Consider the following 57,122-nt stretch of genomic DNA (forward strand, 5'->3'; position numbering starts at 1 on the left):
TCCGGCAGGACACCGCAGGCGGTGAGGAGAGAGGCGGCGACGCATACGACGGCGAGGAGGCGGTGTCTCACGAGGGGTCCTGTTCTGTCTTGCGGACAGGGGCAAGGGGCCCGACGTGGGGGACGAGCTCAGCGCTCGCACGGGTGTTCTGGATTTTGGTATGGACCAATCGACCCCGTCAAGGGTTCAGCTTCCGGGCACGGTGTCCTCGAAGGCGGTTCCGGCGGCGCGGTACGCGGCGACCTTGGCGGTCACCTGGGCGGGGCTGAGGACCTGATCCTTGATGTGCAGCACGTAGTCGACCTGTTCGTCGTAGGCGCGGGCTGTCGTGCTGGTCTGCCCGGCCAGGTCGATGAGCCACTGGTTGAAGTTGATCGACATGGGGCGCTCCGGCAGATACGCGGCGTCGTGCGTGCCGAAGAGCTGTCCGTCGATGTAGTACCTGATGCTGCTGCCGTCGATCGTCAGGATCAGGTCGTGCCAGCCGCCGTAGCTCTGCCGGCCCTCGGTGTGCTGATTGACGGCCTGCCACGGGTCCGGGTTGTAGGTCTCCCAGGACGTCGTGTAGAGGATGTTCGAGGGCTCGCCCCAGCCGCCGTTGGGCAGATACTCGAAGTCGTACTCGGAGTAGTCGTCGGCCATCGGCGCGGTGAGGTCGTTGATGGTGAAGAACGTCTGCACGAGGTGGTCGCCGTCCGGGCCCGTCCTGGGCGCGTCGGAGAACTTGACGCGTGCCGCGTACGTCCCGTTCTTGAACTTCGTCGCCTTGGTGAGGACTTCGGTCTGCTCCGTCGAGGCGCCGGTCCCCGCGGTCGATGTCTCCAGGTTCATCAGCGAGTTGCCGCCGGAGCTCACGAAGGTGACGTTCTCCGGGGCCCAGGTCGCGCCGGGCACACCGGGCCCACCGGAGTTGGAGCGGACGGTCCAGCCGTGCTCGGAGATCTTCGGATCCGTGTGACCGGTGTAGTCGAAGTCGTCGAAGAGCGCGGCGCCGTCGGCGGGCGGGTCGGTCGGATCGGGGTCCGGGTCGGGGTCGTTGCTCGCGGGAGCGGTTCCCCACACGAGCGTGTTCGCGCGCGTCGCCGTCACCTTGCCCCAGTTCGCGTACGAGGTCTGCGTGGCACCGAAGGAGTAGTCGTCGCTCTGGTTCAGGGTCTGCCAGTCCGAGCGGTAGAAGCGCAGCTGCATGTCGCCGGTGTCGGCGCCGGCCGCGAGGCTGCCCGCGCCGGAGGTGAAGCCGATCTCCAGGTAGCGGTCGGCCGTCGCCGTCGGCTGCGTGAGGGTTCCGAAGGTGCCGGTGATGTTGGCGCAGCCCTTCACCGCCCAGGAACACGCGAAGCGATAGGCGGTGCTCGCCGAGTCCGCCTTGAAGTAGTAGCGGATCTTGACCTCGCTCAACTGCAGCGATCCGCTACCGGTGTTGGTGACTTTCAGCCAGGGCTCGCTCTGGTCGGCGCTCGCACCGGTCGCGCTGGTGCGGTACTGCACGCTGAGGCCGTCGGCGGCCGCGGTGGCGGGCAGGGCGGTGAGTCCGGCGAGGGCGAGCCCGGCGGCTGCCGCGACGCCGATGGCCGTTCGCATTCTGGCGCCTTGTCGGTTCATCTGATTCCTCCGTGAATACTCCGCCTTTCAGGGCGGAGAGGAAACGGGCTCCTGCGGAGCAGGACAGGGAAAGCCGATTCGCCGCCGGGGCGGATCGGCATCCAACAACCGGCTGTTTGCCGGGAGTTACACAATGGAGTGCTAGTTTGTGAGCTGTGACCACTCACGTGAGGCGGGCGTATCGGTACCGCTTCTATCCGACTGATGCGCAGGCGGCCGAGTTGTCGCGCACGTTCGGGTGTGTGCGCAAGGTGTACAACATGGCGCTGGCCGCTCGTACCGATGCATGGACCCGGCGGCAGGAGCGGATCAACTACAACGCCACGTCGGCGATGCTGACGGCGTGGAAGAAGACCGAGGAGCTGGCCTACCTGTCCGAGGTGTCCTCTGTACCGCTGCAGCAGTGCCTGCGGCATCTGCAAGGGGCGTTCGTCAACTTCTGGGAGAAGCGGGGCAAGTACCCGCGCTTTAAGTCCAGGAAGAAATCCCGCCGCTGTGCCGAGTACACCTCGTCGGCGTTCCGGTACCGGAACGGCACTCTGACGCTGGCGAAGATGAAGGACCCGCTTCACATCGTGTGGTCGAGGCCTCTGCCCGAGGGGTCGGTGCCCACGACGGTGACCGTCTCGCAGGATCCGGCGGGACGCTGGTTCGTCTCGTTGCTCTGTGAGGACGCGTCGGTGAAGCCGCTCCCGGTCACGGATGCCGTGGTCGGGATCGACGCGGGGATCACCAGCCTGGTGACGTTTTCCACCGGGGAGAAGGTCACCAACCCGAGGTGCGAGCGTAGGGACCGGGTCCGCCTGGCGAAGGCGCAGCGGGAGCTGTCCCGCAAGACCAAGGGCGACGGCGCGAACCGGGCCAAGGCCCGCCGCAAGGTTGCCAAGATCCATGCCCGTATCGCCGACCGGCGCCGGGACCACCTGCACAAGCTGACCACTCGGCTCGTTCGTGAAAACCAAACGATCGTGATCGAGGACCTGACAGTCCGCACCATGCTCAAGAACCACACGCTCGCCCGCGCCATCAGTGACGCGAGCTGGACCATGATGCGCTCCATGCTGGAGTACAAGACCGCCTGGTACGGAAGGGACCTGGTCGCCGTCGACCGCTGGTTCCCCTCCTCCAAGCTGTGCTCCATCTGCGGCACCCTGCAAGCGAGGATGCCACTCAGCGTCCGCACCTGGACCTGCGAGGGCTGCGGGGCGACCCATGACCGGGACGTGAACGCGGCCATCAACCTCAAGGCCGCCGGGCTGGCGGTTTCTGTCTGTGGAGCCGGTGTAAGACCTCAACGGAGCACTCCGGACGGGCAGTCGGCGACGAAGCAGAAAACCTCACAGCGCGAGCCGTGAGAATCCCCCTCGTTTACGAGGGGGAGAAGTCAACGATGTGTCTCCTCTCGAAGGCCGGGAGCCGTGGCTCCCGTCGTGGGGGATGAAGCGGTACGCCGAGGGCGTGCAGGCGTACCCGGTGATGCCGCAGACGGTGCGCGAAGTCCGGCCAGGGCCGGGGCGCCGACCAGGCGTTCTCGGCGAGAGCGCACAGCCGCGGGAACGCCCGGTACTCGATGTGCGCGGGCGTGGGCAGATACTCGGTCCACAACTGGGCCTGGGTGCCCAGGACTTGGCCGGCGGCTTCAGGCTCCCAGTCGGCTGCGGGGCGAAAGGCGTGGACGGCGTCCAGGCCGATCGGCGGGCCCGGCTGGGCGGGCGGCTCCTGTCGGCTCGCCGACTCCGCGTAGTCGAAATAGGTGGCCCGATGGGGCGCCATCACCACTTCGTGGCCGCGCCGGGCCGCGGCGAGACCGTCGGCCGCGTCCCGCCAGGGCAGCACGGTGAAGGAGCACGGCAGGGTCACCCCGTCCTCGTACCAGCCGAGGGGCTTGCGTCCACGGCGTACGAGGAACTCCCCGACGCGGCCCATGAACCAGCCGTGGAGCTGCTCGGGCCCGGCGAGCCCCTCCGCCCGCGCCCGGCTCCGGGCCTCCGAACGCGCCGCCCATTCGCCGGTGGGGCACTCGTCGCCGCCGACATGGATGTACGGCGAGGGGAAGGTGTCCATGACCTCGTCGAGGACGGTGCGGCAGAAGTCCAGGGCCTGGTCGTGGACGCCCAGCACCTGGTCGGACACACCCCACTCGGTCCACACGTCGAGCCGGCGGTCCGGGTCGTTGCCGAGCTCGGGGTAGGCGGCCAGGGCGGCCCGGACATGGCCGGGCATGTCGATCTCGGGTACGAGGGTGACGCCCCGCGCGGCCGCGTGGGCGACGAGACCGCTCAGCTCGGACCGCGTGTAGCTGCCGCCGTGCGGGATGCCGTCCCCGCGGGTCTCCGCACGCCGTGCTCCGATCTCGGTGAGCTTGGAGTAGGCAGCGACGGGCATCCGCCAGCCCTGGTCATCGGTGAGGTGCAGATGCAGGGTGTTGAGCTTGTGCAGTGCCAGCAGGTCGATGAATCGCCTTATGTACGCGGCTGGTTGGAAATGCCGGGCCACGTCGAGCATCGCCCCGCGCCACGCGTATCGCGGTACGTCGGTGATCCGCACACAGGGGAGGGTCCACGCGACACCGCGTACGGGGCGGCCGGCGAGAACGTCGGACGGCAGCAGTTGGCGCAGGGTCTGGACTCCGCGCAGCAGGCCGGTGGGGTCGGCCGCGTACAGGAGTATGGCGTCGGGGGTGACGGTCAGCCCGTATCCCTCCCGGCCGAGAGCGGTGAGCGTCGGGTCGAGGGCGAAGGTGACCTGTCCGTCGGCGGTCGTGGGCAGGGGCAGCCCGGTGGCGGGGGCGAGGAGTTCGCGCAACAGCGCGGCGACGGCCTCGGTGCCGGGTGCCGCCTTGAGGCTCGTGCGCTCGTCGAAGGTGAACTGTCCCGATGTCACGACGAGTTGGCTCGGCGCGGGAAGCAGCGGTACATCGACTGCGGGCATGGCGGAGGAGCCTTTCGCGACCGGATCGACCTTACCAATTGGTCAACTGACCTCTTGCGCGACTTGAAGGTGGCATAGACCAATAGAGGCGTCAAGGGTCCTTGTGGCAAAGGGATTTGTGGCCGTGCTCGGAGGCATGACTCGTCAACTGGTCAACCGGCCAGCTACCATCGGCCTGACCAGCTGAAGGCGAACCGGGGAGCGGGCGAACCCATGGACGGCGTACTGAAACGGGAGCGGGTCCGCGACTTCCTGCTCGGACTCGTCGAGGACCGCGGGCCCGGCGCGGCCATTCCCTCCGAGCGCACGCTCTGCGCCGAACTCGGCGTCTCGCGGCCCACGTTGCGTGCCGCCGTCGACGAACTCGTCGCCACCGGGCTACTGGTGCGCGAACACGGGCGGGGCATGTTCGTGGCCCCCGCGAAGATCACCCAGGAGATCGTTCCGGACCGGCAGACGGCGAGTGTGCCGCTCGCCACCGGCAGCTGGTCGAGCCGCGTGCTGGAGCTGGCGACCATCCGCGCGGGCGCCAGGATCGGCCGTAAGCTGCGGATGTCGCCCGCCGCCGAGCTGGTCTACATCGCGCGGCTGCGGCTGGTCGACGGTTCCCCCATGGCGATCGAGCATCTGCACATCCCGGCCGCGCTGGTGCCCTCACTCACCCCGGCCGAGCTGGAGGCCGGGGACCTCTACGCCCATTTGCGGGAACACCACCAGGTCCATGTCCACGAGGCGACCCAGTCGATCGAACCGACCGTCGTCAGCGAGGCCGAGGCCAAGGTCCTGGGCGTCCCGGTCCTCTCCCCCGCGCTGTTGATCGAACGCCTGACCACGGACACCTCCGACCGCCCGGTGGAGTACGTCCACTCCCTCTACCGGGGCGACCGCTACCGCATCGTCTCGCGGCTGTCACTGGGCGCGCACCACGGCCGTTCGGCCCGGGACGCGCCCGAGGACTTCGCCCAGGGCATCCCCGACATCTCGCGGACCGCCGCACTGTGGGGCACCGTGGAATGACGCGTGGCACACCCGCCACGGCGGAGAGGAGTACCCGCATGTCCGAGAACACGTACCGGGTCACCGAGATCGTCGGCACCTCCCACGAGGGCGTCGACCAGGCGATTCGCAACGGCATCACGCGCGCCTCGCAGACTCTGCGCAATCTGGACTGGTTCGAGGTCACGCAGGTCAGGGGGCAGATCGAGAACGGGCAGATCGAGCACTACCAGGTCGGCCTGAAGGTCGGCTTCCGGCTGGAAGAGGGCGACTGACGACCCCCCAAGGGCCTGTCCAGCCCCTTCAGCGCCTTCGCGAGCCCCTCAGGTCCGGCCCTCCCGCTCCTGCGCGTCCTTGAGCGCCTCTGACGTGGCCGCCCAGCGCGCCCGCACGACCCTGAAGCCCGCCCGTTCCGCGCCCTCGCAGACGAGTTCGTCGTCGTCCACGAGGACGCGGATGTCACGGTCGCGGGCCAGTCGGCGGAGGATGTCCAGCTTGGTGTGCCGGGCGGGCCTGCGGTCGTCGTTGCGCCGCATGAAGATGCGCCCGCCGGGCAGCCCCTGTGCGGCCAGCCAGTCGACGGTGTCCCGGCGGCACCGCTCGGGGCGGCCGGTGAGGTAGACCACCTCGCACTCCTCCGCGCTCTTGCGCGCCAGCGCGATGCCCTCGGCCAGCGGTGGGTCCTTCGGCGCGGCCGCGAAGAACGCGTCCCAGTCCCGCGGTTTCCGTTCCAGGAACCGCTGTCGGTGCGCGGTGTCCGCGAGTGTGCCGTCCAGGTCGAACACGGCGAGTGGTCTGCTGCTCTTCTCCTTCACGCGGACCACCCTAAACAGGGGCGCGGACACCCTGCGCGCCGCGACAGTCGAACCCCGCGTGAACACCTCCAACTTCCGTCTCGTCAGGCTCTGTTCACACCACCCAGCAAGCCCTTACCGTAATGCCTCGCACAGCATGTCGTACAGCATTCGGTATTTCGAACAAAGGCAGGGTGGTGGGGGGACACCACCGCCCCGGCTTTCGGGCATGCGGAGGTCTTCGTGTACCCCCTCGACCGAGGTCGCTTCCTCGCCGCCTCGGCATGCCGGAAGTTGCCGCGCCTGCCGAGTGAACGATCCAAGGAGAGCCGCACATGATCGCACCAGGCACACCGTCACACCCCCCACGGCCGTCCCGCCGGAGCCTGCTCCGCGCGATGGTCGCCCTGCCCGCCACCGCCCTCGTCCTCGGTGAGCTGCCCGGACTGCTCGGCACCGCCGCGGCCGCGGCACCTGCCAAGGGCACTGCCACCCGCTACACCATCGTGCCGTTCCTCAACAGCAACGACGGCACGGTCAACGTCTACGAGTCGGACGACGCCACGGACTTCCGGCTGCTGAAGGCATCCGCGTACACGCCACCCAGCAACCGGATCCGCGACGCCAGCGTGTTCAAGCACACGGACGGCTACTACTACATCACCTACACCACGCACACCTGGCAGGACGTCAGCACCACCATCGGCTTCGCGCGCAGCTCCGACCGGGTCAACTGGACCTTCCTGTACGACTACACGGTCCCGATCGCGGGCCTCTCCCGCTCATGGGCGCCCGAGTGGTTCGTGGACAGCGACGGCAGCGTCAACATCATCGTGTCCTGCTCGGTCACCAGCAACGAGTGGATCTTCACGCCTTATCTGCTGAAGGCCACCAACTCGGCGCTCACCGCATGGAGTTCGCCGGTTGCGCTGTCCGGAATCGGCGCCAACCACATCGACACGTTCATCGTGAAGACCGGGTCGACGTACCACGCGTTCACGAAGAACGAGACGACGAAGTACATCGAGTACGCGACCGCCTCCAGCCTCACCGGTTCGTACACCATCCAGCGGACCGGCGACTGGGCGGGCTGGGGCGGCACCCGTGAGGGCCCGGCCCTCATCCAGCTCGACAACGGCGGCTGGCGGATCTTCTTCGACGGCTACGGCGACGGCAGTTACTACTACAGCGACAGCTACGACACCTTCGCCACCTGGAGCGCCCCGAAGAAGCTGCCGGGCATCTCCGGCACCGCGCGCCACTTCACCGTCATCAAGGAGACGGTTTCCGGCGGGGCAAGCCTGTCGACCGGCGTCACCCGCTCCTTCCAGTCGGGCAACTACCCCACCCGCTACTGGCAGGAGCAGTCCGCGCTGCTCAACCTGCCCGTGGTGAGCGGCTCCAGCAGCAGCGCGGAGAAGCAGGCGTCCACCTTCACCGTCGTGGCGGGTCTCGCCGACGCCAATGGCTACTCCTTCCGGGACGCGGCCGGCAACTACCTGCGGCACTACGACTTCCGTGCCCGCTTCGACGCCCATGCCGGTACGTCGACGTTCGCCAAGGACGCCACGTACATCGCCCGGACCGGCACGGCGAGCGGTTCGGTCCGCCTGGAGTCGTACAACTACCCGGGCTACTACCTGCGCCACTACAACTACCAGCTCCGCGTGGACGCCGCGGACGGCACCGACCTCTTCCGCCGGGACGGATCCTTCGTCCCCGTCACGGCCTGGGCATGACCGCCACCCGCCAGAGAGAAGGAGATCCGATGAGCGACCGATCCGGCCCGCCGGGGCCCTCCCGCCGGGGTGTGTTGGGGGCGATGGCCGCCCTCACCGCCGGCTTGACACTCGGTGCCCCGTCCGCCCGTGCCGCGACGGGAACCTCGTACGTGATGGGCTACTTCACGGAGTCGCCGAACGGCAACGGCTCCGACTACGGCCTTCATCTGGCCGTCAGCACGGACTCACTCCAGTGGACCCCGCTGAACCAGAACAACCCCGTCGTGACCCCGACCGGAGGCACCGGCGGCCTGCGCGACCCGTTCATCCTGCGCAAGCAGGACGGCACGTTCGTGGTGCTCGCCACCGACCTCAAGGGCACCGACTGGAGTCTGCAGAGCCAGTACATCCATGTCTGGGACTCGACCGACCTCCGCACCTTCACCAACTACCGCCGGTTGAAGCTGCACGACATGGCCACGCACAGCTGGGCACCCGAGGCGTTCTGGGACGCGGGCCGCGGCCGGTACGGGATCATCTACTCGGCCGTCAACTCCAGCGGCCACGACGTGATCATGGTCAACTACACCACCGACTTCGTGACGGCGTCGGCCGCACAGGTCTTCTTCGACCCCGGCTACGACGTGATCGACGGCGACCTGGCCGTGGGCGTCAACGGCATGAACTACCTGTACTTCAAGAAGGACCAGACGCTGGTGGGCGCCAGGTCCGCCTCACTGGACCCGGGCAGCTTCACCGTGTTCAGCACGCCGGTCTCGCACGGCGGCACGGAGGCCCCGATCCTCGTGAAGTCCCAGACGTCGAGCGCCTGGTACCTGTGGGGAGACACCTACACGCCCAACGGCGTCTTCTACGCCTGGCAGAGCACCGATCTCGCCGCCGGCACCTGGACCGCGGTCGACCAACGCCTCTACACGCAGCCGCTCAACTCCAAGCACGCCGCCATCCAGGCGATCACGACGACCGAGTACAACAACCTCCTCGCGAAGTGGGGCGCCCCCGCCTGGAACCGGCTCAAGTCGTACAACTACCCGGCGCGTTACGTCCGCCACTCCAACTACGTCGGCAGGATCGACGAGTACCCCTTCGACCCGTACACCGACTCCGAGTGGAAGCTCGTACCGGGTCTGGCCGACAGTGCGGGCGTGTCCTTCCAGTCGGTCAACTACCCGACCCGCTGTCTGCGGCACTACAACTACCAGCTGCAACTGGACGTCAACGACGGCACGTCGACGTTCGCACAGGACGCCACGTTCTACCGGACGGCGGGTCTGGCCGACACCTCTTGGTCGTCCTTCCGCTCCTACAACAACCCGGACCGTTACATCAGGCACGCAAACTACGTCCTGCGCATCGATCCCCTCTCCACCAGCACCGACAAGGCCGACGCCACGTTCTGGGTCGGCTACTGACCTCCCTCGCCCCCAGGAGACACCCCCCATGTCACCTCTCCGCAGAGTTCTCGCCTGTCTGGCAGCGGCAACGGCCGCTCTCGGCGGGCTCACGGTGAGCGCTCCCGCCGCGGCCGCCGCCGACTCGGGCTCGTTCAGCGTGCTCAGCTACAACGTCGCCGGACTGCCGGAGTCGCTGTCCAGCGCCTCGACGCCGCGGGACACCAGCACCACCGAGATAGGCCGGCGCATCGCCCCGTACGACATCGTGAACGTCCAGGAGGACTTCAACTACCACGCGTATCTGTACTCCACGGACACCCACCCCTACCGCACCGCGACCAGCGGCGGCGCGGGCATCGGCAGCGGACTCAACACCGTCTCCAACTACGCCTGGGACGGTGACGACTTCGAGCGTGCCGGCTGGAACGACTGCCAGGTGGACTCGGGCGACTGTCTGACCCCCAAGGGCTTCACCTTCATGCGCGAGCGCCTGGCCGAAGGCGTGTACGTGGACTTCTACAACCTCCACACCAACGCCGGCACCAACGACGGCGACCTGTCGGCTCGCGCGGCCAACCTCGCCCAGCTGACCTCGTTCATCGGCACCCACTCGGCCGGCAACGCCGTGGTGGTGATGGGTGACACCAACACCCGCTACACCCGCTCCGGCGACACCATCGCCGAGTTCGCCGCCGCGGGCGGCCTCACCGACGCCTGGGTCCAGCTCATCCGCGGCGGCACCCCGCCCGCCAAGGGCAGCGACGCGCTGGTGTGCGACCAGACCGGGACCACCGTGCCCAACACCTGCGAGGTCGTCGACAAGGTCCTCTACCGCGGCAGCAAGCTGGTGACACTGAACGCGACCTCGTACAACAACGAGCACGCCAAGTTCCTGAACTCCGACGGGCTCATGCTCTCCGACCACGACCCGATCACGGTCGGCTTCACCTGGTCACGCAACTCGGCCTTCCAACTCAGCGACCAGTTCGGCGGCCCGCACGGGGACTACTTCAACGACATCGACAGCGTGCCGGCCGGCGGCCGGGCCACCACCGTCTCGCTGCGCAGCGGCTCGCGGGTCGACCAGATGGGGCTGACGCTGAGCAACGGCACGACGCTGACGCACGGGGGCACGGGCGGCAGCGCCTCGTCCCTCACCCTCGGCAGCGGCGAGTACGTCACCTCGGCGCAACTGTGCCAGGGCGTGAAGGACAGCCACACCCGGATCTTCTACGCGAAGTTCAGCACCAACCTGGGCCGCACGCTGGCGGGCGGCACGACGACGTCGGACTGTGTGACCCGCACCGCGCCGACCGGCCGGCAGATCGCCGGGTTCCACGGCCGCGCGGGCGACGAGGTCGACAAGATCGGCTTCATCTACACCCAGCGCTGACCCGACCACGTGAAACCCGTGCCCCGCCGTGCCCAAGCACGCGGCAGGGCACGGGATCACATGCCCGGCTCGCCTACGAGGAGAGCCACTCGGTGGCGTTCAGCGCGAGCGCCGCGTTGGTGGCGCCGGTGTCGTTCCACCCGTCGTACAGCGTGCTGTCAGATGAGCATTGCCAGTTGACGCGCCATCAGTCCGTCAGGAGGATGCGTCGGCCAACCAGGGCCTGACCTGCCTGCGCGCCTCGTGCAGGCGGGACTTGAGCGTGCCGAGCGGGATGCCCACCCGCTCGGCCACCTCCACGTACTCCAACTGGCAGATGTCCCGGTAGACCAACGGCGCCACCAAATGCGGATGTTCCCGCTCCAGGCGCTCCAGCGCCTCCAGGAGGTCGACCCGGGATCCGGCGATGACGCTCGTGGTGCGCGGATCGACATGCTGCGACGCGTCGATGACGACCGGCTGCTCGGCCGCGCGCCGCTTCAGCTCGCGGTACTTCTGGCGGGCGCAGTTGGCGACCACCGTGTACAGCCAGGTGCTGAAGCGGCTGCGACCCTCGAACGTGGTGATCTTCCGGGCCACCTGGAGGAGGACGTCCTGGGCCGCCTCCTCGGCGTCCTCGCGACAGGGCAGGAAGCGCCCGCAGCGCCGTACGACCTCGGGCTGGACCTTCTGGAGCAGCGCGTTCAGCGCCGCCCCGTCACCGGCGGCCGCGCTCAGAGCGAGCTCCTCGGTCTCCGCCGCGTCCTGCACTGGGTGCTCCCCTCGGTGTGGATCTGAGGCCAGGCATGATAGTCGCATGCACTTCCTGGAGCGGATCGGCCGCTACCGTCTGGACCGGCGCCTGGGCGCGGGCGGCTTCGGCGTGGTCTGGCTCGCCCACGACGACGTGCTCGAGGCGGCCGTCGCGGTGAAGGTGCTGTCCGAGAACTGGGTCGACCACCTGGACATCCGGGAGCGCTTCCTCTCCGAGGCGCGGCTGCTGCGCCGCGCCGACTCCAACCGGGTCGTCCAGGTGTACGACATCGGTGAACTGCCGGACGGCAGGCCGTACTTCGTCATGGAGTACGCCGACGGGGGCACCCTCGCCGACCGGGTCGAGGCCGGACCCCTGCCCGTGGCCGAAGCCCTGCGGCTGACGGCCCTCGCGGCCCGGGGAGCCGCCGCTCTGCACGAGGCCGGCATCGTGCACCGGGACATCAAGCCGTCCAACGTGCTGCTGCGCACCTCGCCCGGCGGAGGCGACCGGGTGCTCCTCGCGGACCTCGGTCTCGCCAAGAGCCTGGCCCAGGCGTCCGGGCTCACCATGGCGGCGGGTTCCGCGGGCTACACGCCGCCCGAACAGGCCGAACCCGGGTCCGGGATCGACGCGCGGGCCGACGTGTACAGCCTGGGCGCCCTCGGCTACCACCTGGTCACCGGCTCGGTCCCCGGCCCGCCCGGCAAGGTCGTACGGCCCGACCGGCTCCGTACCGACCTGGCCCCCGACGTCCAGCGGGCGTTGCTGCGTGCCATGGAACCCGACCGGGAGCGGCGCTGGCCCACGGCGGCCGGTTTCGCCGCTGAACTGGAGCGACTGGCCGAACCCGGCGCGGCCCTGCCATCCCCTCGGCCCCCTCGGCCCCGGCGGCGGGCGTTGATCATGGTGCTGGCCGCCGCCGTGGTGGCCGGCGTCGTGGGCGTCACCGCCGCGATCGTGACGGGCGGGGCCGCCGCGAAGACCGTCCGGGTCGAGGACAGCACCGGCCGGGTCACGGCCGAGGTGCCCGCCGCGTGGAGCCACCAGCTTCGCGACTCCGGATGGAGTCCGCGCACCCTGGGTCTGAAGGACACGAAGGAACCCGGTCTGGCGGTCGCGGACGACCTCTCGAAGTGGCAGGACCTCGGCTCGCGCGTCAACGGAGCCTTCATCGGCCTGAGCGAGCACGGCGACGTCACGGCCGAGGTCCGCGCGATCGCGCACACCGGATGCCACTACGACGGCAGCCGCACCTACAACGGCGCGCACTGGCACGGTCTGATACGGACCTGGAACGGCTGCCCGGGCGGCGACGGCTCCCTCACGGAGGCAGGGCTCACTCCGGCGGGCGGCGCCGAGCAGCCTCAGGTGTACGTACAGATCCGCCAGAAGGGCGGCAGTGACGCTACCGATCTCGTTCTCGGTTCGGTACGCGTGGGAGGCTGACGGAACTCCTCCGCCGGTTCCGTGAACTTTTCTCCGTCCCGGTGCATCGGAGAGTGATGACGGGGCACAACGCGCCGTGCGCACGCGTCTGGGCACGTGCGGTGATTCTCAAGGAGTGGTGACATGGCGACCTTCCGGCGCGGCGCGGCGGACACGGACCGGCTCGACGCGGTTCCCGCAACCCGCACTTCGACTCGCGCCCGGCGGGCGGCGCTGCTCGCGGGCGTCGCGCTGCTGGGCCTGCTCACCGCCTGCGGCACCGACACCCCGCACAGTACGCCGCAGAAGCTGCCCGGTACCGCGGAGCCGGCCTCCGGTGACCGGACCACGGACGCCGGTGCGAGCCCCACAGCCGACACGACCGGGACTCCCGCCACGACCGCCTCCGGTACGACATCGGGATCGGCCTCCGCGTCGTCCGGGAGCAGCTCGACCGGCACCCGCTGCCACACCTCCGAGCTGCGCGCGTCGGTGGGCAACAACGACCCGGGCGCGGGGCAGGAAAACTTTCCGGTCGTCCTGACCAACGGCTCCGGGCGCACCTGCACCCTGCGCGGCTACCCGGGAGCGGCCTTCATCGACGCGTCCGGCAAGCAGCTGGGCCCCGATCCGCGGCGTTCCTCGGGCACGCCGTCCACGGTCACGCTGGCGCCCGGGCAGAGTGCGTGGGCAGGGCTCACGTTCTCCAACCCGGAGATCAGCGGGGCCCGTACGGCGACGCCCACCTCGCTCCTCGTGACACCGCCCGACGAGAAGGACTCGCTCAAGGTGCAGTGGACCCAGGGCAAGGTGCCGGTGTCCGGCAACGCCTCGTCGGTGTCCTTGACGGTCGTCCGCGCGGGCACCGGCACCTGACCCGTCGCGCTCCCGGCACTCCCCCGCCCCGCCGCCTGTCCCACAGGTCGGCGGGGCTCTTTCGTGCGTGCGGAGCGAAGGCCGCGCAGGTCGGCGGCGGTTTGTCACGGAACAGCAACACGTCCTGATTCCCGCGATCTTTTCCGGAACTCCCGCCCATCCAACCGGTCGACGTGCCCCCGCGCGGCGGCACGTCGACGGGGACGCGAGCTCCGGCCGCCCGGCCGCAGCCGTGCCGAGGAACCGAGGAACTGGGGAACGATCATGAGCGGCATCTCACGCAGGCGGCTGCTGACGGCGACCGCGTCGGCGGGCGCCCTGGGCGCGCTCTCCGCCTGCTCCGCCCAGGGCTGGTCCGTAGGGGGCGACAGCACGGAAGGGAAGCCCACGGCGCAGGCCCGGCCCACCAAGCCGATCGGCGACGGATCCACCGCCGACACCGGAGCCCAGCCCAGGCAACCGAAGGCGGAGCGGCTGAAGCCGGGCGAGCGTCCGCCGCAGTTCGTGGTGTTCTCCTGGGACGGCGCGGGTGAGCTGAGCAACCAACTGTTCTCCCGCTTCCGCAAAGTGGCCGTGGACCACGGCGCCTCGATGACGTTCTTCCTCAGCGGCATTTACACCCTGCCCGAGTCGAAGAAGCACCTCTACAGCCCGCCGCAGCACCCCGTCGGCGCGTCCGCGATCGGCTATCTCGCCGACCGGCACATCCACGCCACCCTTCAGCAAGTGCGTGCCGCCTGGCTGGAGGGCCATGAGATAGGCACCCACTTCAACGGCCACTTCTGCGGCGCGGACGGGGTCCGCCGCTGGTCCCCCGCCGAGTGGCGCAGCGAGATCGACCAGGCGATGCGCTTCGTCACCGAGTGGAAGACCAACACCGGCTTCACCGACCTCGATCCGCTCCCCTTCGACTACCGCAAGGAGCTGATCGGCGGCCGCACCCCGTGTTTGGAGGGCCAGGCCGCCCTGCTGCCCACCGCCGCCGAACTCGGCTGGAAGTACGACGCCAGTTCTCCCGGCGGCCTCCAGATGTGGCCCGGCAAGGTGCAGGGCGGCCGGATCTGGGACTTCCCGCTCCAGTCGATTCCCTTCTCCGGCCACTCCTTCCAGGTCCTGTCGATGGACTACAACATGATGGCCAACCAGTCGAACGCGAACCCCCTCGGCGACCGCGCCCAGTACGACACCTGGCGCGCCCAGGCCCGCGACACCTACCTCGCCGGTTTCCGCCGCGCCTACGAGAGCAATCGCGCGCCCCTGTTCATCGGCAACCATTTCGAGCGGTGGAACGGCGGCATCTACATGGACGCCGTCGAGGAGGCCGTGGAACGGATCGCCGGCCACGACGACGTACGCATGGTCTCGTTCCGGCAGCTCGTGGAGTGGCTGGAGGCTCAGGACCCGGCGGTCCTGCGGAAGCTGCGCACCCTCACCCCCGGACAGTCACCCCTGGGCGGCTGGGCGGAATTCCTGGGCGCGGCCGCTTCGCCGTCGGGCACCGCCGGGTCCTGACGACTCACCGGCGGCCTCCTTGACCTCCTCCGTAACCGGGGCCGTAGCCGCCGTAGCCGTAGCCGTCGCCATACCCGTAGCCGGAGCCGGAGCCGTACTGCCCGTCCCCCGGGCAGTAGTCATAGGGGTAGTAGCAGTAGTCGTACGTCGGAGAAGTCGAGGACGGAGTCGGCCACGGTGTGGACGGCGGCGCCGAAGCCTTGTGCGTGGCGGTCGCCGACGGTGTCGTCGAGGGCTGTGAAGGGGCCGGGGTCGCCGGCGCCGTCGAGGCACGGGTGGAGTCCCAATTGACCACCTCCAGCTGGAGCGAGGGCGAGGAGGTGTCGAGGGTCCAGTGCTGGGCCGTCTCGTCCTTGCGGAGTTTGAGGACGAGCGCCGCCTCGTCCTTGGCGGCGGCGGGCGCCAGCGCCAGGTCCTGGTTCCAGCGCGGCACCAGCGTGCCCTGGCGAGTGAAGCCGTAGCGGACATTCTTGGTGCCCGGCTGCCCCTCGCCCGAGCAGGGGGCCAGTTGGACCGAGTAGCCCAGGTGGGAGTCGAGACAGAGGTCGGGGTCGGCCACGTCGCGCAGCAGCCCGTCCGCCTCGTACGACCACTGCTGGGCCGACTTCGAGGTGCACGCGGTGAGTTCGGTCTCCACTCCCTTCACCGGCTTCTTGCCGACGATGCCGACGCACAGCCCGGTCGCGGCATTGCGCAGCCTGCCCCGCACGGTGCCGTTCGACGGGTCGCCGGACCCGATCCAGGACGGGTTCGCGCCGGGTACCGTCCGCGCGCCGGAGCCGGGCGCTTCCGAGGTGCCGGTGCGGTCGGCCGTGCCGCCCTCGTCGTCGGAGCTCGAACCGACCACCCACAGGACGAGCGGGACCAGGATGAGCGTGCTCACGGTCAGCACACCGAGGGCGACGGTGCGGCGGCGCGGGGCGCGCCGGGGGGCCTTGTGCGTCTTCGCCCTGTGTGTCGGCGGGCGGGAGGCGGCCGACTGATCGCGGGGCGCGCTTCGAGGGCGCGGACGGAGAGGGGCCTCCGCGGGAAGGGGGAACTCTCCGTGCGGTTCGGCCGGTTCGGCCGTCGAGGCACCGGCGGCCTCGGGCGGTTCCGTCACCTCCACGATGGCGGTGGCGCGCCCCGGGCGAGATTCGAGGTAGGCGGGCGCGCCCCAACCGAGCACGGCTTCGGCCAGCGAGAGGGCGAGTTGGCCGTTGAACTGGTTCAACTGGTCGGCGGCATGGCGGCAGTGTGTGCATCTGGCCATATGACGCCGCAGATCGGGGTCGAGGTCGAGGCCGCCGCGCCGCAGTGACACGTCCAGCATGCGGTTGTAGCGGCGGCACTCCTGCTCGGGGGCCAGTTCACGATGGATCTCCAGGCAGCCCTCGCGCAGGCGTTCACGGGCCCGTCTCAGTTCTGTCGGGGCGTCCTCGACGTCGAGGCCCAACAGGGCGGCGGGCACCTCGAGTTGCTCGGCCTCGGCCTCCGCGTGCCACAGCAGGCAGCGGGCGGGCTCGGGAAGCCGCTGGAACGCCCGGGACAGCAGGCGTCTGCCCTCCTGCGGGAGGAGTCGCGCCGCGACCCGGTCCTCGTGGTCCGAACCGGCGAGCAGCTCGGGACGGAGCAGCTCGCGCCGCTGGTCCATGAGCCACTCGGCGGCTATGCGGCGGACGGTGACCAGCAGTTGCGGCCGCCATGCCGACGTCGGCCCGGTCTGCCGCAGGGATTCCCCGAACAGTCGGGTGAATGAGGCCGTGGTGAGCATTCCGGCGGGACGCACACCGTGGGTGCACAGGCGTGCGTAAGAGAAGACCGCTTCCCAGTGGCGGTCGAGGAGTTCTCCGACGGGATAGTGCGTGGGCGCGTTCCCCGGGCTCCTCTTCAGGTCCGCCGCGAGCCGCTCATCCGATACTTCGAACAAGCGAGCGGGGGTTGGGGAATGAGACAGGGGGGCGTCACTCACGTCCGCTTTCCTCCCAAAGGCAACACGGGAATTAGTCCATACCAATGGGTATGTAGACCGCCCGACGAACCGGAGGGCCTACCCATGGGGGGTTGCGCCGCGAACGGCCACCTCAGGCAGCTCTTTTGAAGCGAGGGACGAACGGGCACACCGTATGCGCACAGAAGGAAGTTGAACGTTTGTCTGCACGCCGACAAGCCACACCTTTGCACAGGGCGCGGAGCCGGAACAAGCGATCTCGCCTTTTTCCTTTTGTTTCGCGAGCCCGGATATTGACTGAACGTCAGCAAGGCCCGCCAAATAAAATTCGGAATCCCGTCGGCGCCACGACCCGCCACAGAAGTCCCCGCATTGGGAGCGCTCTCACAACTCAGCCGAGCGCGCTGCCCGCCCGCCATTCCTCTCAGCTCATGTTCCAGCCATTGAGGCCGTTGTCCGGCGACACGGTTTCGTCGTGGGAGTTGACCACCTCCACCACATCACCCATGAGGGAGTTCTCGTAGAACCAGTAGGCCGGCGTGCCGGTGTCCTTCGCGCCCTGGGTGTCGTGCAGCCGGTGGGCGGCGATCTCGACCCCGGCCGCCTGCGTCTCAAACCCCTCGGCGGATCAGTGACCGCTGATCGCCCGAGGTGTGTACGGCTGCTCCAGCTCCTCGATCTCCTTGTCCGTCAGCTCCAGTTCGAGGGATGCGACCGCGTCCTCGACGTGGTGCGACTTGGTGGCGCCGACGATGGGAGCGCTCACGGTGCTCTGGTGCAGCAGCCACGCGAGAGCGACCTGCGCGCGCGTCACCTCGCGCTCGGCGGCGATACGGGCGACGGCGTGGACGATCTCGCGGTCGCCCTCCTGGTAGAGGTTCTTGCCGAACTCGTCGGTCTGGCTGCGCGTCGTGACCGTGCCCCAGTCACGGGTGAGGCGGCCGCGGGCGAGCGGGCTCCAGGGCAGTACGGCGACACCCTGGTCCGCGCAGAGCGGCAGCATCTCGCGCTCCTCCTCGCGGTAGAGGAGGTTGTAGTGGTCCTGCATCGAGACGAACCGTGTCCAGCCGTTCAGCCGGGCCGTGTACTGGGCCTTGGAGAACTGCCAGGCGTACATCGAACTCGCCCCGATGTAACGGGCCTTGCCCGCCTTCACCACGTCGTGCAGGGCCTCCATCGTCTCCTCGACGGGAGTGGCGGCGTCGAAGCGGTGGATCTGGTAGAGGTCGACGTAGTCGGTGCCCAGTCGGCGCAGGCTGTTGTCGATCTCCGTCATGACCGCCTTGCGGGACAGGCCACGCCCGTTGGGGCCGTCGTGCATCGCACCGTTCACCTTGGTGGCGATGACGATCTCGTCGCGGCGCGCGAGGTCGGCGAGCACTCTGCCGACGATCTCCTCGCTGGTGCCGTCGGAGTACACATTCGCCGTGTCGAAGAAGTTGATCCCGGCCTCCAGCGCCTGGCGGATCAACGGCCGTGACGCCTCTTCGTCGAGGGTCCACTCGTGGACGCCTCGGCCAGGAAGGCCGAAACTCATGCAGCCCAGGCAGATCCGGGAGACGTCCAGGCCCGTCGAACCGAGCTTCACGTACTGCATGCTCTCTCCTGCCTTTCGCCGGCGGTGGGGTCGGACACTCCGACGACCTGTTCCTTGCCCGCCACGGGCGGTACGAAGCCCTACTCCACGGGACCTTCCACGTCGTCGTACACATGCGCGGCCGTGATCAGGCCGTCGCCGCCCCGCGTGTAGACGGCCAGGCCCGCCTGCGACGGCAGGTCGGCGTCGCCCCAGCGGTCGCAGATGTACTCGAACGCGCTGCGGGTGCCGTCCTCCGTGACGGTGCAGAGCTTGAGGGGGATGCCGCCGCCCGCGGAGAAGAAGCCCTTGTAGAAGTCGGCCAGCACCGAGGTGCCGACGTGTCGGTAGGCGTCGCCGGACGGCTCACGGACATAGCCGTCGGCCGCGAAGGTGGCCACGACGCCGGCCACGTCGCCTTCGCCCAGGGCCGCCTTGTAGGCGCCCACCACATCCGCCGCGTGCGCGTCCGGGTCGTGCGGCAGCAGCGGGGAGCGTACGACGTGATGGCCGAGCAGCGGCCACCGGGAGTGGTAGATCCGTACGGGCAGCGCGGACGCCGGTTCCACGGCGACGCCGACGGGAAGTCCGACGCGCTTGCCGTCCGAACCGTTCAGGTGCGCGACCCATTCGCCCACGGCCCGTTTCTCGGTGACCGTGGTGGCGACCGGCTCGATGTCCACCCGGTGTTCCGCGCGCCATTTCTCCTGCTCGGCGAGCCAGGCCTCGAGCACGACCACACCGCTGATACGGCCGGCTTCCGGGTCGTCGAGCGCGACGGGGACGGTGGCCGCGATCGGGTCACGCAGGGCGGCGGCCAGGTCGGCGGCGCCGAGTCGGTCGGCGAGGTCGGCGATCTGCGGGATCCAGACCATGGGGGCTCCAGAGAAGTGTGCGGTGGTACGTCTTCGCATCGTGTGCCCGGACGGGGCGTGGCGCGACCCCAGCGGCGCGGCGCACGAGGGAAACCGGGTGACATCGGCGTGCTGCGCGAGGCCCGGATGACGTCGGCGTGCCGCGCGTGGTCCGGAGACATGGCGCCGGGAGACTTCCGCCAGGCCATGGTGAACGGCGACACCAACCCGACTCCAGCAGGATCGACGAACGGAAGAACCTCTGCGCGACGCAGCGGCGGCCGGCGACCTTCGAGCCGAGCCCACAGTTCACCCTCAGCCACGGCACAGCGCTCCCCCAACGAGCTACGACACGGTGGCCGGATGCCTGGCACTTCTGGGATCCAAGAGGACCTGAACGCGCGTGCACACACCCGCCGGCACGACGGTCACCGCCTCCGTCGAAGCCACGGACGAGCACCGCGTCATCCGCGTACGAGACGACGGCCCCGGCATCCCGCCGGAACTCCTCCCCACGGTCTTCGAACGCTTCACCAGAGCCGACGTCTCCCGCTCCCGTGGTCCCGGCAAGGAGGCCGGCACCGGTCTGGGGCTGGCCATCGCCACCGCGATCACGTCCGCGCACGGCGGCCGCCTCAGCGTCGTGAGTGAACCCGGGCGCACGGAGTTCAGCATCGAGCTGTCTCCGCGTACGGAGTCCGGGATCGGGCTGTCTCCGCGTACGGAGTCCGGGATCGGGCTGCCCCCTGCCGGCTCCGCCGAGGCGCACGCTCCGGTGCCCAGCCAGAGGTCGGCCGACGGCGCCCAGGAACTCTAAGCGATCTCACATACGCGCAGGTCACGTGCGTTCCCCACGGTCTGGTGCCGCTGATTCGGCTGTCCTTGGAAACCTGATTCAGTTTCGCATCAGCTTGCTGCGCCAGAGTCATCCCCGCGCGGCCGTCCGGAGTGGACGTGCCCATGACGAAGGGAGCCAGCGACGATGACCGAGCTCGACACCGCAGCACCGCAGCACCGGAGCCGCAGCCGGAGACCGGCCGCCGGGTCCACGCGAGCCGCCGCAACTTCATGCGCAAGGTCTTCTTCGCCAGCGGCGCCACGGCGGTCGCGACCATGGGCGGCGCGGGCGCCTGGGCCGCGCTCGCCGACGACGCCACCGGCACCGCCGATGCCTCGGCGTCCGCCGCCCCCAGCGGCGCCCCCAGCGGCGGCCCGGGTGGCGGCACCGGCGGCCCCGGCAATCAATCGATCACCGAGGACTTCTTCGGTCTGACCACCGACGGCAAGCGTAGACGACCTCTATTCGGTCCATTCCACCGGTGTCGCGACCGCACCTGTGATCGCCGCCGCCAACGCCTTCCTGGCCGGCCTCACCGACACCCAGAAGACGGCGACGCAGTTCACCGTCCACTCCACCGAGTGGCGGCTGTGGAGCAACGTCGACTCGTACGCACGCCAGGGGGTCACCCTCGCTGACATGACGGACGATCAGAAGGCTCTGGGCACCGCCCTGTTGAAGTCGGCGCTGAGCGCGGACGGCCTGGAGACCACCGAGAAGATCCGCAAGATCAACCAGGCCGCCGGCTAGGCGATCAACAACACCAGCGCCTTCAACGAGGACGCCTACTACTGGACGCTGATGGGCACCCCGTCGGCCACCGAGCCCTGGGGCTTCCAGTTCGACGGCCACCACCTGGTCATCAACTACTTCGTGCTCGGCGACCAGGTCGTGATGAGCCCCTGCTTCTGGGGCTCCGAGCCGACCTCGATGGAGATCGACGGCGAGACCGTCACGGTCTGCCACGAGGAGGTCGTGGCCGCCCTCGCCTTCATCAACTCCCTGACGGCGGCTCACCTACGTGACCTGGGCGGGTGGCACCGCCGACGACTCCGCCTTCTACGTCCGGGTGCACAGCCCAGTCGTCTGGGTCGAGGTCGACTGCCAGGCCCCGGGCCCGCTCGCGGGCGCGTACGGCGCCACACAGGGCAGCGGCGCGACCCAGAAGCACGTCCACTCCATCATCCGCACGCCGAACGGCAACGACTACGGGAGGGAGCTCCTGCGACAGCACTACCTGACGTCACCTCACCACCAGTGAGGCAGCGGCAGTAACCATCGATTCGGTTTCAGTCATCGCGAGGGCCGCACCCGTCCGGGTGCGGCCCTCGGCGCATGCGAGAGCAGAGGGCCGCACGCCGCGATGATCGCGAGTGCCTTGCTCGTCCCGGAAACCACACGGATCATGGAAGCCACGGAGGCATCCAGACGTTGATGGCTGAGACGTCAGAGACCAGTTCTTCCGGAGCAGCCATGTCGAACCAGCACCATCGCGACACCCACCAGGCGCGGGGCTCCCGTGGGGAAGCGACGCGGTTCTCCGTACTCGACCGCTCGCGCACCCGCGAGGGGCACCCGGTGACCGAGGCCCTGGGCGACACCGTGCGGCTGGCCCAGGACCTGGAGAAGCTCGGTTACCACCGGATCTGGGTCTCGGAGCACCACGGGGTGCCCGGCGTCGCCGGGTCCGCACCCACCGTGCTGGCCGCCGCGGTCGCCGCCGCCACGCGGACGATCCGGGTCGGCACCGGCGGTGTCATGCTGCCGAACCACCAACCCCTCGTCGTGGCCGAGCAGTTCGGTGTGCTGGAGTCCCTGTTCCCGGGGCGGATCGACATGGGCCTGGGCCGTTCCGTCGGTTTCACGGATGGTGTGCGCAGTGCGCTCGGGCGGGACAAGGACGACGCCGAGGACTTCGCGGACCAGCTCGACGAACTCCTCGGCTGGTTCCGCGGCACATCCCCGACCGGCGTGCACGCGCGCCCCACCGAAGGTCTGACCGTGCCGCCCTTCGTGCTCGCCCTGGGCGAGGGCGCCACCATCGCGGCACGAGCGGGCCTGCCGCTGGTCATCGGGGACCTCAGGAACCGGGAGAAGATGCAGAGGGGCATCGACCACTACCGCGCGGCCTTCCGCCCGTCCGTCTGGGCCAGGGAGCCGTACGTCGTGGTCTCCGGCACCGTCGCGGTCGCCGCAGGCCCGGAGGAGGCGCGCCGTCTGCTGCTCCCGGAGGCCTGGTCGATGGCGTACTCCCGCACGCACGGCACGTTCCCGCCACTGCCGCCCGCCGAGCGCGTCGAGGCACTCACCATGACCGCCAAGGAGCGCGGCTTCTACGAGGCCGGCCTGAGCGGCCACATCGTGGGCACCGAAGATCAGGTCGCCCACGAGCTGGAGACACTGATCGAGGAGACCGGCGCCCAGGAGGTGCTGGTCACGACCAGTACGTACGACCGGGACGCCCTCCTGGACTCCTTCCGGAGACTCGCCCGGGTCGCGGGACTGACCACGACCTAGAATCGTGGGGTTTGCCTCGAGCCCCACTGATGTCCAGGCCCCCGGCCGCCCACAGGAGTCCCGCCGATGTCCAGCCCCCGCGGCCCCCACGACTCGTACGTCCGCGTCCGGGGTGCCCGTGAGCACAACCTCCAGGGCGTGGACGTCGACATCCCGCGGGACGTCCTCGCGGTCTTCACCGGCGTCTCCGGCTCAGGAAAGTCGTCGCTGGCCTTCGGGACGATCTACGCGGAGGCTCAGCGGCGCTATTTCGAATCGGTCGCCCCGTACGCGCGGCGGCTGATCCATCAGGTAGGGGCGCCGAAGGTCGGGGAGATCACCGGGCTGCCGCCTGCGGTCTCGCTTCAGCAGCGCCGCTCGTCACCCACCTCGCGCTCGTCCGTCGGTACGGTCACCAATCTCTCCAACTCGCTGCGCATGCTGTTCTCGCGGGCGGGCGACTATCCGGAGGGCGCCGAGCGGCTGGACTCCGACGCGTTCTCGCCCAATACGGCGGCCGGAGCCTGCCCCGAGTGCCATGGACTCGGTCAAGTGCACCGTACGACCGAGGAGTCGCTGGTCCCGGATCCGTCACTGTCGATCCGTGAGGGGGCGATCGCCGCGTGGCCGGGCGCCTGGCAGGGCAAGAACCTGCGGGACATCCTGGATACGCTCGGGTACGACGTGGACCGGCCCTGGCGCGAGCTGCCCGCCGAGGAGCGGGAGTGGATCCTCTTCACGGACGAGCAGCCGGTGGTCACCGTACATCCGGTGCGGGACGCCGAGCGGATCCAACGCCCTTACCAGGGTACGTACATGAGCGCACAGCGCTACGTCATGAAGACCTTCTCCGACACGAAGAGCCCGACGCTGAGGGCCAAGGCCGAGCGGTTCCTCACGAGCGCGCCGTGTCCGGTGTGCGGCGGCAGCCGGCTGCGTCCCGAGGCGCTGGCGGTGACGTTCGCGGGACGGAACATCGCGGAGCTGGCCGCGTCGCCCTTGGCGGAGCTGGCCCGCATGCCGCACGGGGCCACCGAGGCCGCCAGGATCCTCACCGACGATCTGAGATCGCGTATCGCGCCCGTCGTCGAGCTCGGCCTCGGCTATCTCAGCCTGGACCGGGCGACCCCGACGCTCTCCGCAGGCGAGCTCCAACGCCTGCGTTTGGCAACGCAGTTGCGCTCCGGGCTCTTCGGTGTCGTGTACGTCCTGGACGAGCCGTCCGCCGGACTGCACCCGGCGGACACGGAGGCCCTGCTCACGGTCCTGGAGCGGTTGAAGTCGGCGGGGAACTCGGTGTTCGTCGTGGAGCACCATCTCGATGTCGTGCGCGGCGCCGACTGGCTTGTCGACGTCGGGCCGCGCGCCGGGGAGCACGGCGGGCGGGTGCTGCACAGTGGTCCGGTGGCGGAGCTCGCCGCGGTCGAGGAGTCGGCCACGGCTCGATTCCTCTTCGATCGCTCCCCCGCCCCGGTACGCGAAGTCCGGTCGCCGCGCGGCCGGATGAAGATCGGACCGGTCGTCCGGCACAACCTGCGCGGGGTCACCGCCGAGTTCCCGCTCGGTGTGTTCACCGCGGTGACCGGGGTCTCCGGCTCCGGCAAGTCCACGCTGATCGGCGAGGTGACGGAGGATCTGGCAGGCGTCGGACGGCTCGTCTCCGTCGACCAGAGGCCTATCGGCCGTACCCCGCGCTCGAACCTGGCGACGTACACCGGGCTTTTCGACGTCGTGCGCAAGGTCTTCGCCGCGACGGACGAGGCTCGGCGGCGCGGCTACGGCGTCGGGCGGTTCTCCTTCAACGTCGCCGGCGGTCGCTGCGAGACCTGTCAGGGCGAGGGATTCGTCAGCGTGGAGCTGCTGTTCCTGCCCAGCACCTACGCGCCGTGCCCCGACTGCGGAGGGGCGCGCTACAACCCCGAGACGCTCGAGGTGACGTACCGGGGACGGAACATCGCGCAGGTTCTGGACCTGACGGTGGAGGCGGCGTCGCGCTTCTTCGCTGAGACGGACACCCCGGCCGTCGCACGCAGCCTCAGCACCCTCCTCGACGTGGGCCTCGGCTATCTGCGACTCGGCCAGCCCGCCACGGAGTTGTCCGGTGGTGAAGCCCAACGCATCAAGCTGGCCAGCGAGTTGCAGCGGGTACGCCGGGGGCACACCTTCTATCTGCTCGACGAGCCGACGACAGGGCTGCACCCGGCCGACGTCGAGGTGCTGATGCGCCAGCTGCACGGTCTGGTCGACGCGGGCCACACCGTCGTGGTCGTCGAGCACGACATGACGGTCGTCGCGGGCGCCGACTGGGTGATCGACCTGGGCCCGGGCGGAGGCGACGCGGGCGGGCGGATCGTCGCGGCGGGACCTCCGGACGAGGTGGCGCGGGCGCAGGGCAGCACGACGGCTCCGTATCTCGCCCGCGCGCTCGCTCCGGCCCCCTGACATCTGTCCGGCGGATCAGGCCCCCGCGTCTTCGGCGTGATCCGCCCCAGTCAGGCCCTAGGTCCTGTCGTCAAATTCCCGTCGTCCGCCCGGAGGGCGGGCCCTGCGGCGTCAGGTGCGTGCTCTCGGCGTGCCGGGCACAGGCCCTCGTACTGGATGTACTTGGGTCTGTGCCCGGTGCGGCGAGAGTGCGTGCATGGCGTCGCGGGGCAGACGGGAATTTGACGACAGGGCCTAGGCGGACATGACGTGCGGGTCGCGCTGCGTATGCCGCTCACCCTGCGCGGCACGGGCGAGTCCGCGTCGGTCGATGTGTTCGCCGGGTGCGAGCGCGGGCAGCACCTGTACCTCGGCGACGAGCGCGCCGGCCGAGACGACCCGCCATACGGAGGCGAGCAGCGAGTCGCTCCCGACGAACGCGGGCGCGGTGCTCGCGGTGCCGTCGGCGAGCCGGTAGTGGATGCGCACGGGCTGGACGGGCACGTCCGCGTCGAGCGCTGCCTGGAAGACGGCCCGCCGGAAGTGTCCCTGCGCCCGGCCGCACCAGGTGCTGCCCTCGGGGAAGGCGACGACGGCCGCTCCGCCGCGCAGGGCGTCCGCGATCCGCTCCACCGTGCCGGGCAGGGCGCGGAGCCGGTCGCGTTCGATGAACAGGGTGCCGCCGCGGGCGGCCAGCGCGCCGGCCACGGGCCAGCCGCGAACCTCGGTCTTGGCGAGCATGCGCGCCGGGCGGACGGCGGCGAGCAGGGGGATGTCCAGCCACGAGATGTGGTTGGCGACGATCAGCAGTCCCCCGGTGGGCGCGGCGGCCCCGGTGAACCGCACCCGTACGCCGGAGGCGCGGACCACGGACCGGCACCAGCGACGGATCCACCGGTCGCGGGCCGTCGCCCGCAACCGTCCGACGAGCGGGGTCAGCGCGACGCCGACGAGGACCAGCGCCAGGACCGAGACGAGCCGTGCAGCGGCGCGCGGCACGGCGGCCCAGCAGGCCGTGGAATCCACGCAGCTGTGCGGAGAGCAGGGCGCGGTGGGCAGCCACGCACTGGTCGGCGGGTCGGGGCGAGCCGCGACGGGACCTGGTGCCGCGGACACCGTCGCGGTGTCCGCGAGCACCGGCCCGCGCGGGCCGGGCAGCGCCGCCCCGCCGAAGCGGGGGCGGCGTATGACGGGCAGGCGCGGCGTTCCGGTGCGGGGGGCGCTCATCAGGCCGGGACGAGCGAGAGGAAGTGCCGCAGATAGCGCGGGTTGACCCGGCGCATCGACAGCAGCACGTACAGATCGGCGACACCGAAGTCGGCGTCGTGCGCCGGCTGGCCGCACACCCAGGCGCCGAGGCGGAGGTAGCCGCGCAGCAGCGGGGGCAGCTCCGTCCGCGCGGGCCGGGCGACGCCCTCCGCACTCCAGGGCAGCAGCGGGCGAACGCGGTACTCCTCGGGCGCCAGGTGCTTCGCCTGGACCCGGTCCCAGCTCCCGGCCGCGAGCGCGCCGCCGTCGGCCAGCGGAATCGAGCAGCAGCCCGCGAGCCACTCGTGACCACCGTCGACCATGTACCGCGCGATCCCGGCCCAGATCAGCCCGATGACCGCGCCGTCGCGGTGGTCGGGGTGCACGCAGGAACGGCCCACCTCGACCAGTCCGGAGCGGATTCCGGCCAGCGGGCCGAGGTCGAACTCGCCCTCCGAGTACAGCCGTCCGGCGACGGCGGCCCGCTCCGGCGGCAGCAGCCGGTAGGTGCCGACCACCTGGTCGCTCACCGTGTCACGGACCAGCAGGTGGTCGCAGTACGCGTCGAAGGGGTCGATGTCGAGGCCCGGCTGCGGGGTGGACAGGAGGGCTCCCATCTCTCCCGCGAAGACGTCGTGCCGCAGCCGCTGGGCGGCCCGCACATCGGCCTCGTCACGGGCGAGCGAGACGGTGTAGCGGGTGGGGGTCACGGGCTGTGGGGGGCTGTCGAGGGTGGAAACGCCGGTCATGGCACTCTCCTGGTCACGGGCCGGTTCGGCGGTGCGGCGGCAGACCGTGTCGGTGCGGTCTGTGCGCTCCTGTTCTTCCGACGCCGGTTGGCGAGCACATGACCGTGGCCAGGAGGTGGGATGTGGGGATGTTGAATGCCGGGGGATCGTCGTCCGTCGAGCCGGCGGCGCCAACGGCTGCGCACCAGCTCAAGGGCCGGACAACAGGCCGCCGCCCGGACCGACGGGGGTGCCTGGCGGGACCGGGGTGAGCACCACTTCCGGTCCCGCCCGTCCGCACCCTGCCGGCGAACGTTTCCTAATAATTCGGGCTCGGCCGGAGCACCCCGTCAAGGGATGCGGGGTACTCCGCGGCCGACCACAATCCCGCGTCCCCCGGCAGGATCCGCCGGAGCCCTAGCGTTGCCCGCCCCTGCGCGTAGCCCGCAGCCACTCCTTGTTCATGCTGGTGATGGAGAACAGCGGGATGCCCTTCGGGCAGGCGGTCGCGCACTCCCCGGCAAGGGTGCACCCACCGAACCCCTCCTCGTCCATCTGCGCCACCATGTCCAACACCCGGGTCTCCCGCTCGGGCGCGCCCTGCGGCAGGACGTTCAAGTGGTTGACCTTCGCCGAGGTGAACAGCATCGCCGCGCCGTTCGGGCAGGCCGCCACACACGCCCCGCAGCCGATGCACTCGGCGTGCTCGAAGGCGAAGTCCGCGTCGGGCTTCGGCACGGGCGTCGCGTGGGCCTCGGGCGCCGCACCGGTCGGGGCGGTGATGTAGCCACCGGCCTGGATGATCCGGTCGAAGGCCGACCGGTCCACCACCAGGTCCTTCACGACCGGGAAGGCCGAAGCCCGCCACGGCTCGATGTCGATCGTGTCGCCGTCCTGGAAGGACCGCATGTGCAGCTGGCAGGTGGTGGTGCGCTCGGGCCCGTGCGCGTCGCCGTTGATGACGAGGGAGCACGCGCCGCAGATGCCTTCGCGGCAGTCGTGGTCGAAGGCGACCGGATCCTCGCCCTTGAGGATGAGCTCCTCGTTGAGGGTGTCGAGCATCTCCAGGAAGGACATGTCGGCCGAGATGTCGTCCACCTCGTATGTGGACATCGCTCCGTCGGCGTCGGCGTTCTTCTGTCGCCAGACGCGCAGGGTGAGCTTCATGCGTAGCTCCGCTGAGTGGGGTGGACGTACTCGAAGACCAGGTCTTCCTTGTGCAGGACGGGCGCGTCACCGGTGGCGGTGAACTCCCAGGCGGCCGCGTACGAGAACTCCTCGTCGTTGCGGGCGGCCTCGCCGTCCGGCGTCTGCGACTCCTCACGGAAGTGCCCGCCGCAGGACTCGGACCGGTGCAGCGCGTCGAGGCACATGAGCTCGGCGAGCTCCAGGTAGTCGACTACGCGGTTGGCCTTCTCCAGGGACTGGTTGAACTCCTCGCCCGTGCCCGGGACCTTGATGCGCCGCCAGAACTCCTCGCGGATCTGCGGGATGCGCTCCAGTGCCTTGCGCAGTCCGGTCTCGGTGCGGGCCATACCGCAGAACTCCCACATGAGCTCGCCGACTTCGCGGTGGAAGGAGTCGGGCGTGCGGTCGCCGTCGACGGCGAGGAGCAGCCGCAGTCGGTCCTCGGTCTCGGCCAACACCTCCTGGACGGCGGGGTGTTCGTCGGTCACGTCATCGTCGGCGGAGCGGTGCGGGTTGCGGGCGAGGTAGTCGTTGATCGTCGATGGCAGCACGAAGTAGCCGTCGGCCAGGCCCTGCATCAGGGCCGAGGCGCCGAGGCGGTTCGCTCCGTGGTCCGAGAAGTTCGCCTCGCCGATCGCGAACAGGCCGGGGATGGTGGTCTGGAGGTCGTAGTCGACCCACAGTCCGCCCATCGTGTAGTGCACGGCGGGGTAGATCCGCATCGGGACCGTGTACGGGTCCTCGGCGGTGATCCGCGCGTACATGTCGAAGAGGTTGCCGTACTTCTCCTCGACCTTCGCCCTGCCCATCCGCCGGATGGCGTCGGCGAAGTCCAGATAGACGCCCTGGCCGCCCGGGCCCACTCCCCTGCCCTCGTCACAGACGTTCTTGGCGGCGCGGGAGGCGATGTCGCGGGGCACCAGGTTGCCGAAGGACGGGTAGATGCGCTCCAGGTAGTAGTCGCGCTCGTCCTCGGGGATCTCGTTCGGCGGGCGGGTGTCGCCCTGCGCCTTCGGGACCCAGATACGGCCGTCGTTGCGCAGCGACTCGCTCATCAGGGTGAGCTTGGACTGGTGGTCGCCGGTGCGCGGGATGCAGGTGGGGTGGATCTGGGTGAAGCAGGGGTTGGCGAAGTAGGCGCCGCGCCGGTGCGCCCGCCAGATCGCGGTGGCGTTGGAGTTCATGGCGTTCGTCGAGAGGTAGAAGACGTTGCCGTATCCGCCGCTGGCGAGGACCACAGCGTCGGCGTAGTACGTGTCGATCTTCCCGGTGATCAGATCGCGGGCCACGATCCCGCGGGCCCGCCCGTCGACCACGATCAGGTCGAGCATCTCGGTCCGGGGGTGCATCTCGATGTTGCCCGCGGCGATCTGCCGGGACAGCGCCTGGTAGGCACCGAGCAGAAGCTGCTGGCCCGTCTGGCCCCGGGCGTAGAACGTCCGTGACACCTGGACGCCGCCGAAGGAGCGGGTGTCGAGGAGACCGCCGTACTCGCGGGCGAAGGGCACGCCCTGCGCGACGCACTGGTCGATGATCTCCACCGAGATCTGCGCCAGCCGGTGGACGTTCGACTCGCGCGCCCTGAAGTCGCCGCCCTTGACGGTGTCGTAGAAGAGCCGGTGGACGGAGTCGCCGTCGTTGCGGTAGTTCTTCGCCGCGTTGATGCCGCCCTGCGCGGCGATCGAGTGGGCGCGGCGGGGCGAGTCCTGGTAGCAGAACTGGACGACGTGGTAGCCCTGTTCGGCGAGGGTGGCGCCGGCCGAACCGCCCGCCAGGCCGGTGCCCACGACGATCACCGTGTGCTTGCGCCGGTTGGCCGGGTTCACCAGCTTGGCCTCGAAGCGTCGGGTGTCCCAGCGCTCGTTGACCGGGCCGGTCGGGGCCTTGCCGTCGACGACCGGGTCCCCGGTCGCGTACTCGGTGTATGCGGTCATGTCAGCTCACCACTCCAGTCATGACACCGACGGGTACGCAGATGAAGCCCGCCGTCAGTACCAGCGCCAGGACGTTGGCGACGGTCTTGAGGGCGCGGTCGCGGGTGCGGCGACCGGCGCCCAGGGTCTGTGCCGCGCTCCAGAAGCCGTGCCGGATGTGCAGGCCGAGCGCGAGCATCGCGACGATGTAGATGACGTTGCCGTACCAGGTGGAGAACGTGTCCACGACGTTCTGGTACGGGTGGCCCTCCTGGAAGCCGCCGGAGTGCACGGTGCCGGTCGTCAGGTCGAGGATGTGCCAGACGATGAACAGGCCGAGGATGATGCCGCCCCAGCGCATGGTGCGCGTGGCGTAGCTCGCCCGCGGCTTCTTGTGGACGTACTTGCTGGGGCGCGCGTTGATGTCGCGGCGGCTGAGCTGGTACGCGGAGACGGCGTGTGCGACGACGGCGACGACCAGCACCACGCGGATGAGCCACAGCGTCCACTCGTAGTGCATGAAGGGTTCGCCGACGGTGCGCAGCCAGTGCGCGTAGTGGTTGAACTCGCCCGCCCCGAAGTAGATCTTCAGATTGCCGATCATGTGGGCGACCAGGTACAGCACCATGATCAGTCCGCTGACGGCCATCACGGTCTTCTTGCCGACGGAGCTGTCCCACACAGTGCGTGCCATGGACGGCCGTCGGTCCGTCCGCGTTGCCAGAGCCATGTCACGGAACGCTAGGGCTCCGAGGGCCGATCGGTCCAAGACATGGTCCGGCTCGATTCCATAGGCATGGACTATCGTGGCTGTGTGCAGTTCCAACAGCTCCAGTACTTCGTGGCGGTCGCCGAGACCCGGCACTTCACCCGGGCCGCCGATCTGGTCCATGTCGCCCAGCCGTCCCTGTCCCAGCAGATCAAGGCGCTGGAGCGGGAGCTGGGGGCGGATCTGTTCCTGCGGGCGCGCGGGAACATCACGCTCACGGACGCGGGCGAGGCGCTGCTGCCGCTGGCCCGGCGCATCCTGGCCGACGCGGACACGGCCCGGCACGAGGTACAGGAACTGGCCCAGCTGCGCAGCGGCCGGGTCCGCCTCGGCGCGACCCCGAGCCTGTGCACCGGTCTGCTCCCGGACGTACTGCGCGCCTTCCACGACCGCTATCCGGGTATCCAGCTGCTGATCGAGGAGGGCGGTTCGCACGACCTCGTACGAGAACTCGCGCGCGGTGCCCTCGACCTCGCCCTGGTCGTCCTGCCTCTGCCCACGCCGTCCCCCGCGCTGACCACGGTGGAGGTGCTGCGCGAGGACCTGGTGGTGGTGTCGTCGCCGGACGCGCCCGCGCCGGGCCGCGGCCGCACGGTACGGATCGCCGACCTGGAGGGCGAGCGTCTGGTCATGTTCCGGCACGGCTACGACCTGCGAGAGCTGACCGTCGCCGCGTGCCGCGCCGAGGGCTTCGAACCCGTCTTCGCCGTCGAGGGCGGCGAGATGGACGCCGTGCTCGGCTTCGTCCGGGCGGGGCTCGGCGTGGCTGTCGTACCCCGCATGGTCGCGACCCGGTCCGGGCGGGGGCTGCGGGTGACCCCGCTGGCCCGGCCCGGGCTGCACCGGACGATCGCGCTGGCGCATCGCAGCGATGTGGCTCCGCCGCGGGCGGCCCGGGAGCTCCAGCGGATGCTGCTGGAGCGTTGAACCGTCAGCTCGGCCGGACGCCATGGATCGCTGAGGTGATGGGTGCGTCTTCGACGAAGGCGTCGAAGCCCACGAGCCTGCCGTCCCGGACGGTCAGGACGTGCACGATGGCTGCATCGAAGGACTGCCCGGTGTCCCGGCCCGTGCCCCGCGTGCGCCCCACCGCGACGACCTGCGAACCGGCGTCGAAGAACTGGGTGATCTCGATCTTGCTCTCGATCAGTTCGAAGGTGTTCTTGAACAGATCGAAGAAGCCGGGGAGGCCGAAGTAGTCGCCGCCGTACGGCAGTTCCTTCGTCACATGGATCTCGATCCGGGGATCGGCCAGGGTCTGCAGGGCGTCGCGGTCGGAGCGCAGCAGGGCGTCGTACATCGCGACGGCGACGTCCCTCGCGGTGGTGGGCGAGTGGGGCATGTCGGACTCCAAAATGGTCAGGCGGAAGGAAGGTGGAAGTCGGTCACCAGGAAGGTGGAGGTCGGTCACCAGGTGGGAATGAAGCCGCCGTCGATGACCAGGTCGCTGCCGGTGATGTTGCGGGCGCGGTCGCCGGCGAGGAAGAGAACCAGGTCGGCAACCTCCCGCGGCTGGGAGAAGCGGCCGGTGACCGTGGCCCCGGCGGCCCCGGCGATCACGTCGTCGGGGGTGATCCCGGCGGCGGCCGACACGGTCTCGGCCACCCCGCCCCCGCCGAGCCACAGCTCCGTCTCCACGGGGCCGGGGCTGACAGTGTTGACCCGGATGCCCTTGGGGCCGACCTCCTTCGACAGCGCCTTGGAGAAGGCGACCAGGGCGGCCTTGCCCGCGCTGTAGTCGATCACCATGGGGTCGGGCAGGGTGGCGTTGACCGAGGCGACCGTCACCACCGAGCCCTGGCCCGCCTCCAGCATGAGCGGGAGGGCGGCCCGGGTGACCCGTACGGCCGTCAGCAGGTTCAGGTCGACGGTGCGCTGCCAGTCCTCGTCGGTCACCGCGAGGAAGCCACCGGTACGCGCCGGAGCCGAGCCGACGTTGTTGACCAGGACGTCGATCCGCCCGTTCGCGGCCTCGACGAGCCGTTCGGCCGCACCGGGCTCGGCGAGGTCGACGGGCACCCAGGTGACGGAACCCTGCTTGACCAGCGCGTCCAGGTCCGGCGTGCTGGTGCGGGATCCCGCGATCACCGTCGCACCCGCCTCGGCCAGCGCCTCGGCGACGGCGAGTCCGATGCCCTTGCTGGCCCCGGTGACCACTGCGGTCCTGCCCTGAAGTTCTGTACTCATTCTTCTCAACTCCATTGTTGTGGCGCCCGATTGACGGTGGGCGTCAGGTCTGTTGTCACGGCGCCCGACGGGGGCGCCGGGTCTGGTGGATGTGCTGTCAGGCGCGCGAGGTGTCCCGGCCGTGGATGCCCTCTCGCGCCAGCCATTGCAGGGCGTACTCGGCCACCGTCCGCCAGCCGTGGTCGACGACCAGTGAATGGCCTCGGTCGGGGAACTGCTTGAGTTCGGTGACCGCCGGTGAGTCGCCGTAGAGCTTGTACGCCGAGCGGGTCACGACGTCGGGGACGGTGTGGTCGGCCTGGCCGGAGATCATCAGCAGCGGTCCGCGGTCCGCGTTGTCGGTGGCCACGGCTGCCGGGGAGCGCCGGACGAAGTTGGCGAACGCGGCCTCGAACAGGGGTCGTCCTGGCGAGGGGATGGTCAGGCGCGCGTGCAGGTCGTCGGACTCGTCCGACGGCAGCGCGTTGCCGAAGCCGTAGCGGAACTGGGCGGCGGTGAGGGAGACGGCGCGGCGCCGGTTGGCGGGGTTGCCCAGCACGGGGAAGCCGGCCCGCAGCTGGGCCGGCGGCAGCGCCTTGACACCCTTGATCTGGGCCGGGTCGATGGCCACGGCCGCGCGCCCCAGGCCCGCGCCCAGCAACTTCTGCGCGATCAGACCGCCGAACGAGTGCCCGATGAGCACCGGCGGGCGGTCCAGGGTGCGGATGATCCCCGCGTAGTGGTTGGTGACGTCGTCGATGCCGAGCCCGGCGACGGCCTCGGGGTGGCGCCGTGCCTCGGCGACGGTGGCGGGCTCGCCCGGCCAGCCGGGGGCCAGCGGCGCGTAGCCGCGTTCGGCGGCCAGGTCGATCCAGGGCTGCCACGAGCCGGCGTGCAGCCACAGACCGTGGATGAGGACGACGGGTGTGCGCGGGTCGGACATGGCCTTCTCCTGGACTTCTCGGAGCCGCCCCGTGCGGCTCGATGGGTTCCAGATTCCGCCTGCGGTCAGGGGTGCCGAATCAGTCGAATGACTGTCGTGACCCACCAGCCATGACGCAGCGCGTCCCGGGGAGCGGATACCTCCCCAGGATCACGCGTCGGCCCCGCCCCCGCCTTCCTCCAGGGCGTCGCGCAGGGACGCCCGCGACGCGATGCCGAGCTTCGGAAAGACCCGGTAGAGATGGGCGCCGACGGTGCGCGGGGACAGGAAGAGCCGGGCGCCGATCTCCTTGTTGCTGAGTCCGCTCGCGGCGAGTTCGGCGATCTGTCGCTCCTGAGCGGTGAGCGCCGCCGCCCCGCCCGCCGGGGATCCGTCGCCCGGGGCGCCGGTCGCGCGCAGTTCGGCGCGTGCTCGCCGGGACCACGGTGCCGCGCCAAGGTGGTCGAATGTCTCGGCGGCCTGCCGCAGCACTTCGCGGGCCGCGGCGCGTTCGCGGGCCCGGCGCAGCCACATCCCCTGCGCGAGCCGGATCCGGGCCAGCTCGAAGGGGAACTCCGCGCCCGCGGGATGGGCCACCGCCCGCTCGAACGCGGCCCGCGCCTCGGTGTCCTCGGCGGTCATCGCCAGGGCGGCGGCGGTCAGGAAGTCGAGCCGCGGGGAGATCGCCGGCAGTCCCTGGTCGCGGGCGGCGACGGCGTGCGCCCGGGCCTGAGCGGTGCGACCGGTGTGCACGGCCGACTCGACCAGGTCGAGGAGAGTACGTACGGCCTGCTGCGCGTAGGGCGTGAAGGTGCCGGGCGCGGTGATGCCGCTCGCGTGGGTGTACGCCCCTTCGTAGTCGCCTCCGGTGAGGTGCACGGCGGCGCCGATGGCCTCGGCGAGCTGGGTGAGGTGGCCGACGCCACGGGGCCGGGCCCATCGGTCGAGCCGGTTCAGCGCCCGTACGGCCTGTTCGGCGTCACCGCGCCAGGCGGCGATCAGGCCGAGGAAGCCGTGGTACTGGTGCTCGAACAGGGCGTATCCGTGGGTCGTCGTGAGGTCCAGTCCGCGTTTGCCGGTGCGCTCGGCGGCGTCCCACTCGCCGCTGTTGATCTGGTCGAGCATGACCAGCTGGAGCAGCGTCATGGCGTTGGTGACGGCCCCACTGCCCGCTTCCCTGTCGGCGACGCGCCGGACGAGCAGGCGGTGATCGGCGAGCGCGTCGAGGTAGTAGGCGGCGACCCCGAGCCGCATGACGTCCCACGGCTGTTCCTCGCCCAGCCGGGCGAACGCGTCCTGGACCCGTTCGCGCGCGCCCGCCCCGTGGCGGGCGACATCACCGAACGCGTCGCGGTAGAGCAGGGTCGAGGGCTCGGCGGCCGTGGCGTCCACGAGCGCGTCGGTGACCGTCCACAGGTCCGGGTCGGCGGAGAACAGGCTGATGGCGAGTAGCAGGTTGAGCAGGCGGGTGCGGATCTCCGGGTCGGCGTCCGCCGACAGCGCCTCGAGTGCGGCGGCGACACGGCGATGCGCCGAGCGCACGTCGCCGTCCTGGTAGAGCGCCGCATACGCGGAGGTGATCACGGCGGTGGGTGACTGGGGAGTGCCGGCCAGTCGGTCGGACGCCTCGCGGAGTTCCTGCGCCTGGTCCAGCAACGCGGACTGGGCCGCGACGAAGGCGGCGTCGCCCAGGCGGCGGGAGCGGGGCCCGGCCGCGGGACTGAGTTCGGCGGCGCGGGTGAGCAGCGCGACGGCCGACGCGGCGCCGCCGCGGGCGGTGGCCGAGCGGGCGGCGCGCTCCAGGACCGCCGCCACCGCCTCGACCGGGTCGACCGTGGCGGCCGCGAGATGGGCGGCATGGCGTTCGATGTCCTCGCGGTGCAGCCGGGCCAGCTCCGCGTGGGCCGCGCGCCGCTCGTTGGGCGTGGCGGACTGCAACACGGCCGAACGGACCAGCGGATGGCGGAAGACCAGGTCTCCGGTTGCGCCGTCCACGGTGATCAGACCGCCGGCGAGCGCCGCGTCGACGTTGCTCATCCGGTAGCGGGCCCGGCCGGCCGGCGAGGGCGCGCCGCCCGTGCCGGCGCCGTCGAGCGCGGCCAGCAGCAGCTCGGTGCGCTCGGCGGGTGCGAGGGTCTTGATCCGATCGCCGTAGAGGTGCTCGAGGCGCCGGGAGAGCGGCAGTTCGCCAGGTTCGATGCCATGACCGACGGCGCGCGGCAGTTCCAGCAGGGCCAGCGGATTGCCCTGGGCCTGCTCCAGGACCTGGCCGCGGACGCCGGCCGGCAGGTGCGGGGCGTGTTCGTCGAGCAGCCGGGCAGCCGCCTCGGGGGCGAGCGGCGGAACGATCAGCTCGGGCAGCCCGGCCGCGTCCCATGGCGAGGCGGTGTCGGCGCGTACGCCCATGGCCATGCGCACGGCGAGCCCGGCCAGCCGGCGGGCGATGAACCGGCCGACCTCGGCGCTCTGTGGGTCGAACCAGTGGGCGTCGTCGACGACCACCAGCAGGGGCACGTCGCCGGAGGCCAGGGCCAGCAGGTCGAGCACGGCGATGCCCAGGCTCATCACGGAGGGTGCCTCGCCCGTCGTACGGCCGAAGACGGTGTCGAACGCCGCGCGGGTGACGGCGTCGAGGTCCGCGGCCCGCGGAAGCAGCGGATACAGCACCTGGTGAAGGCCCGCGAACGGCAGCCCGGTCTCCGCTTCCACGCCGGCCGCGCGGATCACGCGGTGGCCCAGTGCGGCGGCGGCCGCGGCGGCCGAGTCGAGGAGAACGCTCTTCCCGACCCCGGCCTCGCCGCGCAGCAACAGGGCTCTGCCGTCGCGTGACGCGGCCAGCCGGGAGAGTTCGGAGAGCTCCCTCTCCCGTCCGACGATCGGTTGCTCGTCCGCCATCCGCCCTCTCCTCCCCGCGCTCGGGTCACGCTATCGCCGAGTGCGGGAAAGGAGCGACCGCTGTGGACGCGTGGCCCCGCAACTGCGGGCGCGACCAGCAGCAGAGCGGCACCGGCGGCCTGACGACACCGGCCGTCCCGGCGATCAGGGGCGTGGAGCCGGAGGCACCCGTTTCGGCCGGCGGCGGGGCCGAGTCTGTTGGGCTCGCACCGCAGCCGACGACGAAGGGGTGGGCGACGCGCTCGACGGCGTACCGGTCGGCGTGGTGGTGGTCGGGGTCGGAGCCGTCGAGGTCGGGGTGCCCGACGGAGTCAGGTCGCGTCCACCACGCACGTCACACCGTCAGCCCGTCGCATCCACCAGCGCCAGCTCGTGCAGCCGGTCCGGCGGGCCCGGTCGGGCGTAGTACCAGCCCTGGGCCGTGTCGCAGCCCAGTATCCGCAACTGCTCGGCCTGGGCACCCGTTTCCACGCCCTCGACGGTGACCGCGAGGTCGAGGCTGTGGGCGAGGGAGACGATGCCCTCGACGATCTTCAGGTCGACCGGGTCCGCGGGGAACTGCTGCATGCCCTGGGTGAAGGATCGATCCAGCTTGAGGATGCTGACCGGCAGGCGGCGCAGGTTGGCGAGGTTGGAGTAGCCCGTGCCGAAGTCGTCGAGGGCGATGTCGACGCCCATTTCGGCGAGGCGCCGCAGCGGCTTGAGGAGGTCGTCGTCGGCGCCGATCAGCGCGGACTCGGTGACCTCCAGGCACAGCGCGTCGGCGTCGAGCCCCTCGCGCTCCAGGATGTCCACCGTGTCCTGGACCAGGCCGGGATGGGTCAGCTGGCACGGCGAGAGGTTGACGTTGATCCGCAGCGGGCCGGCGTTGGCGTGTCGTTCCTGCCACGCTCGGGCCTGGCGCACGGACTGCTCCAGCACCCAGCGGCCGAGCGGAACGATCAGTCCGGTGTGCTCGGCGAGCGGGATGAAGCGGTCGGGGCCGAGGACGCCGTGCTGCGGGTGCAGCCAGCGCACCAGCGCTTCCGCGCCGCGCACGCTGCCGTCGCCGAGGTGCACCAGCGGCTGGTACTCGATGAAGAACTCGCCCCGGTCCAGGGCGGCGGGCAGCGCGGTGGTGAGTCCGTGCCGCGTGATGGCGCGGGCGTCGGCCTCGGGGTCGGCGAGTTCGAAGCGGTTGCCGCCCGCGGACTTGGCCCGGTACATCGTGATGTCGGCGCTGCGCAGCACCTCGGCGGGGCCCCGCTCACCGGCCGGTCCCTCGACGATGCCGATGCTGCCGCGCACGGTCAGTTCGCGGCCGTCGATACGGACCGGGGTGATGAGGGCGTTCATGATGCGGTCGGCGAGCGCGTCGACCTCACGCTCGGTGTCCAGACCCGTCGTGAGCGCCACGAACTCGTCGCCGCCGAGCCGGGCGACCATCTCGCCGGGGGCGGTCGCGCAGGACTGCAGCCGGTCGGCGACCTCGACGAGCAGTCGGTCGCCGGCGGCGTGCCCGAGACTGTCGTTGATGGTCTTGAAGCCGTCGAGGTCGAGGTAGCACAGGCCGAAGCGCTGGCCCTCCCCCGCGGACAGCGCCTTCTCCAGGCGCTCGAAGAACAGGGTCCGGTTGGGCAGTCCGGTGAGCGCGTCGTGCGTGGCCTCGTAGCGCAGCCGCAGATTGAGCAGCCGCCGCTCGGTGGTGTCCTCCATCAGCGCGAGCTGGTACTGGGGTTCACCGTCCGCGTCACGCAGCAGCGAGACCGTCAGATTGGTCCACAGGGCAGTGCCGTCGGGGCGGTAGAAGGCTTTTTCGACGTGGTAGTGCTCGCGCTCGCCGCGTACCAACTCCTCGTACAGGCGCCACACTTGAGGAGCATCCTCGGGGTGCGTCCACTCCTGGACCTTGCGGCCGCGCATCGACTGCTCGGAGCCGCCGAACATACGCAGCAGGGCTCCGTTGACCTGCAGGACGTTGCCCTCGAGGTCGGCGATGCCGATTCCTATGGCGGCCCCTTCGAAGACCGCGCGGAAGCGGGCCTCGCTGGCGTGCAGCGCCTCGGCCACCGCGCTGCGCGCGTTCAACGCCGCCTGGGAGATGGCCTCTTGCTCGGCGAGCGTCCGTTCGCGCAGCGCCTGCGCGAATCCGGCGGCGATGGCGTGCTGCAGCCGCGCCGATCGGGTCCGCAGCGCCTCCTGGGGCCCGTCCTCGCCGCAGTAGAGCACCAGATAGGCGTCCACGCAGTCGAGTGCGCGGCTGAGCGCTTCCGGATCGGTGCAGTGCGCGGCGACGAGCGCGGCGCCGACCGCCTGGCCCTCGGACGCCTCAAAGGTCCTGGCCCGCAGCGCGTCACTCAACCGCCGGGCGAGCGGCACCAGTTGTTGCTCGAACTCGGGCCGGGTCAGCGACGTCGAGGTGACCGGGAAGACGGCCCGGCTCCAGATCGTCGCGAACCGGCGCAGTCTGTCCTCCGGCCCGTCCGGCTCGGCGGTCACGCCGTGCGCCCCACGCCGGCGAACCCGGAGAAGGAATAAGGATCCTCGTCCTCGAGTGCCGTGTCGGGCCGCCAGTTCGGCATCGGCACCAGTCCGGGTTCCACCATGTCGTACCCCTCGAAGAACCGCGCGATCTCCTCGCGCGAGCGCATGATCAGCGGGTTGCGAATGTTCTTGTAGACGTCCACCGCGCCCTCGGCCCGCTCCGGCGGGAGCGGAATTCCCTCGTACGAGGCATGCGTGACGACGAGCAGGCTGCCCGGCGCGAGCGCGTCGCGCAGTTCCGCCACCGCTCCGTACGGGTCGTCCGCGTCCTCCACGAAGTGAAGTATGGCAACGAGAAGGAGGGCAATCGGCCGGTTCAGGTCGATCAGACGCTGAACCTGAGGGCTCGCCAGGATCTCCTGGGGCTTGAGGAGATCGGCGGCCACGACATCCGCGTCCTCGTTGCCCCGCAGGACGGCCTGACTGTGCGCGACGGCCACCGGGTCGTGGTCGACATACACGACGTGCGCGCCGGGCCTGGCCGCCTGGGCGACCTCGTGGACATTTCCGAAGGTCGGGATGCCTGAACCGATGTCCAGGAACTGGGAGATGCCCTCATCGGCCGCGTAGCGCACGGCGCGGCGCATGAACGCCCGGTTCGCCTGCATGATCTTGGGAAGTCCCGGCATGAACTCCATCGCCTTGCGTGCCGCTTCCCGGTCGACCTCGAAGTTGTGCGAACCGCCCAGGTAGTAGTCATACATACGGGACACGCTCGGCACCGAGATGTCAATGTTCCGGGGGGCCCAGGCGGGACGCTCCATCTATCTCTCCAAGGCGTAGTCGACGGCGTAGGCGATCCGGTGTTCGAGCTGAGGCTACTGATCGCCCGGCAAAGGAGCGAGCCGAAACGGAAATTGACCGTCCGTTCCCGGTCACTGCCTCCGGCAAGTGCCGAATTGGCGCCCCGCGAACGCCGCCCGGACGCGCGGCTCACCGCCCCTGCGAAATCGCTCCGAAGCATTCCAAAAAGCTCCGGGGAGTTACGAAGAGTGGTCACAGTATCCGCAGAGTCGCCAAGATCATTCACGGCTCAACAGTCACGGAACGGCAAGATCTTTTACTGTCCGACGGTCGTGGTCCGCCGAGGCCTTTCACGTCCAGGCACGCCAAATGGCCCGCCCCCTCCGTGCGGTGCGGAGGGGGCGGACCGAGGTCGCGCGCGTTGTTCCGTTCGTCCGGCACACTTGCCTGTCTGCGTCCCCTCCCTTCCGCGTTCCGTTGCTGTCTGGCGAGGCGAATCAACCCTGGGGAGGTGATCCTCTACTCCGACGCGCCGACCGGCTTTCCGTCGGGCGAAACGGCGTACCACGTGCCGCCCACGCCCTGACCGTTGGTGTCCCCGGGAGCCGTGTCACCGGAGAAGGTGTAGATGGGCCAGCAGTTGACCGTCATCTGCTTGATGCCGTCCGGGCGGGTGAAGCCCATGAGGCCCTTCTTCTTGACGCCCTTGGTGTCGTCCGCGGAGACCGGCGCGACCGCGGGCCACTTCTCCAGGCAGGCGCCGGTGCAGGCCGACTTCGAGACGGGCCAGGCCTGGTCCTTCATGAAGCGGTAGACGGTCATGCCGTTCTTGTCGACGACGATGTCGCCGAGCTTCGGGTCCTTGCGGACCGACAGGCCGGGCAGGTCGGCCAGGGTCGCCTTCTTGCCATTGGGGGCCGAGGCGTACCAAGTACCGCCCACACCCTGGCCGTTGGTGTCCCCGGCCTTCGTGTCCTTCGCGTACCGGTACATCGGCCAGCCGCCAATGGTCAGCTGCTTCGTGCCGTCCGACCGGGTGACCTCACCAAGAAGCGTCTTGTCCACGCCGGTGGCAGCCTCGGCGCCCTCGGCGGGCACCGGCGGCCAGGCCTTCGCGCAGTCGCCGTCACAGCTCGACTTGGGCGGCTCGGCCGTGTCCTTGTCGAAGCGGTAAAGGGTGAATCCGGCACTGTCGGTCAGCACCTTGCCGAGCTTCGTGCTTTCGGTAACAGCGAGCTGACCTGCGGATTCCGCCTGCGCTGCGGCGCTCTGCTGGGTCCCGGAATCAGCACCGTAGCCATTGCCGGGGCTGGTGCTCGATCCGTAATCACCGGCGGCCGCGGTGGCTCCGACATTCTGGCTCCCCGTCGACTGGGCGCCCTGTTCCTGACCGCACGCCGTCGTGAGCGCCAGCACGGCCGCAGCTGTCGCTACGAGTGAGGCGCTCCGCCAGGAGGTCTTCATTGGTAACTCCCGCTGTTCGCATTGGTGTTGCAGCGCCCTGCTGCGCCGCGCATGGCCCTAGGTACGCGCGGGAGTGGCGAGAGTGTTCAATCGGCTCACAAATTTCTTTCCGAACCCTGTGACGCGAACCCGAAGGTTCGCGCATGTGTGCGCCCCCACGGGGGCTTGCCGCGCGGTCCGTCAAACCGCCGGAAGGCACACGTCCCCCCTTCGGGGGCAATCCCCCGGCACTCCGGCGTAGGCGGACGCCGCGCGACCCATGATCTTCGTCGTGCATGGATCACAACGGACCCGATCCGCCCTCGCCATACGAGTGTTGGCGCTGCTCGCGCTCACCTGGATTCTCGTCGGCGCGCCGAGCGGTACGGCCGCGGCCGACGCGTGCGCGTACGCCTCCACCGGCCCGGACGGCGGCGGGACCACGGCGGTGGCCGTCGCGGGAAGCGGCGCGGTGGCGGTCGCCGGGGGCACCACCTGGTGCCCCACCCCCACACCCTCACCGCCCTGCCCGACACCCACGCCCACACCGACCCCTACGCCGACACCCATCCCGAAGCCGACTCCGACACCCACGCACGCGCCGAAACCCGAACCCCCGCCTCCCCCGCCGCCTCCGGCGCCGACACCGCGGCCCGTGGCGCCGCGGCCCGCCCCCACGCCGACACCGACACCGAGTGCGCACCCCGAGCGCCCGAAGAAGCGTCCTGAACCGTCGCCGACCCCGGTGAGTTATCCGGCGTACCGCACCCCGCCGCACAAGCACCCGCCCCGCAGCGGCCCGTCGCTGGTCTCGTTCACCCTGCTCATCACCGCGCCCGCGGTGCTTGCCGTCGCGGCGCTGCGCCCGCGCTGACCCATGGAGGCATTCTTGTCGGATTGGCTTGTTCTCGCCCTCGCGATGGCGGCGGCGTGTGTCGTCGTCCTCATCGTGGCCCTCGTACGCCATCGCAGGGCCCCCGAGGACGAGGATCCGTCCGAGACCCCGGACGTGATCGAGTACATGACCATGATGATCGGCGTGGTGTACGCCATCGTTCTGGGCCTGGCCATCGCCGGCGTCTGGGAGGCCCGCGGCGCCGCCCAGGACCATGTGCAGGCGGAGGCCCAGGCCCTGCACGAGATCTCGGAGCGGGTCCGCGTCTACCCGCCCGACGTACGCGATCGGATCCGCGGCGACGTCAACGCGTATGTCGGCCACGTCGTCACGAAGGAATGGAAGACCATGGCGGAGGACGGCCATGTGACCGCCCGGGGCGGCCGGCTCTTCGACCGAATCCGTCAGGACGTCACGGACTACCAGCCGAAGACGGACTTCGAGGCGCAGGCCTACCAGCCGCTCGTCGACCAGGTGACGGCGGCGGACACCGCGCGCGCCTCTCGCGCCGACTCGACGGGGGCAACCATGCCGGGCGTGGTGTGGTTCGGGCTGATCACCGGCGCCGTGGTCACCGTCGGGATGGTCTTCGCCCTGCAGATCCGGCGCACCACCCGCGAGCTGATCCTCGCCGGGCTCTTCTCGGCCCTGATCGCCTTCCTGCTCTTCCTGATCTGGGACTTCGACGCGCCCTACAGCCGGGGGATCACCGCCTCGGCGGAACCGTTCACCGCGCTGTTCCCGCACCTTCCCGGGTGACGGGCCCTTTTAGGGCCTGTCGTCACATTCCCGTCTGCCCCGCGACGCCTGGCACGCACTCTCGCCGCACCGGGCGAAAGCCCAAGTACGTCCAGTACGAGGACTTCCGCCCGGCACGCCGAGAGCACGCACCAGACGCCGCGGGGCCGCCCTTCGGGCGACGACGGGAATGTGACGACAGGCCCTAGAACGCTCGGCATCCAGGGGCGGGCGCCACGCCGCGCCCGTCCCCCGGATGTACGAACGCCATCCCCCGTACGGCCCACAGGATTGCCCCGTTCGCGCGACTGCGATCGCGCCCGCGCGTGCCTTTTCCTAGCGTTTCCATCACCGAGGCGCATTGCCGATGCACAGCGGAAAAGGTCCGCAGCAAGGCTCCTCGGGGACCCGGAGGCTCACGATGCACGCGATACGCGTCGCTTCGGCCGCGCTGCTGAGCATGATCGCCCTGTCCTTCTCCGCACCCGTCGCCGTCGCCGATCACGGGGACGGCCACAACATCACCCTGTTCGGTTTCCGCGTCCAACCATCGACCATCTCCGCGGGCGACCGAGTCGAACTGCTGCTGAACAAGGACGGGGGGTGCAAGGGCAGCGCCACGGTCTCCTCCGGTGTCTTCGACACCGTCACCATTCGGCCGGGTCAGTCCTCGGCCACGGCCACCGTCGACCGGGACGCGCAACCTGGTGCCGTCTACGAGGTGACCTTCAAGTGCGATGGAGTGAGCGATCACACGGAGCTCACCATCGCCACCGGTCGTCAAGACGACGCGACACCTGCTGCGGTCTCCGCGGAACGGGATGTCAGGGCCGGTGTCGGCGGCAGCGTCGGTGGCCTCGACTTCGAGGAGATCGGTCTGGGAACCGTGCTCATCACAGGCTCCGTCGGTGGCGCCTGGTACATGTGGCGCCGCCGCGCCGCGGCCGACGATTCGTGAGGGAGCGACACAGTCCTCCGCCCCGGGCCTTTCACGGGAGAGTCCGGGGCGAAGGGTCGCGTGCGGTTTCCGTAGGGGAACTCCGGTCCTTGAAGGATGGGTCGGCCTCCCAAGAGCGCGGTCAGATCCTCTTCTCTGACCGGCGGCGCATCCAGAACACACCGCCGCCGATGACGGCCGCGGCCACCAGACCGCTGCCGATCGCCATGTCGGTGGGCGTGGCGCCCGTGGAACTGCTGCCGCCGAGACCACCGCGGACACCGCCGATGACAGTGAAGGCGTTGGTGCGGGTCAGGGAGCCCACCCCGACGCAGTTGACCGTGATGTCGTACGAGCCCGGGCGCGCGTCACGGTCGACGGTCGCCGTTCCGCTCGCCGTGTTGTTGCTGCCCGCGACCCGCGAGAGGTTCGCGCGCCGGAACACGGGAGACGTCATCGTGCCGCCGTTGCGGCACCCTTCGACCGTGACGGTCAGCTGGCCGCCGGGGGCGATGACGTTGGGCGTGGCGATGATGTTTCCCGAACCCACGTGGTCATTGCCCGGCCGGAACCCGTTGTTTTCGCCCGGTCCGAATCCATTGTTGTCCGGGCCGAACCCGTTGTTGCCCGGTCCGAATCCGTTGTTGTCCGGCCGGAACCCGTTGTTGTTGCCTTGCCCGAATCCGTGATTGTTGCCCGGCCCGAACCCGTTGCCCGGCCCGAAGCCGTTGCCCGGCGCGACCCCGATGCCCGGCGCGACCCCGATCCCGACGCCCGGCCCGACCCCGACGCCTGGCCCGACCCCTACGCCCGGCCCGACCCCGATGTTGCCCAGGCCGACCCCGTTGTTGCCCCCGACAATGGTGCCGCCCTGACCGCCCGTGCCGCCCATACCGTCCGCGACGGCCGCGGGGGCTGCGGGCCCGAGGACGGCGACCACGGTAGCCGCGGCCGCCAGGGCACGTGAGTTTCGCATGTGAACCTCCGCGGAAGACGCCCCGGGAACCGTCCCCGGTCGATCGGCGAGAAAGCGCCTCCCAAACAGACCCTCAGATGCCATGCACAGGGCCGCATTTCGAGAATGGTCCGTCCTGGTGAGAGGACACGCCGAGAGAATTCCACACAATCGGATATTGCCGCAGGTCACGGACCGTCAGAAAATTCCTGGCCCGTGGCAACTCGGATGGCTCACGACGGACGAACGCCGCCACCCGTTCGCCCTCGCCCCGTCGCCTGTCGGGCATGCTGCACTTAGCGTTCTCATATGCGCGAGTGACGCGGCGACGGCCGCGTCGAGAGGGGTTTTGCGAATGTTTGCGTCCGAGCTGGCCGAAGAGGAGGAGCGGCGGAGGAAGCGCGCCCCATGGGGCGTGATAGCGCTTGTTCTGCTGACCGGCCTCGCACTCATTCGGAATGGTTCCGGTGAGTTCGACGTGGGCCCTCCGCAGCCTGCCTCGGCTGCGGCGGCGGACAGCCGCACCCCCGGCGGCACTTTCTCGCAGGCGCCGGTCCCGCAGCCGTACTCCGCGGTGGACCGGGTCAGGATCCCGGCGATCCAGGTCGACGCCCCGGTCATGCCGGTGGGCCTGGACATCGATGGCTGGGTCGCCGCGCCGCCCCCGGAAAACGCGAATCTCGCGGGCTGGTTCACCGGCGCGGTCTCGCCCGGCGAAAAGGGCACGGCCGTGATCGTGGGCCATGTGGACAACGCGCAGGGCCCGGCCGTCTTCTATGGACTCGGGGCGCTCAAGAAGGGAAGCCGGATCGACGTCCTGCGCAAGGACGGGAAGACCGCGTCGTTCGATGTCTACGGCGTCGAGGTCTTCGCGAAGAACAACTTCCCCGGTGATCGCGTGTACGGGAACAAGGGCACGCCCGAATTGCGGGTCCTCACCTGCGGGGGCGGTTTCTCCAAGCAGCACGGCTACGACGGAAACGTCGTCGTGTTCGCCCGCCTGGCCGAGGTTCGCTGAGCGTTCCCCGCCCGGGCGGGCGAAAGCCCGTGGGCGGAACTTTCGTAGTTCCGCCCACGGACCTATGTGAATTTCCGGCGCGGCACGGTGATGTGGTAGCCGGAATCCAGCAGTTGCGGCAGATAGTCGCGCAGTGCCCGAACGGTCTGCGAGCGGTCGCCGCCCGCGTCGTGCGAGAGGATCACGACACCCGGGGCGGCGCCGCTCTCGACCCGGTCGGTGATGGTGCCGGTGCCCGGGGTCGTCCAGTCGAGTGAGTCGACCGTCCAGGCCAGCGGTTCCATACCCAGTTCGGCGCCGATCTGGAAGGTCGCCCGGTTCCAGGCCCCATACGGCGCGCGGAACCAGACGGGCGGCTCGCCGTAGGCGTCGTCGATGACCTCGCAGGTGCGCTCGATCTCGGAATGGATCGCGGAGCGCGAGAGCTTGGTCAGCAGCGGGTGGGTCCAGGTGTGGTTGCCGACGATGTGCCCGTCGTCGGCCATCTCGCCCAGCAGGCCCTTGTTCTCGAGGGCCATCTCCCCGCACACGAAGAACATCGCGCGTACGTCGTACTTGCGCAGGGTGCGCAGGATGCTGGGCGTGTAGTGCGGGTCGGGGCCGTCGTCGAAGGTCAGCACCATGGTGCGGCCGCGGCCGGACATGCGCAGAAACGGCTCGTGCCGGACCACGGTCCGCACGGGGGTATGACGCGGGGGGCCGTATCCGGCCATCGGCTCGAGGCGATAGGCAGAGGGCCTGAGAGCGCGGCGCGCCTGAGGGCCCGAGACCGGCGGCAGACTCCGCACCGGCTTGGTCGCCGGTTCCGCGGTCAGGAAGCGGGCCGTGCCCGCCGCCCCGGCCGCGCCCAGGACGGCGGCGCCGGCGATCAACGCCCGGCGCCGGGTGAGCGGATGATCCTTTTTCATGACTCATGAGTCACCCGATGGAAGGGCGGAGCAACTGAGCAACACCGGTGCGCCCCCACGAATGCACCCGCTCGGACCATTTCAGCGGCGGCGTACCAGGGGGAAGGGCAGAGTCTCACGGATCGTCAGCCCGGTGAGGAACATGACAAGGCGGTCGACGCCCATCCCCAGACCCCCCGTGGGCGGCATCGCGTACTCCAGCGCCTCGAGGAAGTCCTCGTCGAGCTCCATCGCCTCGGGGTCTCCGCCGGCGGCGAGCATCGACTGCGCGGTCAGCCGACGGCGCTGCTCGACCGGGTCGGTCAACTCCGAGTAGGCGGTGCCCAGTTCGGTTCCGAAGGCGACCAGGTCCCAGCGCTCGGCGAGCCGCGGGTCGGTGCGGTGCTGCCGGGTCAGTGGGGAGACGTCGGTCGGGAAGTCCTTGTAGAACGTGGGCAGCCGGGTCTTCTCTTCGACCAGTCGTTCGTACATTTCCAGTACCACATCGCCGCGACCGTCGTCCGCCGTGTACGGCACGCCCACGCGGTCGCACAGCGGCAGCAGCGTGTCCAGCGGCGTGTCGGCGTCGACCTCCTCCCCCAGGGCCTCCGAGATCGCGTCGTGCACGGTCCTGACGGGCCAGGGCCCGGAGATGTCGTACTCGGTGCCGTCCTTGCGGGCGATCGGCGCTCCGAAGGCGGCGGTCGCGGCGCCCTGGATCAGTTCGCGGGTGAGGTCGAGCATCACGTCGTAGTCGGCGAAGGCCTGGTAGGCCTCCAGCATCGTGAACTCGGGGTTGTGCTTGTAGGAGACGCCCTCGTTGCGGAAGGTGCGGCCCATCTCGAAGACCTTCTCCAGGCCGCCGACACACAGCCGCTTGAGGTAGAGCTCGGGTGCGATGCGCAGATAGAGGTCCAGGTCGTAGGCGTTGATGTGGGTCGTGAAGGGCCGGGCATTGGCGCCGCCGTGGATCTGCTGGAGCATCGGGGTCTCGACCTCCAGATAGCCGCGGTCCAGGAGGCCTTGGCGCAGCGCCTGTACGGCGGTGGAGCGGGCGCGTACGACCTGGCGGGCGTCAGGGCTGGACACCAGGTCGAGATAGCGGCGACGCACCTTCGCCTCGGGGTCGGCGAGGCCCCGGCGTTTGTCGGGCAGCGGGCGCAGGCACTTGCCGGTGAGCTGCCAGGAGGTGACGAAGACGGTGCGCTCGCCCTTGTCGCTGACACCTGCGAGACCGTCGGCGGTGATGTGGTCGCCGATGTCGACGTCCCGCCGGAACCGGTCGAGCGCGGCCCCGGATTCCTTCCTGGTGAGGGCGAGTTGGAGGTCGCCGGACCAGTCGCGCAGCACGGCGAAGAGGATGCCGCCGAAGTCGCGCATGAGGATGACGCGGCCCGCGACGGTCACGTGAGCGCCCTCGCGGACCTCGGCCAGGGCGTGGGTGCGCGGAGGGACGCCCACCGGGTAGGGGTCGGTGCCCTCGGTACGGAGCCGGTCGAGTGTGCGGTGCCGGATGCGGACCTGTTCGGGCAGACCGGCGGTCGCATCGGCGGCCCCGGCCTCCTCCCCCGCCTCGAGGCCGAGGGCCGACAGCGACGGCAGGCCTGCGGTGCCGGCGGGCTCGGGGCCGCTCTTCGCGTGCCCCTTGCCCCAGAGCTTGCGCAGCGAGGGCACGGAGACGAAGCCCTCGGCGATCCCGGACGCGAGGCCGATGCGGGCGAGGGAGCCGGTCTCGCCGTAGCAGATGAAGCGTGGGTACCACTCGGGGTGGTATTTGGCATTGGACCGGTAGAGCGCCTCCAGCTGCCACCACCGGGAGAAGAACAGCAGCAGTCGGCGCCAGAGCCTGAGCACCGGTCCGGCGCCGATGCGGGCGCCCTCCTCGAAGACCGAGCGGAACGCCGCGAAGTTGAGCGAGACGCGCCGCACACCGAACTTCCCGGCGACCGCGCACAGCTCCGCGACCATGAACTCCACGACCCCGTTGGGTGCGCCGCGGTCACGGCGCATCAGGTCCAGCGAGATGCCGTCGCGGCCCCAGGGCACGAACGAGAGCAGCGCGAGCAGCTTGCCGTCGCTTCCCGTCGCCTCGACGAGGAGGCAGTCGCCGTCCTCGGGGTCGCCGAGCCGGTCGAGGGCCATCGAGAAGCCGCGCTCGGTCTCGGTGTCGCGCCAGGCGTCCGCCCGGTCGACGATCTCCTCCATCTCCTCGTCGGTGAGGGTGGAGTGGCGGCGTACGCGGCAGGTGGCGCCGGTGCGTCTGACCCGGTGGACGGCCTGGCGTGTGACCCGCATGTCGCGCCCGTCCAGGTCGAAGTCGGCGACGTACAGGATCGCCTCGTCACCGAGTTGGAGCGCGCCGAGCCCGGCGCGCACGAACGCCTTCGCGCCGTCCTCGGAGGCACCCATCACGGCGGGCGCCCAGGCGTAGTGGCGGGCCACGTCCAGCCAGGCGGCGATGGCGTGCGGCCAGGCCTCGCGGTCGCCGACGGGGTCGCCGCTGGCCAGGCAGACACCGGCCTCGACGCGGTAGGTGACGGCGGCCTTGCCGCTGGGCGAGAAGACGACGGCCTTGTCGCGGCGAGTGGCGAAGTAGCCGAGGGAGTCCTCGGCGCCGTACGCCTGGAGCAGGGCGCGGATGCGCGGCTCCTCGTCGCCGTGCAGGGCCGACTCCATGCGCTGGGAGCGAAAGAGCGTGGCGGCGGCGCTGAGCAGGGCGAGGGCGCCGAAGAGGCCGAGGACGAAGGACAGGGCGCGCGGCGGGCGCCCGTCGAAGGAGCGCCCGGAGACCAGGCCGCCACAGACCCGGTTGGCCGCCCACAGCAGCCGCTGGCCCTCCGGCAGCGTGCCGGGGAACAGCGCGACCAGCCCCCAGCCGACCAGGATCGCCACGCCCAGCCCGGCGAGGAGCACGGCCAGGGCCCGCCACACGGCGCCGCGCCGGTGGGCCGCGTAGAACTCCTTGCGGGCCACGATCAGCAGCACCAGCGCGAGCGCGCAGACGACGAGGGAGGGGATCGACTCGGCGTACAGACCCAGCGCGACGCCCAGGACGTCACCGAGGACGAGGAGACCGAGGTAGACGACGACCAGCCACCAGGCGACCTTCTTGCGGGCGGCGGTCGCGCCGGCGAGCAGGAAGAGGAACGCGGCGTACGCGAGGTTGGCGCTGACCGGGACGGTCAGCAGGTCCAGGAAGCGCACGACGGGGCGCAGCAGCCGCCGCAGGGGCTCGCTGAAGGCCAGCAGGACGCAGAGCACGCCCAGCGCGCCGAAGAACGTCGCGAAACCCTCGGGCACCTTGCTGAGGAAACCGCTCCGGGAAGTCCGTATCGGGCCTGTGGCGCCCTTCGGCGCGCGGGCCTCCACGGTGGCACTCATGGTCTCGACTGTAGGAAGCGCGGCGCGTGCCCGCCCGTCGAGCGAGGTCCCGTCTCCCTCAGGAGGGCGGGACCTGCGGTTTCCGATAGCCTCACAGCCGTGACGGAACAGCAGGGCTCGCATCGGTTCGAGCGGGGCACGGACGGTCCCAAGGTCATCCTCGTCGGTGTGGACGGCTCCGACTCCTCGCTGCGCGCCGCGGCATACGCCGGTGGCCTGGCCAGGCGGCAGCATGCGCTGCTTGCCGTGGTCTACGTCCAGCCCGTGATGGCGGCGGGGGCGGCGCTCGGGGTGCCGGTCGCCGAGACGACCGACGAGATCGCCGAGGACCTGGTCCAGTACATCCGCGACGCCACCGAGCGGGTCAAGGGCATATTCGAGGTGCGCTGGGAGTTCCACACCTTCCGCGGCGACCCCTACAACGGCCTGGTGACGGCCGCGGACGAGCTCAAGGCGGACGCCGTGGTGGTGGGCGCCTCCGAGCAGGCGGGACACCGGATCATCGGATCGGTGGCGATCCGGCTGGTCAAGGCCGGGCGCTGGCCGGTCACGGTCGTGCCGTAGATCCTCTTGGGCCGTCCGCAGCTTGCGTGGCATCTTTCGCCGCCGCCGCCGCTGGGCCATCATGATCCGCCGTCAGCCGATTGCCGTCTGCGAAGAGGTGAGGCTCATGGCCGGGCTCCGAATGGGTGAAGGCATTCTCCGCCGCAAACCCATCGAACACATCGAGGACACCGAAATCCGGGTGGGCCCAAAGCTCGAGCGGTCTCTCGGTCTCTGGCAGCTGACCGCCATCGGTGTCGGCGGCATCATCGGTGCCGGCATCTTCACGCTCGCCGGCACGGTCGCGAACGGCACGGCCGGGCCCGCGGTCGTCGTGTCGTTCCTGATCGCGGGCGTCGCGAGCGCCGCGGCCGCCCTGTCGTACGCGGAGTTCGCGGGCCTCATCCCGAAGGCCGGCTCGGCCTACACGTACGGCTACGCGGTGCTCGGCGAGTTCGCGGGCTGGTTCATCGGCTGGGATCTGCTCCTGGAGTACACGGCGATCGTGGCGGTGGTCGCGATCGGCATCTCCGGGTACTTCGGCTTCCTGGTCGGCGAGCTGGGCGCCGACCTGCCGAACTGGATGCTGGGCGCGCCCGGCACCGGCGACGGCCACCGGGTCGACCTGTTCGCCGCGGTGCTGTGTCTGCTCATCGCCGGCCTGCTGAACCTGGGCATCAAGAGCGCAGCCCGCTTCGAGACGGTCGTCGTCGTCCTCAAGGTGCTGGTCGTCCTGCTCGTCATCGGCGTCGGTGTCTTCCACATCAACACCGACCACTACACCCCCTTCTTCCCCTACGGAATCAGTGGGGCGTTCACGGGCGCGGCGACCGTCTTCTTCGCGGTCTTCGGGTACGACGCCATGTCGACGGCGGCCGAGGAGTCGAAGGACGCCCAGCGCCACATGCCGAAGGCGATCCTCTACTCCCTGGCGATCTCGATGGTGCTGTACGTGGCCGCCTGTCTGGTCCTCACGGGCATGCAGGACTACAAGGACATCGACAAGGAGAGCGGATTCTCGACGGCGTTCAAGTCGGTGGGCCTGAGCGGTCTCGCCGATGTCATCGCGGTGGGAGCGATCATCGGCATTCTCACGGTCATGTTCACGTTCATGCTGGGCGTCACCCGTGTCTGGTTCAGCATGAGCCGGGACGGGCTCCTCCCCAAGTGGTTCGCCAAGACGCACCCGACGCGCCATGTACCGACGCGTGTGACCTGGATCGTCGGGTTCGCGTCGGCCGCCGTCGCCGGGTTCCTGCCGATCGGCGAGGCGGCCGAACTCACCAACATCGGCATCCTGTTGGCGTTCGTCGTGGTGTGCGTGGCGGTGATCGTGCTCCGCTACCGGCAGCCGGACCTTCCGCGTACCTTCCGCACCCCGTGGATGCCGTTCGTGCCCGCCCTGGGCGTGGTCTTCTCCATCTGGCTGATCACCTTCCTGCAATGGCAGACCTGGGTGCGGTTCGCGGTGTGGTTCGTGATCGGTTGCGTCGTCTACTTCGGGTACTCGTACAAGCGCTCGGAGCTGGCCGAGGACACCACGGCTACTTCCCCATGACGAGCCCGTCCTGGGCCGCGCCCCGGCTCAGGACGAGGTCCCGGATCCGGTCGCGTACGCCTCCGGCCGCGGCCCCCTGGTCCAGGCCGGCGTTGAGGTTGACCACGCGTCCGGAGCCGGGGTCGAAGAACTGCGGGATGAACTCGGCCTTCGTCACCTCCCAGCGCCCGCCCGGATGGGAGGGCGGGGCGAACGCGAACCGCCCGATCGTGCTCTCGTTGCCGCGTGGGTCCTGGACGCCCTGGTGGTCGACCATCGCGTCGGCGATCTGGTCGCCCAGGCCGTAGACGACCCAGGTGCCGTTGACCTTCTGGTACGGCTGCGGGACGTGCGCGTGGGTGCCGAGGATCAGGTCGACGTCGGGCCGCCCGTTCGTCGCGGAGGCGGTCAGCTGCGTACTCAGCCACACCTGCTGTGCATCCGGCGCGTCCTGCCATGCGGTGCCCCAGTGCAGGGATACGACGACCACGTCGGCGCCCGCCGCCCGGGCGGCGCGGGCGTCCGCGACGATCCGGTCCGGGTCGATCAGGTTGACGGCCCAGGCCTGACCCTGCGGAAGCGGAGACCCGTTGGTGCCGTTGGTGTACGCGAGATGCGCGACCTTGGCGGAGCCCGCGCGCATCATGGTGACGCCGTTCGCCTCGTCCGCCGTGCGCGCCGATCCCACGTGCCGTACGCCCGCGCGGTCGAGCGCGTCCAAAGTGGTCCGAATGCCGGCGACGCCCTCGTCCAGGGTGTGGTTCGCGGCTGTGGAGCAGGCGTCGTAGCCCGTCGCGGCGAGTGCCTCGGCCACCTGCGGCGGGGAGCTGAAGGTCGGGTTTCCGGTGTAGTCGCCGTCCGCGCCGTACACGGTCTCCAAGTGACAGATCGCCAGGTCGGCGCGGGCCACGACGGGTTTCACCCCCGCGAGCATCGGCCGGAAGTCGTACCCGCTGCCTTTCGCGTCGGCCTTCGCCCGCTCGATGATCGTGCCGTGCGGCAGGACATCGCCCGAGGCGACGAGGGTGAAGCCGGGTGCGGCGGAAGGGGCGGGGGCGGCGGGCTGTCCGCCGGTTCGGCTGGGTCGCGCCACCGCCCACGGATCCTTGGTCTGGCAGCCTCCGGTGGCCGCGATGAGTACGGCCGCGAGGGCCATGGTGGTCTGTCGCCTGCGTGTGGTCATCGACGGGCCCCAATATGTTGGATTTTCCCATTAATGAGTAGGAATCCACATACAAGGGGCGTCCGGAGTCAAGCAGCAACGACACCTTTAGCCCGTCCGGCGTTTGAGGACGGGCCCGTCAGGGCGAATGGGAGTCCGGGGGTGGAGACCCCAGCGGCGGAGGACCCCACCCCGATGGACCGTTCATCGCACCGTTCACCGACGGCTTCGACCGCCCACCGCAGACCCGCGCCCCACCCCTGTCCCCGTGGAGCGGCACCCGCTGGCATACAGGCCATGACGGCCGGAACCAGCACCATCACACACGGGGCGACCGCCGAGCACGAGCTGGCCGCGCTGCAGCGCGAGCACGGACGGCCCCTCTTCGCGCTGCTGCTGCGGCTGTCCGACGGCGATCGGCAGCGCGCCGAGGATCTGGTGCAGGAGACATTCGTACGCGCCTGGCAGCACCCCGAGGCGCTGCGTGCCGACGACTTCGACTCCGTACGCCCCTGGCTCCTCACCGTCGGACGACGGCTCGCGATCGACGCGCGCCGGGCCCGTCAGGCACGCCCGGCGGAGGTCGGCGACGCGGTGCTGGAGAGTGCGCGCGTCTGTGCCGATCACGCCGAACGATCCGCGGCGATGCTCGATGTACGGGAGGCTGTGAAGACACTCACTCCCGAGCACCGTGAAGTCCTGGTGCAGGTGTACTTCCAAGGGGCGAGTGTGGCGGAGGCCGCCGCAGCCCTCGGAATTCCGCCCGGTACGGTGAAGTCTCGCGCGTACTACGCGCTGCGCGCCCTGCGCCGGGTTCTTCCGGGATACGCGGCCGACCTGCGGTGAAACCGAAGGCCGAGTCAAACCTCCGTAAAGCGCCTTGCTGAGGACCATGGTTGAGCAATCAGCTTGCCTCATCCGTGTTCCGGATTGGGGGGTGTCAGCGGCCTGGTCCGCGGGACACCCCGCAAAGCCCGGGGTCGGGCGACGCGCACGCGAACCGGAGGAAGGCAGGAAGGGATGCTGCACAGAGGTCAAGAAAGTACGGACGGCACCGGCGGTGGCGAACTCACCGTCCCCATGGCGTGGTTGTACGCCGAGTACATCGCCGACGAACTGCTGCGGACCGGCGACCTGATGCCGCCCACGTCCTTCGAGTTCCGCGCAGGACGCGACGCGCTGGCGCTGACCATTTTCCTCTCCGACAGCGGCGGTGAGCTTTCCGGGATCCGGGTCGTCACTCAGCTGGAGACCTGGCTCTCGCTGACGGCGTACGACCAGCCGTGGCAGGACTGGGTGCGCGAGCACCTGGCGCGGCTCGCGGCCGAGGCGAGGGCATCCGGCGCTCCCGCTCCGGACTTGGAGCTGGCGTCGGCGGCCTGGCGCTGGCTCGAAGAGACCGAGCTGCTCGCTCCCGACCTGGACGCGGTGCCGGGCGGCGGGCCGGTGGTCGGCGAGGACGACGGGCCGAAGGTGTGGACGCCGGCTTGGCAGCTCGGACTTCCCCTCGGACATCTCGCCATCCATCTTTTTTGAATCAGGACCAATCCGCCGGCCGGGTCGCTCCGAATCTCTTGGTTGCGATTCTGTGCGTGGCTTGAGTGATTCGACTGTCTGATGCGTACGGGTGAGAGCAAGGAGTAACCCCACCCCCACCCATCGGCACGAGGATTCGGCATGAGGTCCCAGGAAAGGCATCGCGACGTCGGCGCATATGCGCTCGGCGTGCTGGACGAGGCGGAGGCTTTCCGCTTCGAGGACCACCTCATGGGGTGCCCTCGCTGCGCGGCACATGTGACCGGATTTGGGCCCACCACACGGCAGTTGCTGCTGTACCGGCGGGCCACGCCGCGCTCCGTGCACCCCATGGCTCAGCCCGGTCCCCAGCTGCTGGGCCGTCTGCTCGGCGAGGTGGCGGCGCGGCACCGGGCGCGGCGTCGGCGCTTCCTGTACGGGCTGGCCGCCTCCGTGGTGTTCGCCGTGGCCGGCCCCGGGATCGCCGTGCTCGCCGGCCAGGGAGACTCGACCGCGCAGGTCGCCGCGACCGACGAACGGACGGGCGTATGGGCCCAGGTCACGACAGAGGACACGGACTCGGGCAGCCAGGTGGAACTCAAGGTGAAGGACGGGGCCGGCCCCCGCTCCTGCCGCCTCGTCGCCATCGGCCGCGACGGCTCGGAGCAGGTCATGGCCAGCTGGACCGTGCCCGACCACGACGCCCGGATGAGCACCGTGCAGGGCGGCTCCGCGATGCACACCGACCAGATCGCCCGATACGAGGTGCGCACCGCGGACGGCCATCACCTGGTGACGCTCGACGCCCGCTGAGGGCCGGCCGAACGAGAACCGCCGGTTGAATCATGAGATACCCCGTTGAAGCGTCAATCACGTTGGCAGGCAACGGATTTGCCCCCGTACAGCCGTGGGCGGAGACTGTAAACGATGACGTGGAGCTGTCGAAGGTCCGCTCCGCGCCGCCCCTAGGAGCACGACCGAAGGGGCTGAGCCGGTGGAGAACCAATTGCTGATCCGCCTCTCCGAGGAGGGAGCGGAAGCCGAGGAAGTGGCGCAGCTGACCGGCTATCTGCGTGAGGAACTGCTCACACTCGATGTGGACGATGTCAGGACCGTCCCGGCGGGCGAGATCCCGCCCGGCGCACGGGTCGTGGACGCCGCCCTGGTCGGCACCCTCATGGTGAGCCTGGGCAAGTCCCTCACCGGGCTGAGCCAGGTGGTGAGCGTCCTGCGTGACTGGCTGGGCCGGACGCGGACCACGCGCCCGTCGCTGACCCTGACACTGGGCGGGGACACGCTGGAGATATCGGCGGCGACGGACGAGCAGGTGGCCCAGGCGGTGAATATCTTCGTCCAGAAGCATTCCGCAGTGGGGACGTAGACATGGTCGAGTCCCGGCATGCGCTGATCATCGCCAACGACACGTACGAGGATCAGGGCCTCAAGCAGCTGAGAGCGCCCGGACACGACGCCGAAGCCCTCTCCGGAGTCCTGCGCAA

Annotated in this window: 47 protein-coding genes and 3 pseudogenes (2 of these 50 running past the window's edge); 26 read left to right on the plus strand and 24 right to left on the minus strand. The window is 70.1% G+C overall.

Annotation, left to right across the window (positions count from 1 at the left end; all coding sequences use genetic code 11):
* Together IEY95_RS10165 and IEY95_RS10170 are read right to left on the minus strand one after the other, a co-directional pair.
* On the minus strand, positions 1-71 hold the start of the coding sequence (locus IEY95_RS10165; RefSeq protein WP_189185602.1) for an extracellular solute-binding protein. The gene continues 1,192 nt to the left of window position 1, outside the view; only the first 71 of its 1,263 coding nucleotides appear in the window; it begins with the start codon at positions 69-71; its stop codon lies beyond the left edge, outside the window.
* A gap of 115 nt (positions 72-186) precedes the next feature.
* Positions 187-1,581 carry a cellulose binding domain-containing protein gene (locus tag IEY95_RS10170; protein WP_229702790.1) on the minus strand — a complete coding sequence of 465 codons (1,395 nt, stop codon included), beginning with the start codon at positions 1,579-1,581 and terminating at the stop codon, positions 187-189.
* 176 nt (positions 1,582-1,757) lie between these two features.
* Between IEY95_RS10170 and IEY95_RS10175 the strand changes: the two genes are divergently transcribed.
* Positions 1,758-2,957 carry an RNA-guided endonuclease InsQ/TnpB family protein gene (locus IEY95_RS10175; RefSeq protein ID WP_189185604.1) on the plus strand — a complete coding sequence of 400 codons (1,200 nt, stop codon included), beginning with the start codon at positions 1,758-1,760 and terminating at the stop codon, positions 2,955-2,957.
* 13 nt (positions 2,958-2,970) lie between these two features.
* On the opposite strand, the gene IEY95_RS10180 is transcribed toward IEY95_RS10175, so the two are convergent.
* A complete protein-coding gene (locus IEY95_RS10180; protein ID WP_189185605.1) occupies positions 2,971-4,533 on the minus strand; it encodes a beta-N-acetylhexosaminidase in 1,563 nt (520 codons plus the stop codon).
* Between the two features lie 213 nt (positions 4,534-4,746).
* On the opposite strand from IEY95_RS10180, the gene IEY95_RS10185 reads away from it, so the two are divergent.
* The gene (locus IEY95_RS10185) at positions 4,747-5,550 is read left to right on the plus strand and encodes a GntR family transcriptional regulator (protein WP_189185606.1); all 804 of its coding nucleotides are present in this window, start codon (positions 4,747-4,749) and stop codon (positions 5,548-5,550) included.
* A gap of 38 nt (positions 5,551-5,588) precedes the next feature.
* On the plus strand, positions 5,589-5,804 hold the full coding sequence (locus IEY95_RS10190) for a dodecin (protein WP_189185607.1): 216 nt from the start codon (positions 5,589-5,591) through the stop codon (positions 5,802-5,804).
* 48 nt (positions 5,805-5,852) lie between these two features.
* Here the strand turns inward: IEY95_RS10190 and IEY95_RS10195 are convergent, their stop codons facing one another.
* Positions 5,853-6,344: a phosphatase domain-containing protein gene (locus IEY95_RS10195; RefSeq protein ID WP_189185608.1), complete on the minus strand. Its 492-nt coding sequence runs from the start codon at positions 6,342-6,344 to the stop codon at positions 5,853-5,855.
* Positions 6,345-6,658: 314 nt separating this feature from the next.
* On the opposite strand from IEY95_RS10195, the gene IEY95_RS10200 reads away from it, so the two are divergent.
* The 3 genes from IEY95_RS10200 to IEY95_RS10210 are packed head-to-tail and all read left to right on the plus strand — an operon-like array spanning position 6,659 to position 10,852.
* Entirely contained in the window at positions 6,659-8,062 is a 1,404-nt protein-coding gene (locus IEY95_RS10200) for a glycoside hydrolase family 43 protein (protein WP_189185609.1), read from the plus strand.
* Between the two features lie 29 nt (positions 8,063-8,091).
* Entirely contained in the window at positions 8,092-9,477 is a 1,386-nt protein-coding gene (locus tag IEY95_RS10205) for a glycoside hydrolase family 43 protein (protein WP_189185610.1), read from the plus strand.
* 28 nt (positions 9,478-9,505) lie between these two features.
* Positions 9,506-10,852, plus strand: coding sequence for a jacalin-like lectin (locus tag IEY95_RS10210; RefSeq protein ID WP_189185611.1), 1,347 nt, complete (start codon positions 9,506-9,508; stop codon positions 10,850-10,852).
* Between the two features lie 195 nt (positions 10,853-11,047).
* Here IEY95_RS10210 and IEY95_RS10215 read toward each other — a convergent pair whose 3' ends face one another.
* Positions 11,048-11,602 (minus strand): RNA polymerase sigma factor, encoded by a 555-nt coding sequence (locus tag IEY95_RS10215; RefSeq protein ID WP_189185612.1) that lies wholly within the window; start codon positions 11,600-11,602, stop codon positions 11,048-11,050.
* A gap of 46 nt (positions 11,603-11,648) precedes the next feature.
* Here IEY95_RS10215 and IEY95_RS10220 point away from each other — a divergent pair, with 46 nt between their 5' ends.
* The 3 genes from IEY95_RS10220 (at position 11,649) to IEY95_RS10230 (ending at position 15,401) form a co-directional block, all read left to right on the plus strand.
* Positions 11,649-13,034, plus strand: a complete 1,386-nt coding sequence (locus IEY95_RS10220; protein ID WP_189185613.1) for a serine/threonine-protein kinase — start codon at positions 11,649-11,651, stop codon at positions 13,032-13,034.
* 123 nt (positions 13,035-13,157) lie between these two features.
* On the plus strand, positions 13,158-13,889 hold the full coding sequence (locus tag IEY95_RS10225; RefSeq protein WP_189185614.1) for a DUF4232 domain-containing protein: 732 nt from the start codon (positions 13,158-13,160) through the stop codon (positions 13,887-13,889).
* A 264-nt stretch (positions 13,890-14,153) separates the two neighbouring features.
* Positions 14,154-15,401, plus strand: coding sequence for a polysaccharide deacetylase family protein (locus IEY95_RS10230; protein ID WP_189185615.1), 1,248 nt, complete (start codon positions 14,154-14,156; stop codon positions 15,399-15,401).
* Positions 15,402-15,405: 4 nt separating this feature from the next.
* Here IEY95_RS10230 and IEY95_RS10235 read toward each other — a convergent pair whose 3' ends face one another.
* From IEY95_RS10235 to IEY95_RS10245, 3 genes are all read right to left on the minus strand, one after another.
* Positions 15,406-17,352 carry a ricin-type beta-trefoil lectin domain protein gene (locus IEY95_RS10235; RefSeq protein WP_189185616.1) on the minus strand — a complete coding sequence of 649 codons (1,947 nt, stop codon included), beginning with the start codon at positions 17,350-17,352 and terminating at the stop codon, positions 15,406-15,408.
* Between the two features lie 607 nt (positions 17,353-17,959).
* Positions 17,960-18,928, minus strand: a complete 969-nt coding sequence (locus tag IEY95_RS10240) for an aldo/keto reductase (RefSeq protein WP_189185617.1) — start codon at positions 18,926-18,928, stop codon at positions 17,960-17,962.
* 80 nt (positions 18,929-19,008) lie between these two features.
* Positions 19,009-19,782: a nuclear transport factor 2 family protein gene (locus IEY95_RS10245; RefSeq protein ID WP_189185618.1), complete on the minus strand. Its 774-nt coding sequence runs from the start codon at positions 19,780-19,782 to the stop codon at positions 19,009-19,011.
* A gap of 379 nt (positions 19,783-20,161) precedes the next feature.
* Here IEY95_RS10245 and IEY95_RS10250 point away from each other — a divergent pair.
* The 5 genes and pseudogenes from IEY95_RS10250 to IEY95_RS10265 all read left to right on the plus strand — a co-directional run.
* A pseudogene (locus tag IEY95_RS10250) lies at positions 20,162-20,747 on the plus strand (sensor histidine kinase); the annotation flags it as partial.
* Between the two features lie 350 nt (positions 20,748-21,097).
* A pseudogene (locus IEY95_RS50370) lies at positions 21,098-21,554 on the plus strand (DUF3500 domain-containing protein); the annotation flags it as partial.
* A gap of 66 nt (positions 21,555-21,620) precedes the next feature.
* Positions 21,621-21,860, plus strand: a complete 240-nt coding sequence (locus IEY95_RS50375) for a DUF3500 domain-containing protein (protein ID WP_308429305.1) — start codon at positions 21,621-21,623, stop codon at positions 21,858-21,860.
* 212 nt (positions 21,861-22,072) lie between these two features.
* Positions 22,073-23,116, plus strand: a complete 1,044-nt coding sequence (locus IEY95_RS10260; RefSeq protein ID WP_189186002.1) for an LLM class flavin-dependent oxidoreductase — start codon at positions 22,073-22,075, stop codon at positions 23,114-23,116.
* Between the two features lie 66 nt (positions 23,117-23,182).
* Positions 23,183-25,537, plus strand: a complete 2,355-nt coding sequence (locus IEY95_RS10265; RefSeq protein ID WP_189185619.1) for an ATP-binding cassette domain-containing protein — start codon at positions 23,183-23,185, stop codon at positions 25,535-25,537.
* A 234-nt stretch (positions 25,538-25,771) separates the two neighbouring features.
* Here IEY95_RS10265 and IEY95_RS10270 read toward each other — a convergent pair whose 3' ends face one another.
* From IEY95_RS10270 to IEY95_RS10290, 5 genes are all read right to left on the minus strand, one after another.
* Positions 25,772-26,743 (minus strand): lysophospholipid acyltransferase family protein, encoded by a 972-nt coding sequence (locus tag IEY95_RS10270; RefSeq protein ID WP_189185620.1) that lies wholly within the window; start codon positions 26,741-26,743, stop codon positions 25,772-25,774.
* Positions 26,743-27,513: a GNAT family N-acetyltransferase gene (locus tag IEY95_RS10275; RefSeq protein WP_189185621.1), complete on the minus strand. Its 771-nt coding sequence runs from the start codon at positions 27,511-27,513 to the stop codon at positions 26,743-26,745. Before IEY95_RS10275 ends, IEY95_RS10270 begins: the two co-directional genes overlap by 1 nt.
* Positions 27,514-27,909: 396 nt before the next feature.
* Complete coding sequence (locus IEY95_RS10280) at positions 27,910-28,659, minus strand: succinate dehydrogenase/fumarate reductase iron-sulfur subunit (protein ID WP_189185622.1); 750 nt, start codon at positions 28,657-28,659, stop codon at positions 27,910-27,912.
* Positions 28,656-30,614 (minus strand): fumarate reductase/succinate dehydrogenase flavoprotein subunit, encoded by a 1,959-nt coding sequence (locus tag IEY95_RS10285; protein ID WP_189185623.1) that lies wholly within the window; start codon positions 30,612-30,614, stop codon positions 28,656-28,658. Before IEY95_RS10285 ends, IEY95_RS10280 begins: the two co-directional genes overlap by 4 nt.
* Before the next feature lies 1 nt (position 30,615).
* Positions 30,616-31,287, minus strand: coding sequence for a succinate dehydrogenase (locus IEY95_RS10290; RefSeq protein WP_189185624.1), 672 nt, complete (start codon positions 31,285-31,287; stop codon positions 30,616-30,618).
* A 120-nt stretch (positions 31,288-31,407) separates the two neighbouring features.
* Here IEY95_RS10290 and IEY95_RS10295 point away from each other — a divergent pair, with 120 nt between their 5' ends.
* Positions 31,408-32,289, plus strand: a complete 882-nt coding sequence (locus IEY95_RS10295; protein WP_189185625.1) for a LysR family transcriptional regulator — start codon at positions 31,408-31,410, stop codon at positions 32,287-32,289.
* A gap of 4 nt (positions 32,290-32,293) precedes the next feature.
* Here IEY95_RS10295 and IEY95_RS10300 read toward each other — a convergent pair whose 3' ends face one another.
* From IEY95_RS10300 to IEY95_RS10330, 7 genes are all read right to left on the minus strand, one after another.
* On the minus strand, positions 32,294-32,704 hold the full coding sequence (locus IEY95_RS10300) for a nuclear transport factor 2 family protein (protein ID WP_189185626.1): 411 nt from the start codon (positions 32,702-32,704) through the stop codon (positions 32,294-32,296).
* Between the two features lie 65 nt (positions 32,705-32,769).
* Positions 32,770-33,549: an oxidoreductase gene (locus IEY95_RS10305; RefSeq protein ID WP_189185627.1), complete on the minus strand. Its 780-nt coding sequence runs from the start codon at positions 33,547-33,549 to the stop codon at positions 32,770-32,772.
* Between the two features lie 97 nt (positions 33,550-33,646).
* The gene (locus tag IEY95_RS10310; protein WP_189185628.1) at positions 33,647-34,471 is read right to left on the minus strand and encodes an alpha/beta hydrolase; all 825 of its coding nucleotides are present in this window, start codon (positions 34,469-34,471) and stop codon (positions 33,647-33,649) included.
* A 150-nt stretch (positions 34,472-34,621) separates the two neighbouring features.
* Positions 34,622-37,345 (minus strand): helix-turn-helix transcriptional regulator, encoded by a 2,724-nt coding sequence (locus IEY95_RS10315; protein ID WP_189185629.1) that lies wholly within the window; start codon positions 37,343-37,345, stop codon positions 34,622-34,624.
* A 342-nt stretch (positions 37,346-37,687) separates the two neighbouring features.
* A complete protein-coding gene (locus IEY95_RS10320) occupies positions 37,688-39,823 on the minus strand; it encodes a putative bifunctional diguanylate cyclase/phosphodiesterase (protein WP_189185630.1) in 2,136 nt (711 codons plus the stop codon).
* Positions 39,820-40,632, minus strand: a complete 813-nt coding sequence (locus IEY95_RS10325; RefSeq protein ID WP_189185631.1) for an SAM-dependent methyltransferase — start codon at positions 40,630-40,632, stop codon at positions 39,820-39,822. The genes IEY95_RS10320 and IEY95_RS10325 overlap by 4 nt, the downstream gene beginning before the upstream one ends.
* 499 nt (positions 40,633-41,131) lie before the next feature.
* A complete protein-coding gene (locus IEY95_RS10330; protein WP_189185632.1) occupies positions 41,132-42,076 on the minus strand; it encodes an SCO0930 family lipoprotein in 945 nt (314 codons plus the stop codon).
* A gap of 271 nt (positions 42,077-42,347) precedes the next feature.
* On the opposite strand from IEY95_RS10330, the gene IEY95_RS10335 reads away from it, so the two are divergent.
* The 3 genes from IEY95_RS10335 (at position 42,348) to IEY95_RS10345 (ending at position 44,646) form a co-directional block, all read left to right on the plus strand.
* Positions 42,348-42,929 (plus strand): hypothetical protein, encoded by a 582-nt coding sequence (locus IEY95_RS10335; protein WP_229702792.1) that lies wholly within the window; start codon positions 42,348-42,350, stop codon positions 42,927-42,929.
* A gap of 15 nt (positions 42,930-42,944) precedes the next feature.
* Positions 42,945-43,709: a bestrophin-like domain gene (locus IEY95_RS10340; protein WP_189185634.1), complete on the plus strand. Its 765-nt coding sequence runs from the start codon at positions 42,945-42,947 to the stop codon at positions 43,707-43,709.
* Between the two features lie 400 nt (positions 43,710-44,109).
* A complete protein-coding gene (locus IEY95_RS10345) occupies positions 44,110-44,646 on the plus strand; it encodes a hypothetical protein (RefSeq protein WP_189185635.1) in 537 nt (178 codons plus the stop codon).
* Positions 44,647-44,767: 121 nt separating this feature from the next.
* On the opposite strand, the pseudogene IEY95_RS48855 reads toward IEY95_RS10345, so the two are convergent.
* Positions 44,768-45,163 (minus strand): annotated as a pseudogene (locus IEY95_RS48855) (hypothetical protein); the annotation flags it as partial.
* Positions 45,164-45,935: 772 nt separating this feature from the next.
* Here IEY95_RS48855 and IEY95_RS10355 point away from each other — a divergent pair.
* Positions 45,936-46,598, plus strand: a complete 663-nt coding sequence (locus IEY95_RS10355; RefSeq protein WP_189185637.1) for a class F sortase — start codon at positions 45,936-45,938, stop codon at positions 46,596-46,598.
* Positions 46,599-46,660: 62 nt separating this feature from the next.
* Here the strand turns inward: IEY95_RS10355 and IEY95_RS10360 are convergent, their stop codons facing one another.
* Both IEY95_RS10360 and lysX read right to left on the minus strand, forming a co-directional pair.
* Entirely contained in the window at positions 46,661-47,506 is an 846-nt protein-coding gene (locus IEY95_RS10360; protein ID WP_189185638.1) for a polysaccharide deacetylase family protein, read from the minus strand.
* Between the two features lie 81 nt (positions 47,507-47,587).
* Positions 47,588-50,866 (minus strand): bifunctional lysylphosphatidylglycerol synthetase/lysine--tRNA ligase LysX, encoded by a 3,279-nt coding sequence (gene lysX, locus IEY95_RS10365; RefSeq protein WP_189185639.1) that lies wholly within the window; start codon positions 50,864-50,866, stop codon positions 47,588-47,590.
* A gap of 99 nt (positions 50,867-50,965) precedes the next feature.
* Between lysX and IEY95_RS10370 the strand changes: the two genes are divergently transcribed.
* Both IEY95_RS10370 and IEY95_RS10375 read left to right on the plus strand, forming a co-directional pair.
* Positions 50,966-51,430 carry a universal stress protein gene (locus tag IEY95_RS10370; protein ID WP_189185640.1) on the plus strand — a complete coding sequence of 155 codons (465 nt, stop codon included), beginning with the start codon at positions 50,966-50,968 and terminating at the stop codon, positions 51,428-51,430.
* Between the two features lie 106 nt (positions 51,431-51,536).
* On the plus strand, positions 51,537-52,967 hold the full coding sequence (locus tag IEY95_RS10375) for an amino acid permease (protein ID WP_189185641.1): 1,431 nt from the start codon (positions 51,537-51,539) through the stop codon (positions 52,965-52,967).
* On the opposite strand, the gene IEY95_RS10380 is transcribed toward IEY95_RS10375, so the two are convergent.
* Complete coding sequence (locus IEY95_RS10380) at positions 52,954-54,129, minus strand: CapA family protein (protein WP_189185642.1); 1,176 nt, start codon at positions 54,127-54,129, stop codon at positions 52,954-52,956. The two genes, IEY95_RS10375 and IEY95_RS10380, sit on opposite strands and share 14 nt — an antisense overlap.
* 276 nt (positions 54,130-54,405) lie before the next feature.
* On the opposite strand from IEY95_RS10380, the gene IEY95_RS10385 reads away from it, so the two are divergent.
* The 5 genes from IEY95_RS10385 to IEY95_RS10405 all read left to right on the plus strand — a co-directional run.
* Entirely contained in the window at positions 54,406-54,954 is a 549-nt protein-coding gene (locus IEY95_RS10385) for a sigma-70 family RNA polymerase sigma factor (protein ID WP_189185643.1), read from the plus strand.
* A 174-nt stretch (positions 54,955-55,128) separates the two neighbouring features.
* Positions 55,129-55,644: a hypothetical protein gene (locus IEY95_RS10390; protein ID WP_189185644.1), complete on the plus strand. Its 516-nt coding sequence runs from the start codon at positions 55,129-55,131 to the stop codon at positions 55,642-55,644.
* 141 nt (positions 55,645-55,785) lie between these two features.
* On the plus strand, positions 55,786-56,436 hold the full coding sequence (locus IEY95_RS10395) for a zf-HC2 domain-containing protein (RefSeq protein ID WP_189185645.1): 651 nt from the start codon (positions 55,786-55,788) through the stop codon (positions 56,434-56,436).
* A 181-nt stretch (positions 56,437-56,617) separates the two neighbouring features.
* On the plus strand, positions 56,618-57,004 hold the full coding sequence (locus IEY95_RS10400; RefSeq protein WP_189185646.1) for a hypothetical protein: 387 nt from the start codon (positions 56,618-56,620) through the stop codon (positions 57,002-57,004).
* 2 nt (positions 57,005-57,006) lie between these two features.
* On the plus strand, positions 57,007-57,122 hold the start of the coding sequence (locus tag IEY95_RS10405) for a caspase family protein (protein WP_189185647.1). The gene runs 1,603 nt beyond the window's last position; only the first 116 of its 1,719 coding nucleotides appear in the window; it begins with the start codon at positions 57,007-57,009; its stop codon lies off the right edge, out of view.

This window comes from Streptomyces albiflavescens, from assembly GCF_014645835.1.
In the GTDB taxonomy this organism is placed as follows: domain Bacteria; phylum Actinomycetota; class Actinomycetes; order Streptomycetales; family Streptomycetaceae; genus Streptomyces; species Streptomyces albiflavescens.

Bases quoted from the DNA above. Each gene is read 5' to 3' on its own strand.
- IEY95_RS10200 (WP_189185609.1), top strand. From the start codon at position 6,659: ATGATCGCACCAGGCACACCGTCACACCCCCCACGGCCGTCCCGCCGG.
- IEY95_RS10185 (WP_189185606.1), top strand. From the start codon at position 4,747: ATGGACGGCGTACTGAAACGGGAGCGGGTCCGCGACTTCCTGCTCGGA.
- IEY95_RS10275 (WP_189185621.1), bottom strand. From the start codon at position 27,513: ATGACCGGCGTTTCCACCCTCGACAGCCCCCCACAGCCCGTGACCCCC.
- IEY95_RS10375 (WP_189185641.1), top strand. From the start codon at position 51,537: ATGGCCGGGCTCCGAATGGGTGAAGGCATTCTCCGCCGCAAACCCATC.
- IEY95_RS10325 (WP_189185631.1), bottom strand. From the start codon at position 40,632: ATGGAGCGTCCCGCCTGGGCCCCCCGGAACATTGACATCTCGGTGCCG.
- IEY95_RS10300 (WP_189185626.1), bottom strand. From the start codon at position 32,704: ATGCCCCACTCGCCCACCACCGCGAGGGACGTCGCCGTCGCGATGTAC.
- IEY95_RS10305 (WP_189185627.1), bottom strand. From the start codon at position 33,549: ATGAGTACAGAACTTCAGGGCAGGACCGCAGTGGTCACCGGGGCCAGC.
- IEY95_RS10315 (WP_189185629.1), bottom strand. From the start codon at position 37,345: ATGGCGGACGAGCAACCGATCGTCGGACGGGAGAGGGAGCTCTCCGAA.
- IEY95_RS10210 (WP_189185611.1), top strand. From the start codon at position 9,506: ATGTCACCTCTCCGCAGAGTTCTCGCCTGTCTGGCAGCGGCAACGGCC.
- IEY95_RS10390 (WP_189185644.1), top strand. From the start codon at position 55,129: ATGCTGCACAGAGGTCAAGAAAGTACGGACGGCACCGGCGGTGGCGAA.
- IEY95_RS10285 (WP_189185623.1), bottom strand. From the start codon at position 30,614: ATGACCGCATACACCGAGTACGCGACCGGGGACCCGGTCGTCGACGGC.
- IEY95_RS10260 (WP_189186002.1), top strand. From the start codon at position 22,073: ATGTCGAACCAGCACCATCGCGACACCCACCAGGCGCGGGGCTCCCGT.
- IEY95_RS10280 (WP_189185622.1), bottom strand. From the start codon at position 28,659: ATGAAGCTCACCCTGCGCGTCTGGCGACAGAAGAACGCCGACGCCGAC.
- IEY95_RS10330 (WP_189185632.1), bottom strand. From the start codon at position 42,076: ATGAAGACCTCCTGGCGGAGCGCCTCACTCGTAGCGACAGCTGCGGCC.
- IEY95_RS10205 (WP_189185610.1), top strand. From the start codon at position 8,092: ATGAGCGACCGATCCGGCCCGCCGGGGCCCTCCCGCCGGGGTGTGTTG.
- IEY95_RS10240 (WP_189185617.1), bottom strand. From the start codon at position 18,928: ATGCAGTACGTGAAGCTCGGTTCGACGGGCCTGGACGTCTCCCGGATC.
- IEY95_RS10385 (WP_189185643.1), top strand. From the start codon at position 54,406: ATGACGGCCGGAACCAGCACCATCACACACGGGGCGACCGCCGAGCAC.
- lysX (WP_189185639.1), bottom strand. From the start codon at position 50,866: ATGAGTGCCACCGTGGAGGCCCGCGCGCCGAAGGGCGCCACAGGCCCG.
- IEY95_RS10265 (WP_189185619.1), top strand. From the start codon at position 23,183: ATGTCCAGCCCCCGCGGCCCCCACGACTCGTACGTCCGCGTCCGGGGT.
- IEY95_RS10270 (WP_189185620.1), bottom strand. From the start codon at position 26,743: ATGAGCGCCCCCCGCACCGGAACGCCGCGCCTGCCCGTCATACGCCGC.
- IEY95_RS10360 (WP_189185638.1), bottom strand. From the start codon at position 47,506: ATGAAAAAGGATCATCCGCTCACCCGGCGCCGGGCGTTGATCGCCGGC.
- IEY95_RS10170 (WP_229702790.1), bottom strand. From the start codon at position 1,581: ATGCGAACGGCCATCGGCGTCGCGGCAGCCGCCGGGCTCGCCCTCGCC.
- IEY95_RS10395 (WP_189185645.1), top strand. From the start codon at position 55,786: ATGAGGTCCCAGGAAAGGCATCGCGACGTCGGCGCATATGCGCTCGGC.
- IEY95_RS10310 (WP_189185628.1), bottom strand. From the start codon at position 34,471: ATGTCCGACCCGCGCACACCCGTCGTCCTCATCCACGGTCTGTGGCTG.
- IEY95_RS10190 (WP_189185607.1), top strand. From the start codon at position 5,589: ATGTCCGAGAACACGTACCGGGTCACCGAGATCGTCGGCACCTCCCAC.
- IEY95_RS10345 (WP_189185635.1), top strand. From the start codon at position 44,110: ATGCACGCGATACGCGTCGCTTCGGCCGCGCTGCTGAGCATGATCGCC.
- IEY95_RS10220 (WP_189185613.1), top strand. From the start codon at position 11,649: ATGCACTTCCTGGAGCGGATCGGCCGCTACCGTCTGGACCGGCGCCTG.
- IEY95_RS10290 (WP_189185624.1), bottom strand. From the start codon at position 31,287: ATGGCACGCACTGTGTGGGACAGCTCCGTCGGCAAGAAGACCGTGATG.
- IEY95_RS10380 (WP_189185642.1), bottom strand. From the start codon at position 54,129: ATGACCACACGCAGGCGACAGACCACCATGGCCCTCGCGGCCGTACTC.
- IEY95_RS10355 (WP_189185637.1), top strand. From the start codon at position 45,936: ATGTTTGCGTCCGAGCTGGCCGAAGAGGAGGAGCGGCGGAGGAAGCGC.
- IEY95_RS10225 (WP_189185614.1), top strand. From the start codon at position 13,158: ATGGCGACCTTCCGGCGCGGCGCGGCGGACACGGACCGGCTCGACGCG.
- IEY95_RS10180 (WP_189185605.1), bottom strand. From the start codon at position 4,533: ATGCCCGCAGTCGATGTACCGCTGCTTCCCGCGCCGAGCCAACTCGTC.
- IEY95_RS10245 (WP_189185618.1), bottom strand. From the start codon at position 19,782: ATGGTCTGGATCCCGCAGATCGCCGACCTCGCCGACCGACTCGGCGCC.
- IEY95_RS10230 (WP_189185615.1), top strand. From the start codon at position 14,154: ATGAGCGGCATCTCACGCAGGCGGCTGCTGACGGCGACCGCGTCGGCG.